The following is a 55,097-nucleotide window of genomic DNA, read 5'->3' as shown; positions in this document are numbered from 1 at the left end:
GTGACGACTCGTCGGACGACCCGGCAAGCCACTGATGCGCATCGGCGCGGGCGAAGTCTTCGCGTGCGCCAAGCGACGCAAAGTCGAACAGGTTGCGATCGGCGAGCTGGGAGGGTGCCACGTTGCCCAGCGCGCGGAAAATATTCTCGGCGCGGCCGGGCTGGGTCTGCTCCCAGTCCTCCATCATGCGCTTAACCGCCTTGCGTTGCAGGTTTTCCTGCGAGCCACAGAGGTTGCACGGAATGATCGGAAACGCGCACGCCTCAGCGTAGGCGGCGATATCGCTTTCCTTGCTGTAGGCCAACGGGCGGATCACCACGTGGCGGCCGTCATCCGAACGCAGCTTGGGCGGCATGGCCTTGAGCTGCGCCTGGTAGAACAGGTTCAGGAAGAACGTGCCGAGGATATCGTCGCGGTGGTGGCCCAGCGCGATCTTGGTGACACCATTCGCCGCAGCCCAGTGATACAACGCGCCGCGCCGCAGGCGCGAGCACAGGCTACACATGGTCTTCCCCTCGGGAATGACACGGGTGACGGTGCTGTAGGTGTCCTGCTCGATGATGTGGAACGGCACGCCACGCGCGGTCAGATACTCAGGCAACACGTGTGCGGGAAAACCCGGCTGCTTCTGGTCCAGATTCACCGCGACGATCTCAAAGCGCACCGGCGCCTTGGCCTGCAGCGACAGCAGGATGTCGAGCAAGGTATAGGAATCCTTGCCACCAGACAGGCACACCATGATCTTGTCGCCGTCTTCGATCATATTGAAGTCGGCAACCGCCTGGCCCACCTGATGACGCAAACGCTTGCCCAGCTTGGCGGCCTCGTAGTGCTGCTTGCGGATGGCTTCGGGCTGAGCGGACATGGGGATGACGAGGCGGGATGGCCTCCCATTGTAGCGGGCTCATCGCCGGGCTGCCCTTGCTGAACAGCGCATCCGCACCCCGGCGGCGGTACACTGTTGGGGTTTCCCTCCCAAGCCCTTCGCCATCATGCAGGTCCAGGACCAAGCCGAGATCGCCCATCTGCTGGCCGAGTTACGCGTTGAACACCGCGACCTCGACGTGGCCATCGAGCACCTTGCCTCGACGCTCAGCCGCGACGAGCTGCAGGTCACCCGGCTGAAGAAGCGCAAGCTGTTGTTGAAGGATCACATTGCGCGGCTGGAAAGCAAGCTGATCCCCGACCTGGACGCTTGAACGTCCTCTTTCCCGGAGCACCGATGTCCGCGCTGACGCCTGTCCTGCTGGAAGACGCCTTTATCGCGCTTGAACCCCTGACGCCTGAACACGCTCCGGCCCTCGAGGCCGCCGCAGCGGACGGCGAGCTATGGAAGCTATGGTTCACCAGCGCACCGGCGCCGGGCGAGGCCGCGGCGTATATCGCCAAGGCGCTCGACGGGCAGAAAGCGGGCCTGATGCTGCCGTTCGCGGTGCGCGAAAAGAGCAGCGGCGACATCGTCGGCACCACGCGGTTCTACGATTTCGTTGCCGATCCGCGTCGCGTCGCCATTGGTTACACCTGGTACGCCAAGCGCTGGCAAAAAAGCCATCTCAACACTGCCTGCAAGCGGCTGTTGTTCCAGCATGCCTTTGAAGCACTCGGTTGCGTTGCGGTGGAACTGCACACCGACCACCGCAACCTCGACTCGCAGCGTGCCATCGAACGCCTGGGCGCCGTTCGTGAAGGCATGCTGCGCAATCACAAGCGCCGTCCCGACGGCACGCTGCGCCATACCGTGTGCTTCAGCGTGATCGACAGTGAATGGCCGGACGTGGCGCGCTGGCTGACTATGCGACTGGAGCGGCTGGCAGGCTGAACACCCGCCGCCCGCGTTCCGCCTTTTCCCAGCCAGAAAGTCCGCTGCGCTTAAGCGCAAACTTGTGCCCTTCGTCATCAAGGAGTGCCATGGAATGGCTCGCACACGCTCGCGCATCCGCTGGCTGCGACTCATCGGCTGGGCGATGGCAGTCTGGACGATCGGCGCCTCCACCATCGCCGTCATGGGCCTGCTGACCCGGCCGAAGCACGCCGACCTGGCGCTGGTGCTGGGCAACACCGTAACCCGCACCAATCGCCCGATGCCACGACTGGAAGCCCGGCTGCAGGCCGCGCAAGCCCTGTATGCCCGCGGCGGTTGCTCCGCCATCATGGTCAGCGGCGGCATTGAATCGCGCGACGGCCGCAACGAAGCCGCTGGCATGAAGCAGTGGTTGGTGGAGCACGGCGTGCCAGCACAAGCGATCGTCGAAGACCCCTACGGAAACAACACGCGTGAGTCGGCGCTGCATGCGCAAGCGTGGCTCGCAGCACATCACGGGCGCAGCGTGGTGGCCGTCTCTCAGTTCTTCCATTTGCCGCGTACCCGGCTCGCGCTGCGCCAGGCGGGCGTGCTCGATGCAGGCGGCGACTACCCGCGTCGCTGGTTTGGCCGGGATATCTATTCGGTGTATCGCGAAGTACCGGGCTTTCTCGCCTATTGGCTGCAACTGGATCAGAGCCGCCCGCTTGCCCCTATCAGAGCAGTCGGCCGATAAGGCTATCCAGCCGCACGCGCCGCAACCGACGAAGCAGCTTGCGCACTTCAGGCGGATAACTACGCGCGCCGGGTAGATCGTGATAGTGCGCTACGCGCGTGGCGTGACTGCGCAGCGACTGCCATTCCGCTTCGTGCTGCGCGACGAGCTGGCGCGACTGGTCGCGCAGCAGCAGGCCGTTCTCCAGGTCCAACGCCCATGCGCGGGGATTGAGGTTGTTGCCGGTAAGCACGGCGATCTCCTCGTCCACGAATAGGCCCTTGAGGTGATAGGTGTTATCGCCGTCGCGCCATAGCCACAGGTTGAGCTGCCCGCTGTCGATGGCGCGCTGATGCGTGCGCGCGAAGCGACGCAGATTGGCTTCGTACAGATACGGCAGCAGGCCAATGCGACTGAATGGCTGGTCGGGCGGAATGTAGAAATCGTTGGCGGTCTTGTCGCCCACCATGATGTCTAGCTGACAACCACGGCGCAGCAGTTGGCCAACCACGGTGCGCACCGGGCGAGGCAGATTGAAGTACGGCGTCAGCAGGATCACGCGGCGTTGCGCGCCACGCAGCAGGTCCAGCAGGGTTTCGTTGAGCACATTGTCCACGCGCCCGAAGCCGGCGAGCGGAATCACGATGACGTCACCGTGCCGGGGCACTTCGCTCTCGCCGACATACTGCCCCTCTTGCAGTGACTGGCGCAGGCGGCGGATCGGTTCTTGCAACTCGCGCGAGCGCGGCTGCGGCCGGCGATCCAATCGCGGCACGGCATCACCGTCGCCGAACTGCTGGTGCACGTAGGCGACCATGCTGTCCGCCAATGGCTGGTGGCGGATCAGGTGGTAGCGATCCAGCCGGTAACGGCCATGCTTTGCGAGGTAGACGTCGTTGAGGCTGGCGCCGCTGTAGAGCACCGCGTCGTCGATGATGAAGCCTTTCAGGTGCAACACGCCGAACAGTTCGCGCGTTTGCACCGGCACGCCGCGGATTACCACACCCTCGCCGAAACGCTCGGCGTACTGCCGGTACATGGCGGCGTTGCCTTCGCTGTTGCCCTTGCCGATCAGGCCGCGACGAGCGCGGTGCCAGTCGACATAGAGCTCGATGGAAAGCCCGGGTCGCGCCGCGCGCGCAGCGTGCAGCGCTTCGAGCACTTCCCGGCCGGCTTCGTCGTCCTGCAGATACAGCGCCACCAGCACGATGCGCTGTTGCGCCCCCGCAATGAGCGAAAGCAGCGTTTCACGGAAAGCCGCAGGCCCCGCAAGCGTGGTGATCGCCTCCGCCGGCACGGCGAAATTCACGTGCGCGGACAGGTCGGGCCCACGCCGCCGGCGCAGGGACAGCAATCGGCGGGCAAGACTGCGTGGCGAGGATAACGGTCGATTCATGGGGCGCCATGGTATCAACCCTCCCCCTCATTGGAGGAACGCGCTTGCACATGGCCCTCGCGCGACGGCCGAGGGGCCGCTCGCAAGGGCACTCCTACAAAGGTCCTCGCGTTACTTCTGCGCTTGTTCGTTGTCCGCCGCACGACTCGGTTGCACGTCGATGCTGGCGGTCATGCCTGCCGCCAGGATCACGCCCTTGGGCACACTATCCTCTTCAATCTCGATGCGTACCGGCACGCGCTGCGCCAGTCGCACCCAGTTGAAGGTGGGGTTCACATCCGCCAGCAGATCACGGCCGGTCGGGTTGTCGCGGTCGGTAATGCCGCGCGCAACGCCTACGATACGGCCTTTGAGGCGCGTGCCACCGCTCATCAGGCGGATATCGACCGTATCACCGATGCGCAGGTGCGGCAGCTTGGTTTCCTCGAAGTAACCATAGATGTAGTAGCTGTGACGGTCGATCAGGGCGAGACGCGGGCTGCCGGTGGCGGCGTAATCGCCCACGCGCACGTCGAGGTTGGTCACGTAGCCATCCACGGGGGCACGCACTTCGGTGCGCTCCAGGTCCAGCTTGGCGCGGTCGACGGCCACCTGCGCCTGCACCACGGCGGCCTCGGCCTGCTCGCGCGATGCATTGGCTTGATGCCCGCTGGCCTGTGCCTGCTCCCAGATAGCGTGCGCGGTGACGGCAGCCGACTTGGCATCAGTGCGCTCTTCCTTGGGCACCACGTCCGCCAATTCCTGGCGACGCTGCGCCTGCTCCTGGCGCATGTCGTACTCGGCCTTGCGCGCGGCGGCGCTGGCCAGCACGGCATCGATGTTGGCGCCGGCGGCGCGCGCCGCGGCCTTGGCGGAGTTGAGGTTCGCCTCGGCCTGCTCCAGCGCGATCTGATAACGCTGCGGATCGATCTCGAAGAGTACGTCGCCCTTCTTCACTTCGGCGTTGTCGATCACTGGCACGCGCGTGACGAGACCGGAGACGTCAGGCGCGATACGCACCACTTCGGCCCGTACGCGGCCGTCGCGCGTCCACGGCGAGTACATGTAGTGCCGCCACAGGAGGTGGCATAGCACGAGTGCCACGATCACGACGACCGCGGTGATGGCAAATCGGAGCAGGGCTTGGGGCTGAAATGTCATAGAGATGGCTCAGGGATACAACAACAGGCCAGCCGCGCCAAACAGCACGAAGAACACGGCCACACGGAACAGGGACGGATGCCAGACATAGCGATAAAGGCCGTAGCGCCCGACGATAGTGTCGACCACCCACAGCACCAGCAGACAACCCAGGTAAACCAGCAGCATGCCGGGTACCAGCGCGTCGCCAAGGGCGATTTCAAGAGGCATGGTCGGTCTCCGGTGCCTTGACGATGTAAGGGGCAAGCGCCGACTCGTCGTCGCGCAGTGCCGTGCGCAACTGCAGCAGATGCGCCAGCGCCGGCTGGCAGCTTGCGCGGGCCTGCGGCAGTGTCTGCCTGGTCAATGTAATGGCGTGGTCAACGTCGAGATCTGCGGCCTGCCAACGTGCCTTATCGGGCTCGTCGTAAAGCTGGGCCAGCGATTGCACGGCTCGTTGCATGACTTCCATGATCGGTGGCGGCAGCTCGGCGTGCAGCATGTCCTGGCGCAGCTCGATCACTGCGCGGCCGGAGTCATGCACGGCCAACGCCCACGACAGCTGGGAGCGCGACTCGTCGCTACCGGGCTTGGTGTACTGCACGATCTGATGGAGCAGGTCACGATTCTCGCTTTCAAATCGATACACCAGGCCTTCGAGTGGCGCGGTGGCCGCGATCGTTACCTGGCGGCGCAGTTGTTGCAGCTGGCGCCTGCGAAGCCATTCCGTACCGATCACGGCGGGAATGATCATGAATGCCACGCCGCACATGATCAGACCAAACAATGAAGCAATGGCGTCATTGAAAAGGCGATCCGGCGCGTAAACCATGGGGTTCTTCAACGCCAGGATGGTGGCGAAACCCAACATGTAGCCCGAGCCGATGCCCGGCAATGTTGCATTGCGTGTGGTCAGGTACGGGCCGATCATCAGCAAGGGTCCGCTGGTGAGGATCAGCATCAGGAAACCATCGCTGCCGGGCAACAGCCATAGCACCACAATGAAGGCCGCCAGCATGCCCAGTGCGACGCCAATCCACATATTGACGGTTGCCGCGATCGGTCGTGGCGATGTCGCGAGCAGCCCACTGAACACGGTGGCCAGCAGCATCGCCGTGGTTCCAGACGGCCAGTTCGTCACAAGCCAGAACGTGCTGAGCGCAGCCAGGGTGAGGAACGTGCGGACCACCGCGATAGCGGGTGCGACGAGCTCGTTGGCGCGCCGAAAGCTGATTCGCTCCACCGTGCCGCCCAGCGTACCCTGCGTCTCGCGCAGCGCGGCTTCCAGCGCCGTGAAGTCGCGTAGCTCTCTGACGAAGCGATAGAGCAGCGCGGCGCCGCTGTCGAACTCCAGCAACAGGTCCGGATCCTGCCGCAGCTCTTCGCGCAATTGAGCAGCCAGTGCCGGCAGCTTGGGTTCGCAGGCTTCCAGACGCGTGGCCATCAACCTTGGCATGTGTTGCTCGTCCGGAGGCGGCGACAGCGCTTCGCCCACAGGCGCATAGAGCTTGATCAGCGCACCGGCTGTTCGAGGATGGTTGGTTCGCTGCAAGCGGTTGATCAGATGGTGCAGTGACTGAAAGCTGGTAGCCGCCGCCATGTAGCGCACGTTGAGCAACTGCATGCGACTGCTGCGCGCACGGGCTTCCGGGTCTTCGAAGATCACCGTGGAACGCAGGTCTTCGATCTCCACGGCGGCGCGCACGAAGTGAAGATGCGCCTGCTCCATGTCCTCGCGTGGAATGGCGCCGCCCAGGCTGCCGCGTGCGAAATCGATGAAGTGCCCGTAATGCTCCCGCGCCCTGCGCCGCAGGACCTGGCGCAGACGCTCTGGCAACACCATGTCGCTGACCAGACCCGCCACGATGATGCCGAGCATCACCTCGCTTACGCGCATCACGGCCGAATTGAACACCGCGTAGGGGTTGTCGATGGCCGGCAGTATCACGATCACCGCGGTGTAGCCCGCGAGCACGAAACCGTAAGACATGAAGTTGCGATACAGCACCGCGCCGCCGGCGCACAGGCCTACCCACAGCGAGAGACTAAACAGGAACAATTCACGCTGCTGCGGAAACACCGTCATCAACAGCAGTGCAAACAAGCTGCCAGTAAAGGTGCCGATCGTGCGGTAAAAGCTCTTGGCCAACACCATGCCGCTTTGCGGATGCATCACGATCGATACCGTGATCATGGTGGTGGATGGCTGCTCCAGCTGAAACACCATCGTCAGCCATGCGGCCAGGTAGAACGCCAGCATGCACTTGAAGACGAAGATCCACCCTTGGCGCTCGCCGACGAGAAAATCCCGCAGCCACGGCCAGCGTTGTCGGATCGAAAGATCGGAAGGTACGGCCGACATCGCTCAGTCCTGCTCCAGCTGTATCAGGAATCGCTTCAGCAGACGCTCCAATTGCACCATTTCACGAGGTTGCATGCCACCAACCTGCCGCACCAGCAAAGCGCAGACATCGGGCAGGAAACTTTCGATCAAGGCCACGCCGTCCTTAGTCAGCGTGAGGGCCACCTTGCGGCGATCTTCGTCACTGGCATGGCGCGCGATGAGTCCTTTATCGCACAGCTCATTGGTCAGCCGGGTGATGTTGGCCGACTTCTCGCCCGCCGCATCAGCCAACTCCGTGGGATGCAAGGTGTAACCCTCGGTCCCGTACAGCATCATCAGCAGGTTGTATTCGGGATGATTGATGCCGTAGGGGCGCAGCATGGCGTTCGCGTCGTCGTGTACGCGCTTGAAGATGTGCTTGATCAGCCGGATGAGCACGGCAGCATCCCGCGGGAACGCAGGATAACGTTGGCGTGTGACCGCCAGTCGCTGTTCGGTGGGGAGAAAGCTGCTCATGGCGTGACGCCCAAATAGTACATATATGTAATATATATATGTGAATTTTATGCCTCTCCCCGGTGGGCATGCAAGAGCGTCGACCTGCGCACGTGAAAAAGGCGCCACGAAGGCGCCTTTCAGGTGGTGCTGGCGAATAATCCGCCGGTCGCCCCAGCAAAACCGAGGCGACGATGTCGGCGTCGCGACGCGACCGGTCAGTTGCCCTTGACCGGATACGTCTCGAACCCGCCCGGTGCCGTCGTGCCCGACGGGGCTGGGCTCGGGTTGGCTGGGTTAGCAGGGCGTGCTGACGGCGCCAGCTGAGCGTTGCCGCATTGGTAGGCGCCCCATGGCTGCGAGCCGTCTTTCGGATCGGCCAGCGGCTTGACGGTGTCGGCGTGCATCTTCGCGGCTTCGTTGCGCGCCATCACTTCCAGCTCGTCGCGCACCTTGATGTCGTTGCGATTCACCGGGCCCACGTGATCCATCACGGTCACGGTGACTTTGCCCAGGTCATGGCAGGACGACACGTCGCCGCTCCAAGCCGTGCGGACGTTCTTCCCGGCATCGTCCAGCGTGATGCCATAGGTGCACGCGCCGAGCAGCGCGATGGGAACGAGCAACAGCAGGGTCTTGCGCATGGATAGCTCCGCAGGGACATGAAACATGAAAAGGCCGGGCGGTTCCCCGCCCGGCCTCCATCCTAACTCGGGGACGTGAACCGGTCCCCACAGAATCTCACGATCACTTCGACGGCTTGGCCGACACGGGGTTGCCGTCACCATCGATCACCTGCACATCACCCAGCTTCAACGCGCGCACCGGGGCTTCGATCTTCTTGAGATCACCCACGATCACCCATGTCAGGGCGTTGGGCTTGATGATCTCCTTGATCGCGTCCTCAGCTTGCGGCTGGGTTACGGCTTCGGTTCGGGCTTTGAGCGTCTGCACGTAGTCATCCGGATGGTCGTACTGGACGATCTCGCTCATCGCGCCGAGCACTTCGGAGGCCGTCTCGAAGCTGCCGGGCAGGCCGCGGACATTGGAGTCCTTGATCTTGTCCACTTCCTGCTGCGTCAGCGGACGGCCGGCGATGACCTCGTTGGCTTCCTTGGACACTTCATGCGCGGACTCAGCCGTCTTGTCGGTCTGCACCGGCGCATACATCAGGAAAGGACGCTGACCAATCGCATCGCGCATGAAGCTGAAGGCGCCATAGGCCCAGCGCTTGTCTTCGCGCAGGTTCATGTTGAGACGCGAGGTGAAGCTGCCGCCAAACGCGCCGTTGGCGACATCGATGGCCAGTTCGTTCGGCGCCTTGCTCGATGGCGCGAGCAGGCCGGCGAGGATCAGCGACTGCGGCGCATCCGGCTTGTCGATGAGGAACACGCGCGGCTTGGCCTGGATGGCCACGGTGGCAATGTTCTTCTTCGGCACGGCGCTAGCGGGCGCCTTCCAGTCGCCGAAGGCAGCATCGAGCTGCGGGATGATCTGCTGCAGCGTGGTGTCGCCGGCGACCAGGATCTTGACGTTGTCCGGACGCAGCCAGTCGCGCTGGAACGTGGACAGATCCGACGCCTGCATCGCCTTGATGGCTTCCTCCGTACCTGAGCCGGTGAACGGAATGCCGTAAGCGTGGTGGGCGCCATACAGCAGCGGCGGCAGCGTACGCAGCGCCAGCGCGGTCGGCTGGGTCTTCTCCTGCGCGATGCCGGCCAGCCATTGGCCACGGATGCGCTCGATGTCATCCGACTTGAAGGCCGGATTGCGCACGATGTCGGCAAACAACGCCAGCGACGGCTGCAACTGATCGTTCAAGGCATTGAGCGAAGCGGAGCATGCATCAAGGCCACAACCGATGCGGGTGATCGCCCCCAGACGCTGCTTGCGCTTGGCCACTTCCACCGAGTCGAGATCCTTGGTGCTCTCGTTCATCAGCGTGGTGGTGAAGCTGGCAGTGCCGAGCTTGCGGCCCTGGTCGGCCGCGTAGCCGGCATCGAACATCAGCTGCACGTGCGTGACCGGAACGGTGTGACGCTGCGCGAGAATCACTTCGATGCCGTTCTTGAGTTTGCCGCGCTCAAGCTCGGGGAACTTCAGGTCCGGGAACTGGGCCACCTGTGGCACGCCCTTGCTGCGATCCACCTGGCTCTTGGCGACGGCGTATTCGTGCTTGGCTGGCAACTTGGCCGCCGGGCGGCCTTCCTCCGGCGCCAGCGCGGCGACCTTGGCGTCTTCCGTATCCGGGTTGAAGTCGTCACCGGCTGGCAGCACGGTGAGCAGATAGTCGCCCTTGCTGAGCCACTTGTCGGCGGCAGCCTTGACGCTGGCCGGCGTAGCGGCGTTGGCGCGTTCCAGGTCCTTCTTGTAGGCGCCCGGATCGCCGCGATAGACCTGGCCCTCGGCCAGGATCACCGCCTTGCCACCGCCACCGCCCACCTTTTCAAGACCACGCACGAAGCCGGCGCGGTTGCCGATCTTGGCGCGCTCGAGCTCGTCGGCGGTCGGGCCTTCGGCGAGGAATTTCTTCACTTCTTCTGCGATGACCGCTTCGACCTTGGCCTGGTCCACGCCGTCCTTGATGTCGGCCTGAATCTGGAACTGGCCGGCCAACGCGAACGGCGAAATGCCGGCAGAAACGTCATCGACCAGTTTGTCCTGATAGACCAGACGCTGATACAGGCGCGAGGTCTTGCCACCACCAAGCACCGTGGAGGCGAGATCAAGCTGGATGGAGTCGTCGGTGCCCAACTGCGGCACCACCCACGTGCGGTAAATGCGCGGCTGTGCCACATGGTCGTGCTGGATGCCACGCGTGGATTTCTCCAGCGGCGTGATCCAGGCCTGCTGGCGCGGCACCGGCGGGCCAGCCGGGATATCGCCGAAGTACTTCTCGGCCTTCGCCTTGGCCTCCGCGACGGTAATGTCGCCGGCCAGCACCAGCGTGGTGTTGGCGGCGCCGTAGTAATCGTGGAACCACTGTTTCACGTCGCCCAGCGAGGCGGCGTTGAGGTCTTCCATCGAACCGATGGTGTCGTGCTGGTACGGATGGTTGCCCGGATACGTACTGGACAGGATGTTCTGGTCCACGCGCCCATACGGGCGGTTCTCACCCTGGCGCTTTTCGTTCTGCACCACGCCGCGCTGGGTATCGAGCTCCTTCTGGCCGATGGCGCCCAGCAGGTGGCCCATGCGGTCCGACTCCATCCACAGCGCCATGTCCAGCGCGGTGGTCGGCACGGTTTCGAAGTAGTTGGTGCGATCGAACCAGGTGGTGCCGTTCATGTCGGTGGCGCCCGCCAGCTCGAACGGCTGGAAGTACGTGCCCTTGTGGTTCTCGGAGCCCGAGAACATCAAGTGCTCGAACAAGTGCGCAAAGCCGGTCTTGCCCTTGGGCTCGTCGGCAGAGCCCACGTGGTACCAGATGCTTACCGCGACGACGGGAGCCTTGTGGTCCTCGTGCACCACCACGGTCAAACCATTGGGCAAGGTAAAGCGCGTGAAGGCGATATCCGGAACGGCCTGGGGGGATTCTGCAGGGGCAGCCTGCGGCATCGCGACCACAGGCAAGCCGGCCGACATGCTGAGGACACCTGCAACGAGCAGGGCGAGGGGCTTTCTTGCCATCACGACACTCCTGTTTTAACGGATGAACGCACCGAGGCTAGCCACGCCCCGGAACCTTGGCAAATGACCAATGGCATGGTGGACAACCGCGGAAGCGCTTCGTTCGCTGCAAGGGCGAAAATGCCGTCCACGGGGTGTCCGCGCCCTGTCCGGCCGCGCCCGGTCGCTGTCCGCGGACAGCGAAACGTCCTACACGATCAAGAAAAATATTCAATAAAGACAGTCGCTTGATGAGTTTCAGGGGCCTGGCACGGACCTTGCCATACCTACTTTGCAGGACCTACCCCACTTTCATCGGAGACATGATCATGAAATTCGAAGCCTTGATGCTGCGCAGCCTCTTCGTTGCCTGCCTGCTGGTTTGCGGACTCGTGCTGGGTGCCATGGTGACCGCCTCGCCCCAGGCCATTCGCCTCGCCGCCGCCGGCAGCGCCGGTCAACTGATCGCCCCCACCGCTTGCGCACTGCCGCCTGATGGCGTGGTGTGCCCGCGCATCACCAACGGCTGAGCAAGGACGCTCGCCGTTCCGCGGCCATTTCGCGGGCGAGGGAAGAACCCCGATAATGGCCAGATGCTGCATGTCATCCTCTTTCGACCAGAAATACCCCCCAACACCGGCAACGTGATCAGGTTGTGCGCCAACACAGGCGCCTCGTTGCACCTGATCCGGCCTCTGGGGTTCGAGCTAGACGATGCCCGCCTGCGCCGCGCAGGCCTGGACTATCACGAATACGCGCAGCTGGCCGTGCATGACGACCTCGCCAGCTGCCTCGAGAGCATCGGCCAGCCACGTGTATTCGCCTTCTCCACGCGCGGTCGCGTCGCCCATGTCGACGCCCGCTTCGTCGAGGGCGATGCCTTGTTGTTCGGCTGCGAGACTGCGGGCCTGCCCGGCGAGGTACTCGACGCCATTCCGGAAGCGCAGCGTTTGCGGCTGCCGATGCGGCCGGACAGTCGCAGCCTCAATTTGTCCAATACGGTGGCGGTTGCGGTGTATGAGGCGTGGCGGCAGATGGGGTTTGTTGGCGCGGCGGAGTGACGCCACGGCCTTAAGGATAAAAGAGGTGGTGAGCAATTCAGGCTCATCGCTTCATATCCACCGTTAGTTTGGCCTGCATCCATATGCATCCAGGCGCAGGTTGAGCGTGAAGCGCGCTGACTGCGTCGCTCTACACCCTAAAGCAGGCGCAACGCGACCTGCCGCAATGCGATGTGCAGCGCAGCTGCACGAGCCGTCCGCTTTCGCTTTTGATTTACCGGGCCCCCTGTGCGGCGGTGAGGGGTGGACGAGAAGGCCCGCAGGGGGATCGGCAAGGAGGCCGATCCCTTTTCGCCGGGGCAGGAAGCCCCGGCGAAAAGCCCGGCCGCCCCTCACGAACTGGCCGGCTTCATCGGCCAGCGCCAAGTGGGGGTGCCCTTTCTTTGGGTTACTTTTCTTTGGGCAAGCAAAGAAAAGTGACTCGGCCTCCGGTAGGAGGTCGAAAGCCCGCCGCAGGCGAGCCAGGTCGCGACCACGCGACAACCAAGCGCAAAGTCACTGGATGACCAGCCATTCGGCTGTTGAAAAGCGCCTCCGGCCCTTGCCCCCTTTTTTGGGGTTCGCCGGGATGACGAAACAAACGGTGAGGCTAGATTGACCCCTCACCCCAACCCTCTCCCCGAAGGGGAGAGGGAGCCAAAGAGCTCGCGCGACAGCCACACGCACATCCACGTGTTCCCCGCCCAATCAAAAAACACCCATCTCCATCCCAACATCGACCCCACAACCCGAGCGGCTACAATCCCCCGATGACCGCCCCATCTCTCCAGTCATTGCTCCCCCGCCCGCTGCGCGCTCTCGCCGGCCGCGCGCTGGAAACCGCGCTCAACCACACGTTGTCGCTCGATCCGGAAACCAAGACCCGGCTGTCCGCGCTCGATGGCCGCAGCGTGCAACTGCACTTGCGCGGCCCGGAGCTTGCGCTATCGGTGACGGTAGAAGGCGACCGCCTGAAAGTCGGCCCGGCACAGGACGACAACCATCTGCGCGTCGCCGCCACACCGGGCAGCCTGCTTGCCATGCTGGTGAAGCGCGACGACGAAGGCGTGGCCCCAGGCAAGGTCGAAATCGCTGGTGACGCCGACCTCGCGCGTCGATTGGAAAAGCTCGCCAGCAAGTTCGCACCCGATTTTGAAGAGGCGTTCGCTCGCACTTTCGGCGAAGTACTCGGTGTGCCACTGGCCAAGGCCGTGCGCGACGGTCTGGCGCATGCCAAGGAAACAGCCAGCCATCTCACCACCGATACAGCCGACTGGCTGCGCGACGAAATACGCGTGGCTGCCGCACCGGGTGAGGTGGAAGGCTTTCTCGATGGCGTCGACGACCTGCGCGAGCGCGCCGATCGCCTCGAGGCACGCCTGGCCCGACTGGAGCAGCGCCTGAAGAAGGGGCCCGCCGCGTGAGGATTCCGTTGAAGGTCGTACCGCGCGTGATGCGCGTGGCTTCCGTGCTGTTGGCTTATCGCCTCGACGAACTGGTCGATGCCGCGCATCTATTCCGTCCGTTGAAGCTGGTGCGCCCGTTCGTGGCACGTCCAAGTATCGACGTCACAAACCTTTCCCGTGGCGCCCGGCTGCGTCTGGCACTCACCGAACTGGGTCCGATTTTCGTCAAGGCAGGCCAGGTTCTGTCCACGCGCCGCGATCTGGTACCGGTGGACATTGCCGACGAACTCGCGCAACTGCAGGATCAAGTGCCGCCGTTTCCGGGTGCCCAGGCGCGCGCCATCATCGAACAGGAACTGAAGGCGCCGGTCACCTCGCTATACACGAGCTTCGACGAAACGCCGCTGGCCTCCGCATCCATCGCGCAGGTGCACGCCGCTACGCTGCAGGACGGCAGTGCGGTGGTGGTAAAGGTATTGCGCCCCGGTATCGACAGGCAGATCGAGCGCGACGTGAAGCTGTTGCGCTCGCTGGGCGAACTGGCGCAGCGCTGGCACCCCAACGCCGACAAGATCCGTCCACTCGACGTGGTCGCCGAAGTCGAGAAAATGTTGGAGAACGAGCTGGACCTGCAGCGCGAAGGCGCCAGCGCCAGCCTGCTCCGCCGCAACTTCGAGAGCGGCGAAGACCTCTACGTACCCGCCGTGCACTGGGATCTCACCAGCGCGCGCGTGCTCACGCTGGAACGCGTCTATGGCGTGAGTTGCGATGATATCGCCTCGATCGATGCTGCAGGCATCGATCGCAAGGCGCTCGCCGTGAAGGGCGTGCGGCTGTTCTACGAACAGGTGTTCCGCGACAATTTCTTCCACGCGGACGCGCACCCCGGCAACATCTGGGTAGACACATCGCGACCAAACGACGCGCGCTTCATCGCGCTGGATTTCGGCATCATGGGTTCGTTGCCGGAACAGGATCAGTACTGGCTGGCGCAGAACTTTATTGCCTTGTTTGAGCGTGACTACGCACGCATCGCGCAGTTGCACGTTGACGCCGGCTGGATGCCTTCGACCGTGCGCATTGACGAGCTGACCGCTGCCGTCCGCACGGTGTGCGAGCCGTACTTCACTCGTCCGCTGTCGCAGATCTCACTCGCCGAGCTGGTGGTCAAGCTGTTCCAGACCGCGCGCCGTTACGAACTCACGCTGCAGCCGCAGCTGATCCTGTTGCAGAAGACACTGCTCAATATCGAAGGCGTCGGCCGCATGCTCGACCCGGAGATCGACATCTGGGCGGTGGCGCACCCGGTGCTTCGACGCATCCTGCGCGAGCGCTACAGCCCCCGCCGTACGCTGCGTGAGCTACGCAAGCACCTGCCAGAGTGGGTCCATGCCGCACCGCAGTTTCCCGAGCTAGTACGCAACGCCTTGCAGCAGATCGCCACGGGCGAACGCCGCACGATCAGCGATCCCCGCGAGTTGGAGCAGCAACGCGAAGAGGCGCAGCGTACGCGTCGCGCGTTGGCGTTCGGGCTGCTGGGCAGCAGCCTGCTCGTCGGCAGCGCCGTGCTTTGGACGCTGGCACCGGCGCATGGTGCATGGCATGCAGCGGCGGTTGGCGTCGCTGGATTGATTGCTTTCGTCGCTGGTTGGCCTCGACGTTGATTTGTCCTCACCGTCATCCCGGCGAAGGCCGGGATCCAGAGCCGCAGGGCACGCTCAAGCGGTAACGCTACTGGATGACCAGCTTCGCTGTTGTAAAGCACCTCCGGCCTGCGCCGGAATGACGACATTGATGGATGGCGCTGTATCTTCGCGCCGTTCTGGATTAGTGATAGTGCTAGAGATCCTTTACCAAGACGACGCCATCATCGCGGTGAACAAGCCCGCAGGCCTCGCCGTGCACCGCTCCAAGATGGTCGGCAACGCAGAGGAATTCCTCATCGACCTGCTGCGCGAGCAGGTCGGGGGGATCACGTATCTCGCACACCGGCTCGATCGCGCCACCAGCGGCGTGTTGCTGGTGGCACGCTCTTCCGAAATTGCCGCCGCGCTCGGCGAGCAATTCATGGGTCGCGACGTGCACAAGCAGTACCTGGCCGTGGTGCGCGGCTGGCCGGAGCCGGAAGAGGCGCTGATCGACTATGCCCTGCCCGGCTCCCGCGACACCGGGCCACGCCGTGAGGCCAGCACTACCTATCGCCGCCTCGCCACCGTGGAAGTGCCGATCGCTCTCGGCCGCTACCCGCAGCAACGCTACGCGATGGTGCTGGCGGAGCCGCACACCGGCCGCTTCCGCCAGATCCGCAAGCACATGGCACACGTCCATCACCCGATCATCGGCGACTGCCAGCACGGGCGCGGTGACCATAACCGCCTGTACAAGCAGTACTTCAGCTGCCACCGCATGCTTCTGCACGCCTGGCGGCTGAGCTTTGCGCACCCGGTCACCCGCGCGCCGATGCGCGTGGAGGCGCCGCTGGACGCCGCTTACCAGGCATTGCTCGAACGCTTTGGCTGGTCGCTTCCGGTGCTGTGATGCGCTGCGTCGTGGCGGCCTGTCACGCGTGCCCGCTAAACTTCGCAACATGCTCACGATCAGTCGATCCATCGTCCTGCCCGAGACCGAGCTGACTGAGCGTTTCCTTCGCGCAGACGGCCCCGGCGGACAACACGTCAACCGCACCGAAAGCGCCGTGGAGCTACGTTTCGACGTGGCGCACTCGCCCTCGTTGCCGGAACCGTTGCGCGCGCGCCTGCTGGCCCGCCGCGACCGTCGCTTGACCGACGACGGCGTGCTGGTGATCCAGGCACGCCGCTTCCGCGACCAGGGCCGCAACCGCGAAGACGCCCGCGACCGCCTGGTCGAGATCATCCGCGGCGCACTCATCGTGCCCAAGGCGCGCATCGCCACCAAACCCACCCGCGGCTCGAAGGAGCGGCGTCTCGCCGGCAAGCAGCAGCGCGGCAAAATCAAACAAACGCGGTCGCGTGACTGGAGTCGTGAATGAGCATGCCCTTGCTCCCCCCTGCCCCACCTGAGGCACCCAAGCTCAACAGCAGATTCTGGCCGTGGCTCGCCCGTTGCCTGCTGCGCCTGTCTGGCTGGCGACTGCTGGGCGAATTGCCGAACGTGCCTAAGCTGATCATCATCGGCGCCCCGCATTCGTCCTATTGGGACGGCTACTACGGCCTTCTGATGAAGATCGGCCTGGGCGTGGACATCAACATCATGATCAAGCGCGAAGTTCTCGATGGCCCGCTGGGCATCATCCTCCGCCCCATCGGCATGATCGCGATCAACCGCAGCGCGGCACTGAATGTCGTTGGCCAGATGGTCAAGCGGTTCGAAGAAAAAGACCGCATGTGGTTGGGCATCACGCCCGAAGGTACGCGCAAGAAGGTCGTGCACTGGAAGTCGGGCTTCCTGCGGATTGCGCACGAGGCCAACGTGCCGATCCAAACGCTGTTCCTCGACTATCCGACCAAGACGTTTACGTTCGGCCCGGTGGTTCACGCCACCGATGATCACGACGCCGACATGGTGAAAATCCGTGCATTGTTTACGCCCTATCACGGTAAGCATCGCAACGCGAACGACTAATCACGCATGAGCACACTCGGCATCCAGCATTTCGACGCGTTTCTGCTCGCGTGCATCGCGCTGAACCTGACGCCTGGGCTCGATACGTTCTATATCCTTACGCGCAGTGGGCGCGAAGGGCGTAGCGCGGGTGTCACGGCGGCGCTGGGCATCAATGCCGGCTGCATCGTGCATACGCTGGCAGCGGTGCTCGGCATCTCGGCGATTTTGATGACCTCCGCCCTCGCCTTCAGCCTGCTCAAGTACGTGGGTGCGGCGTACCTTGTATGGATTGGCCTGCGCATGCTGTTGACGCGCGGCGGAGCACGTCAGGCAACAGTAACGCGCGGCCAAGGGCTGGCCGCTGCGTTCCGCCAAGGCATGTTGACCAATGTGCTCAATCCCAAGGTTGCGCTGTTCTTCCTGGCTTTTCTGCCGCAGTTCGTCTCTATGCAGGCCGCGCATCCGCAACTGGGGCTGCTCGTGCTTGGGCTGAGCTTCATTGGCACGGGAACGGTGTGGTCAATGGTGCTGGCGTTGCTCGGCGGGCATATCCATCGTCTGCTGACCACGCGCCCGCGCGTCGGCCAGTGGATGGACCGCGTCTGCGGCACGGTGTTGCTGGGTTTCGGCGTGAAGCTGGCGCTACAGCGCCCGTCCTGACTTACGCGCTTGCGACCTGAAACTCAGCGTTCCGAGTGACCCGACTCGTCGTAGTCGCGATGGGTCAACAAGCCCGGCTTCACCAGATCGATGAACGCCCTCGCTTCCGCGCTGAGGAATTTGCCTTTGCGCATCACCACGCCGTAGCTGCGCGGCGGGAAGTACTGCTTCATGTTACGGACGGCCAAACGTCCACGGTCTGCCTCGGTGAGGCAGATACCGGTGACGATGGAGATGCCCAGACCCATCGCCACGTATTCCTTGATCACGTCCCAGCCACCCACTTCGATGGCAACCCGGTAAGGCACCTGTTGCTGCTGGAACACGAGATCCACCAGCCGATACGTCGATAGGCGCTGCGGCGGAAGTATGAGGCCGTACGGCGAGAGGTCCTGCAAGGTCACCGTAGCTTTGGCCGCCAACGGATGGTCGGGCGGCATGATCAGCATGGGGTCGTAGTGATGCACCGGCGCCCACGCGATGTCGTTAGGCACATCGAGCATGGAGCCCACGGCGAAGTCCGCTTCGTCCGCGCGCAATAACGCCAAGCCGTCCTTCCCGGTCACATTGGCCAGTTGTAACTGCACTTCGGGAAAGCGCTCGCGATAGCGACGAACCAGATCGGGCAACAGATACTGGATGGTCGAGCTGCCCGCTGCGATGGTCAGGCGCCCACCCTGCAGGCCCTTCACCTTGGCGTGGAAATCGCGATCGAGGTGTTCCCAGCCCTCCACCAGCGGACGCGCCAGTTCGTAGAGCGCCTCGCCCGCGTCGGTGAGGTTGATGCGACGTCGGCGACGCTCCAACAGGCTCACACCCAGCTCCCGCTCCAGCGCCTGAAGCTGAAGGCTCACGGTGGGCTGAGACAGAAAGAGAGCCTCCGCGGCGCGCGTCAGCGTGCCTAGCTTCACCGTATAGACGAAGGCCCGCATCTGCTTCTGCCGGTTGCCCTTGTAATAGAAACGCCCCGGTTCATCGGCCCGACCATTCGCTGGCGTACGGCGCTTGGTCACCGTGGAGCGTGATTTTTTTGGCTTGTTCAGGGATTTTGAGGGCATTTTTGTGCCTTTCAACTCAATCAGTTGCCAGATGTATTAAGAAAGACAATAGCAAAGATTGAAACATTTGCTTTGTCAAAGCCAATTTCCGTGACCTAGTGTCACCCCATCGTCATCACGGAGATTCCCCCATGGCCGTCCCCAAGGAACGCATCGCGCTCTCCTCGGCGCAGGTCCACGGCGCCACGCGCCGGGAGCATGCCGCCATCCTTAGCCCCGAGGCGCTGGCCTTCCTGGCCGAGCTCCATCGCCAGTTCGATGCCCGACGTCTGGATCTGCTCACCGCCCGTGAGGGACGCCAGGCCAAGTACGACGCCGGCGAACTACCGGACTTCCGTGCCGACACCGTCGCCATTCGCGAGGGCAGCTGGACGGTGGCACCGATTCCGCTGGCCCTGCGCGACCGACGCGTGGAAATCACTGGCCCGGTGGAACGCAAGATGATCATCAACGCGCTCAACTCCGGCGCGAAGGTGTTCATGGCGGACTTCGAGGATTCCTCGGCGCCCACCTTCGCCAACCAGATCGACGGCCAGATCAACCTGCGCGACGCGGTGAACGGATCGATCGAGTACACCTCGCCCGAGGGTAAGCACTACCGCGTCAACGGCAACCCGGCCGTGCTGATCGTGCGTCCACGCGGCTGGCACCTGCCGGAGCGCCACATCACCGTCGACGACGAGCCCATGGCCGGCGCGCTGGTGGATTTTGGCCTGTTTGCCTTCCACAACGCTCGCACGCTGCAATCTCGCGACCGCGGCCCCTACTTCTACCTGCCCAAATTGCAGGCGATGGAAGAGGCCGCGTTGTGGGACGACGTGATGGCCGCCGCCGAAGCCGCGCTCGACCTGCCGCCCGATTGCATGAAGGCCACGGTGTTGATCGAAACGTTGCCGGCGGTGTTCCAGATGCACGAGATCCTGCATGCGTTGCGCGGCCGTGTGGTCGGCCTCAACTGCGGTCGCTGGGACTACATCTTTTCGTACCTCAAGACTTTCCGCAGCCATCGCGATCGACTGCTGCCCGACCGCAGCCAGGTGTTGATGACGGTGCCGTTCCTGAAGTCGTATTCGGAACTGCTGATCCAGACCTGTCATCGCCGTGGCGCGTTCGCCATGGGTGGCATGGCCGCGCAGATTCCGATCAAGGGCGACGACGACGCCAACGAGGCCGCGCTCGCCAAAGTGCGCGCCGACAAGCTGCGCGAAGTGCAGGCGGGCCATGACGGCACCTGGGTGGCGCATCCCGCGCTGGTGCCGGTGGCACAGGACGTGTTCGACAAGTACATGCCATCACCCAACCAACTCAATGTCGCGCGCAGCGACGTGAAGATCTGCCGCGACCAACTGATCGCACCGTGCAGCGGCACCATCACGCGCGCCGGCTTCGACAACAACGTGGAAGTGGCGCTGCGCTACACCGCGTCGTGGCTGGACGGGCAGGGCTGCGTGCCCATCCATCATCTGATGGAAGACGCCGCCACCGCTGAGATCGCTCGCTCGCAAATCTGGCAGTGGCTGCACCGCGGCCCACTGGAATTCACCGATCACGCGCCCATCGACTTCGCCTTGTTCGATCACGCGCTCATCAAGCACACACATCGGTTGATCGAAAGCAAAGGCCCCTACGCGCATCGCGCCGAACAGGCCGCGGCGTTGCTCAAGCAACTCACGCACGCCGATGAACTCGGCGATTTCCTCACTCTGGCGGCCTACCAGCAGCTCTGAAGCCCGCTCTGTCATTACGCATCACGGACATGCTCATCAAAGACATGCAGGAGACATCACCATGAAGAACACGCTGCCCACCGCCGAACAGATCGCGCTCGACTGGACCAACAATCCTCGCTGGAGCGGCATCCAGCGCAACTACAGCGCGGAGGATGTGGCGCGTCTGCGCGGTACCGTGCCCGTGGAGCATTCGCTGGCCCGTCGCGGCGCGGAACGCCTGTGGAAGTCGCTGCACAAGGAAGATTTCGTCAATGCACTCGGCGCGCTCACCGGCAACCAGGCCATGCAGCAGGTGAAGGCCGGCCTGCAGGCCATCTATCTGAGCGGTTGGCAGGTGGCGGCCGATGCGAACGTGGCTGGCGAGATGTATCCCGACCAGTCGCTGTATCCCGCGAACTCCGTGCCGCTAGTGGTCAAGCGCATCAACAACACGCTGCTGCGCGCGGATCAGTTGCATCACGCGGAAGGGCAGAACGATATCGACTGGATGGTGCCGATCGTCGCCGACGCGGAAGCCGGCTTCGGCGGTGTGCTCAACGCGTTCGAGCTGATGAAGGCGATGATCGAAGCGGGTGCATCCGGCGTTCACTTTGAAGATCAACTCGCCTCAGTGAAAAAGTGCGGCCACATGGGCGGCAAGGTGCTGGTGCCGACGCGCGAAGCGGTGGACAAGCTCAACGCGGCGCGCCTCGCCGCTGACGTGCTCGGCGTGCCCACGCTGATCGTGGCGCGCACCGATGCCGATGCTGCTGATCTGCTCACCTCTGACATCGACGAGAACGACAGGCCGTTCGTCACCGGCGAGCGCACCGTCGAGGGCTTCTTCCGCGTGCGTCCCGGCCTGGATCAAGCGATCAGCCGTGGCCTTGCCTACGCGCCGTACGCCGATCTCGTGTGGTGCGAGACCAGCAAGCCCAACCTGGACGAAGCACGCAAATTTGCCGAAGCCATCCACGCCAAGTATCCAGGCAAGATGCTGGCCTACAACTGCTCGCCGAGTTTCAACTGGAAGAAGAACCTCGATGACGCCACCATCGCGAAGTTCCAGAAGGAACTAGGCGCCATGGGCTACAAGTTCCAGTTCATCACGCTCGCCGGCTTCCACAGTCTTAACTACGGCATGTTCGATCTGGCTTATGGTTATGCCCGTCGCCAGATGAGCGCATTCGTGGAGCTGCAGGAGAAGGAGTTCGCCGCCGCCGAACGCGGCTTCACCGCGGTGAAGCACCAGCGCGAAGTGGGCACGGGTTACTTCGATGCCGTGACACAGGCTATCCAGCAGGGGCAGTCGTCCACCACCGCGCTCAAGGGATCCACCGAAGAGGCACAGTTCCACGCCTCGCGTCAGGCCAGCGCGGCCTGACCTTCGACTACCTCGCGTAAGCCGACTGGACGTCGGCGCGTGCGTGGGGAGCGCGGCCCTGTCCAGCGCCCCCACGCATGCACGCAGGGAATGCGTCACCGCAGCTGCTATGACGTCGCCTCAGGCGGCACCAGTGCGATCACCGTCCAGCCAGCACGCGGCTCCAACTCGCGCTTCACGGACGCCACGCGCAACGCGCCTTTCTCCTCGACGCCGAATAGCAACACCGTCGGCGAACCGTATTGCTCGATGAAGTTCGGCCAATCGAACGTTGTCGTCAGGCGCGTCGATTTGATGCGCCAACCTTCCGCAAGGCGCTCGAGAAAGCGCTCATGCGTCATATCTTCCTCGAACAATGCCGGGGCTCCCAGATCACCGCCGAGCTGCACGCGTCCGCCCGTCGTTTGGCCGTCTTCATGGCCAAGTCGGTATACCTTGCCGCGCCCGAATTCCTGGCGGTAGTACACGCACGCCAGGGCATTGCGCTCGCGGTGGATCGACATGGCCAGCAGACGGCCGATGCCCGTGAGATCCAGATGACGCTCGGCATACGACGATGCAGGGAAGCCGAAGAACGTTTTCAGCCCATCCATACGCGCTTGCCTGATGTCATCCCACTGCTCGTCCGCCACGATCACGTGGAATCCGGCATCCGTCAGGGCACGCGCCACCACACGGGAGGCCTGATCGGCACCGTAGATAAGCACGCCGGCCGGATCGGGCTCAGCAACCTTCAACCAGCGCGCCAACGGACGGGCTGTCGCGCTTTGCAACACCACCGTGCCAATGATCAGTATGAAGACCAGCGGCACCAACGCCTTTGCACCGGGCATGCCCAGCGCCTCCAGCTTCAGCGCGAACAAGGCCGATACCGCCGCCGCCACGATGCCACGCGGCGCTACCCATGCAATCAACGCACGCTCGCGCCAGTTCAACGCGCTGCCTATGCTGGCGATCACAGCTGTCACTGGGCGCACGATCAGTTGCGCCACCAAAAAGATGGCGATGCCCGACCACAGCATGCCGTCCGGCAGCGGCCAGCTCAGGCGAGCCGCCAGCAGGATAAACAGCGTGGACACCAGCAGCGTGGTCAGGTTTTCCTTGAAATCGAGGATGTCATCGATGTGCACATCACGCATGTTGCCGAGCGCGATACCCATGATCGTGACGGTCAACAGGCCTGATTCGTGCGTGACGGCATTCGATAGCGAAAAGGCCAGCACCACGGCAACAAGCGTGCCGTAGTTCTGCAGGTACTCCGGGATCATCTGCCTGCGCAGCAGGGAAGCGAGCACCCACGCCGCCAACAAGCCCACCACCACGCCGCTAGCGACCACGGCAAGGAACACACCGATGGTGTGCCCTTGATGGCGGGACACGATGGCTTCGTACACCAGCACGCCGAACAGGGCGCCCAGCGGATCGATCACGATGCCTTCCCAGCGCAGCGTGTTTGCGATGCGTGCGTTGGGACGCACGGTGCGCAGCATCGGCGCAATCACCGTCGGGCCGGTTACACAGGTCAACGCACCGAACAACAACGCGACCTCCCAGCTCAGCCCCGCGAAGTAATGCGCGGCCACGCCGAGCATGAACACCGCGATCACCGCACCGTACGTCACCAAGCCACGTACGGCGCCGCCAATTTCGCGCAGTTCGCTGAAGCGCAACGTCAGGCTGCCTTCGAACAGAATCACCGACACCGCCAGCGATGCCACGGGAAACAGCAAAGGTCCCAGCAATTTGTCCGGGTTCAGCACGCCCGCGACGGGGCCCATCAGGATGCCGGCAAGCAGCAGGAACAGGATCGCCGGCAATCTCACTCGCCAGGCCAGCCACTGGGCGAGGAAACCGACACCCAGAATGCAAACCAGCAGCAGTCCAAGATCGAGTGTCATGCACGGTCCTTCGAGCGATCGCAGTGCGGCTATCGGACCACGGCCGCAAGGCTACCGTCCATGGCGAATGGAGCGAATCGGAAACACACGACAAGAAGGGGGAGGGCCAAGCCCCGGTATCGGACGGGGGAGGGGGAGGGAGTACCGATACCGGGGTGGCAGGCTGAGTTCAATGCAGAACTAGCGGGTACAGATAATACGCCTGGACCGATTCAAGTCAATACCCGTGAGTACAAAAATTACCCGCAAGGGCCATCAGGCACATATCGCCGTCTCAGAAGCGGCGATACATCAAGGCTTCCGCAAGATGAGTTCGGTCCAACAGCGCGGCTCCGCCATCCAGATCGGCGATGGTCCGGGCCACCCGCAGGGTGCGGTGATAGGCGCGAGCTGACAGACCGAGGCGCTCCAGCGCGCCCTCAAACCACTGCCGTTCTGCCTGTCCCAGAGCGCAATCCCGCTCCAGTTCGCGGGTCGTGATCTCGGCATTCGCTCGGCCGGCTCGCATCAGTCCATGCTGGCGGGCCTTTACCACGCGGGCACGGACCGTAGCCGAATCCTCGTCAGTCGATCCCCGTGATAGGCCGAGTTCGCCTATCGGAACCCTAGGCACCTCTATGCAAAGGTCGATGCGGTCGATCAGCGGCCCAGAAATGCGTCCCCGGTAACGCTGGATCTGATCGGGCGTGCACTGGCAGCGCTGGCGCGGATCGCCCGCGTAACCGCAAGGACACGGATTCATCGCGGCCACTAGTTGGAACTGGGCCGGAAAGGTCGACTGGCGCGCCGCACGCGAAATCACAATGTGGCCCGACTCCATGGGCTCGCGCAGCACATCCAGCACATGCCGGCCAAATTCCGGCAGTTCGTCGAGGAACAACACGCCGTTGTGGGCCAGCGAGATCTCTCCTGGCCGCGGCAACGAACCGCCACCCACCAGGGCAGCGGCTGAACTCGTATGGTGCGGCGCCCGGAAAGGGCGGCGACGCCACAGATTCAGATCTACGGCCTGCCCGGCCACGGAGAGCACAGCGCATGTTTCCAGTGCTTCTGACTCGCTCAGTGGTGGCAGGATGCCCGGCAAGCGTTCGGCGAGCATGGTCTTGCCCGTACCCGGCGGGCCGAGCAGCAGCAGGTGGTGGCCGCCCGTAGCGGCGATTTCCAGTGCGCGACGTGCTTGCAGCTGGCCGCGCACGTCTGCCAGGTCAGGCCCGATGGTTCCGTCGAAGATGCCGGATGCCTCGCCCGGCGGCGCCAGATCCTGCGCGCCGCGCAGCCACCCGCACACATCGGCCAGCGTGTCGGCGACCAGCACCTCCGCATCGGAGACCAGCGCGGCCTCGGCTGCGTTGGCACGCGGCACTACTACGCGCCGACCTCGCGCCCGTGCACGCAACAGAGCCGGCAACACGCCCGATACCCCACGCAAAGCACCGGACAGGGCCAGTTCGCCAAGAAATTCGCAATCGTCGAGCTTTTCACGCGGCACTTGGCCGCCCGCAGCAAGGATGCCGAGCGCGATGGCAAGGTCGAAACGACCGCCATCCTTGGGCAATTCCGCGGGTGCGAGGTTCACCGTAACCTTGCGGTTCGGATATTCGAAGGCCGTGTTCTGAATGGCTACGCGGACGCGGTCGCGGGCTTCGCGCACGGCGGCTTCGGGCAATCCGACGATATTGGTGCCCGGCAGGCCGCCGGACAGGTGGACTTCCACCATAACCTGGGGTGCCGAGACGCCTTCCTGGGCTCGACTAAGGGTAACGGCAAGGCTCATGACGCTCGCACAAGTCGGGCGCGAGAGTAGCTGCCAGTTCGAAACACGGAGCGACTCCCTCAAGCGGCCTGCAAAGAAAAATAGCCGCCCCCGATCGTTCTCGGGGTGAGGGTGACGGATCGGGGGCGGCTCCCGGGACGTGGGCCCGTGCCGCACCCCGTCAGTCAGGCGCCAGCACCAGCCTCTAGATCTGCGATTCGCTTCTCCAGGGCCTCGACCTTGGCACGGGTGCGTGCCAACAGCTGGGTCTGGACGTCAAACTCCTCGCGGGTGACTAGATCAAGGCGGCGCAATCCCTGCGCCAGAACATCGCCGAAGTTGGTGCGCAAATCCTGTTGCGCCTGAGCCAATCCTGATGGAACCAACGAAACAAGACGCTGGGCAAGTTGATCGATATCCTGCCTATCCATCATGGATAGCACCTCGAGCTCGTCGGATGAAAGTTTAGGTTCATAGCTTTGATTAACACTATCGGCATGCTCCACTTCTATCTGTAGGCATTTTCCTACAGCGCGCCTCAAGGCGACAGTTACAGCCCTGACAGGCAAAATGCCGGTCCCTGACCGCTCCATGCGGCAAGTATCCCAACGTCGAGAGGAAAACCCATGAAGCTGGTGGTTGCGATCATCAAGCCGTTCAAGCTGGACGATGTGCGCGAGGCCCTGGCTGAGGTGGGGGTGCAGGGCATCACGGTGACCGAGGTAAAGGGTTTTGGTCGCCAGAAGGGCCATACCGAACTCTACCGGGGCGCCGAGTACGTGGTCGATTTCCTGCCCAAGATCAAGCTGGAAGTGGCCGTAAGCGATGACCAGGTAGATCGTGTGGTCGAAGCCATCCAGGTGTCGGCCAAGACCGGCAAGATCGGCGACGGCAAGATTTTCGTCAGTCCGCTGGAGCAGGTGATCCGTATCCGCACCGGCGAAATGGACGGCGACGCCCTCTAAGTCTTCAGGTGGCCAGCTGGGCCCGCTCGAAGCGGCGGTGATGCACCAGCAGGCCGGTGAAGTAGCAGATGTAGTAGCCGATCATCAGCCCAAAGATGGCGAGCGTCAGCGGGCTGTTGCCCATGGCAGGCGCCGAATGGGCCATGGCCGGATCCTGCAATTGCGGCATCACCACCAGGAAACGCCAAGCCAGTCGGCCGATCAGCAGCACCGTGAGGAGCCCGCCGATCCAGGCGTTGGGAATGTACAGGTCCTGGCCGGCGGCATCGCGCTCGAAGCGCGTCAGGCGCAGGCCGACTGTACCCAGCGCCGCGCCGGCCAGCGCACCGCCCAGCAGGCCTTCCAGCAGGCGCAGGTTGTGCAGGCCACCAAACGCCAGCAGACCGCCGATGACACTGAAAATGACGATGCGGGTGATCATCCGCTTGCGGCGAATCGGCTGCCGCCCGAAGCTGCCACGCACGCGCCGCCAGACGGCGAAAGCCATCAGCGGAATCATGAGCGCATAGATCATGTTCGGGGTCATCGCGTTCGCCTCGTCATAGGATGGACGCAGCTTATCGATCCAACGCAGCTCGCACGACTGACGGGCTGCAGCCATCGCGGATGACGCCCGTCATCCGCGACCGGCGAAGCCTGCTTACTTCGCCTTGCCCTGGTTGGCCACGGCGGCCATCTTCGCTGCGATGGCGGCGGCGTCGCCCAGGTAATAGTGCCGGATCGGCTTGAGGTTCTCGTCGAACTCGTACACCAGCGGCACGCCGTTGGGGATGTTGAGTTCCACAATCTCATCGTCGGACACGTTGTCCAGATACTTCACCAACGCGCGCAGCGAGTTGCCGTGCGCGGCAACTACCACGCGCTGACCGGAGCGGATAGCCGGAGCCAGTACGTCGTGCCAGTAGGGCACCACGCGGTCCACAGTGTCCTTCAGGCACTCAGTGTCCGGGATCATCGACGGGTCAAGGTTGGCGTAACGCGGATCGGTCACCGATTCATTGCTGGCACGATCCAGCGGGGGCGGCGGGATGTCGTAGCTGCGACGCCACACCTTCACCTGGTCCTCGCCGTACTTGGCCGCCGTTTCCGCCTTGTTGAGGCCGGTGAGGCCGCCGTAGTGGCGCTCGTTGAGGCGCCAGTCGGTAACCACCGGCAGCCACATCTGGTCCATCCCATCCAGCACGCCCCACAGGGTGCGCACGGCGCGCTTGAGCACGGACGTGTGTGCGATGTCGAAGCTGTAGCCCTCAGCTTTGAGCAGGCGCCCGGCCTCGGCGGCTTCGGCGTTGCCCTGTTCGGTAAGGTCCACGTCGGCCCAGCCGCTGAAACGGTTGTCGAGGTTCCACTGGGACTGGCCGTGACGGATGAGTACGAGCTTGTACATGGCGGGAATTCGCGGCGGGAAACCTGTGATGGTGAGGCCCCGCCCCGGCCCCGTCAAATCACCCACGTCCCCTGTCGAAGGTCATGCTAAACCCCAGCCCTGGCAGGCGCATCCTAAGGGCATTACCACCCACATGGAGTTCATCATGCGTCGTCATCTGCTTGCCATCGCCCTTGCGCTGACCCTGCCCGTCCTGGCCCACGCCGCCGACGGTGACATCGACAAGGTCAACGGTACGGTGCGCGTGGATGCCGGCCAACACGCCGGCAACGTCAGCACGGTCAATGGCGCTGTCCGCGTCAGCGACAACGCGGTGGTTCAGAAGGCCAGCACCGTCAACGGCGCGGTGGAGCTGGGCGATCACGTGCAGGCCACAGCGGTCGACACCGTCAACGGCGCCGTCACCGTGGGTTCCAGCAGCCGTGTCGCGGGTACCGTCAGCACCACCAACGGCGGCGTGCGATTGGGCAAGAGCGCTGAGGTGGTAGGCAAGGTCGGTACCGTGAACGGCACCATCAACCTTGACGCTGCCCACGTAGGTGGCGGCCTGCAGACCTCCAACGGCGACATCGTCGTGGGTGCCAACTCGCACGTCGAGGGCGGCATCCTGGTCGACAAGCCCGGCGGCTGGTTCAACTGGAATAGCAACAACCGTTTGCCGCATGTGGTGATCGGCCCGCATGCAGTGGTGCAGGGCACGCTGGAATTTCGCCGTGAGGTGGTGCTGCAGGTGAGCGACAGCGCGCAGATCGGCCCGGTGAAGGGTGCCACGCCGGTGAAGTTCAGCGGCGATGCGCCGACGGAGTAAGTCCGGGAAATGGATGCGCCCCAGCGGGGCGCATCCTCGGGTTACACCCAGTCGCGCGGCTTGAGGTAATCGCCCAGCCGCGCTTCTGCTGATTCCGGCTCCGGCTGGAAGTTGTACTCGAAACGCACACGCGGCGGCAGGCTCATCAGGATCGATTCCGTGCGTCCGCCCGATTGCAAGCCGAACAGCGTGCCGCGGTCATACACGAGATTGAATTCCACATAACGCCCGCGACGATAGAGCTGGAACTCGCGCTCGCGCTCGCCGTAGGCCTCGCCCTTTCGCCGCTCGACGATGGGCAGGTACGCATCGAGGAAACCCTGCCCAACGTCACGCGTGAATGCGAGGCATCGCTCGAAGCCACCCTCGTTCAGATCATCGTAGAACAGCCCGCCAACGCCGCGCGTTTCAGCGCGATGCTTGAGATAGAAATACTCGTCGCACCATTTCTTGTAACGCGCATAGACGTCGTCGCCATAGGGCGCGCAGAGGTCGCGCGCCACGGTGTGCCAGTGCACCACGTCTTCGTCGCGCGGATAGAACGGCGTGAGGTCGAAGCCGCCACCAAACCACCACACGGGATCCGTGCCTTCCTTGCTGGCCTCGAAGTAGCGCACGTTGGCATGCGTGGTGGGCACGTGTGGGTTGCGCGGATGCAACACCAGCGACACACCGGTAGCGACGAAGCCGCCGCCGGCCAGATCGGGCCGGTGCGCCGTCGCGCTGGGCGGCAGCTGGTTGCCATAAACGCGCGAGAAGTTGACGCCAGCTTGCTCGAAGATCGCACCGTCGCGGAGCACCCGCGTACGGCCACCACCACCGGCGGCGCGCGTCCACGCGTCTTCTTCGAATCGGGCCTTGCCGTCGATCTGTTCGATCGCCGTGCAAATGCGATCCTGCAGTTCGCGCAGAAACAGTTCGGCTTGATCGGCTTGCTGGCTCATCGGGCGGTCCATCGTGGGTCGAAACACAGCAAGCTTAGCAAGTGGCGCGCAGCTGGCCGCTGCGGCGGCGCGTCGCGCGTTCGCGCTGTCAGCTGAGGCGCGCCGTCATGCGCCGATGGCCGATCAGTGCGGCCCAGCGCAACGCGATGTCGATCCACATGAGATAGCCGGATTCGGCCAGCAGCCGTATCAGATAGCGGCGATCGATAACCAGGGCCGGTTCCGCTGCCACCGGCACACTACGAAAACCAAGCCTGCGCGCGAGCCACTGGCAACGCGCCAAATGGTAACGACTGGTCACTAGAGCCACCGGTGGCAACACGTGGGTCACGGGCCCGTCTTCCCGCAGCAGGCTGCGTGCATGGCGCAGGTTTTCCAGCGAATCGACCGAGGCTTGTTCCAATTGCAGCACCACGCCCGGTGGCAACTCGTGCTGCACTAGCCATGCCCTGCCCGCAGCAGCCTCGCTGATGCTTCCTCCACTGCGTCCGCCCAGCAGCAGCACGTGATCTGTGCTGTGCGAACGCATCAGTGCCAGCGCTCGCGACAGGCGCTGCTGGTAGTCCTTCTCTGGTGCATCCCCGACCAGTCGTCGGCCAAAAACGAGGGTGGTCATCGGCTGGGCAGGGGCCAACGGGCTGCGTGCCGCCACCCGCCATACATGAACGAGATAGCCGACCCATACCAAGCCCAGGCTCAGGAGCACCGCCACGGTCGTCACCACGGCCGCATGCAGCACGTCACGGTCGCTGAGATAGCGCCAGGGGCCACGTTTGAGCGGTGCGATGAAAGGAGGCACGAACGGGCAGGGTGGGGCAGACGGAGGCCGGTAGCGCAGTGTGCGCAGCCCCTTGCCCTGACGCAATCCGGCGTTCGGCGCATACCGGTTAAAATGAACAACCTCACCCCTGTCGGTTGTCCAGACTAGGAAATACCGAAGCCCCTCGCTAGGCTCGCGCGATGTCCGTACCGATCCACCCCCTTGCCGTCCGTGCCTACACGGTCACCTCGGCGCTGGGCCAAGGCCTCGAAAGCCACCTCGCCGCTCTGTCTACGGGCCGCGGGGGCCTACGTCAAAACGACTTCAGCAGCGCCCCACTGGCGTGCTGGATAGGCCGTGTCGATGGCGTCGAAGACGCCGCGCTGCCCGCAGCGCACGCTGCGTGGGAATGCCGCAACAATCGCCTGGCCTGGCTGGGACTCCATCAGGACCGTTTCCTGGAGCACGCACTGGACGCCCGCCAGCGCTACGGCGCCGCGCGCGTGGCCCTGGTGTTGGGCACTTCTACCGCGAGCATCGGCGCCACCGAGGAAGGCTATCGCCACCTCGACGAAAACGGGCACATGCCACCGAACCTCCGCCGCCCCCTTATCCATGCGCCGCATTCGCTTGCCGGCTTCGTGGCCGAGGCATTGGGGCTGGAAGGGCCATGCCTGACGGTATCGACGGCTTGTTCGTCCAGCGCCAAGGTGTTCGCCAACGCCGAACGGCTGATTCGTCTCGGCCTTGCCGACGCTGCCGTGGTCGGTGGCGTGGATACCTTGTGCGATAGCGTGCTGTTCGGCTTCAACGCACTGGAGCTGGTATCGCCCGAGCCCTGCCGACCGTTCGATCAGGCGCGTCGCGGCATTTCCATCGGTGAGGCCGCCGGCTTTGCGTTGCTAGAACGCGTTGATGCCGCACCGGAGGCGCCGCGCCTGCTCGGCTATGGCGAATCCAGCGATGCGCACCACATGTCCACACCGCACCCCGAAGGCCTGGGCGCCGAACTCGCGTTGCGCGACGCCCTGGCGCGGGCAGGCTTGAGTGCGGAGCAGGTCGATTACATCAACCTGCACGGCACGGCCAGCCTGAAAAACGACGAAGTGGAAGCCGCCCTGGTGGCGCGCGCCTTTCCCGCTACTACACGCGCCAGTTCCACCAAGGGTTTCACCGGTCACACGCTGGGTGCGGCAGGCATTCTCGAAGCCGTCTTCGCGCTGCTGGCGATCCGCCATGGACAGGTGCCTGGCAACCTCGGCTGCACACACCCCGATGTCGCCTGCGGTCCGCAGCTGGCGCTGCAGAGCGAACAGCGGCAGGTCAACGTGGCCTTGAGCAATTCGTTTGGATTCGGCGGCAACAATGCTTGCCTTGCCTTCGGTAGTGCGCGGGCATGAATACATTGCAGGTTCATGTAGAAGGCATCGGCCTGTGGTCGTCCGACCTGGGCGATTTCGCTGCGCTGAAGGCCCAGCTCGCTGGCTTGCCGGTGGCTCCACCGGCAGGCCGCCCTCGTGCGGAGATACTCCCGGCGAATGAGCGCCGCCGCGCGCCAGAAAGCGTGCTGCTCGCCGTGGAAGTGGCGGGGCAGGCGGTGGCCATGAGCGGCCGCGATGCCCGCGACCTGCCGTGTGTCTTCAGCTCCACCTATGGCGACCAGCACATTTCCGACTACATGTGCGCCACGCTGGCCACCACGCCGGCCGAGCTGTCACCGACACGCTTCCATAACTCGGTGCATAACGCGCCAGCCGGCTACTGGACCATCGCCACGGGCTGCCATGCGGCGTCGAGCGCCGTCAGCGCCGGCCACGCTAGTCTTGGCGCGAGCTTGCTGGAGGCGGCCACCCTCTGCGTGGCCGAACAGCGCCCGGTGCTGCTGGTCTGCAGCGACATCGCAGGGCATGGCCCGCTGAAGGAAATGACCGGCACACATCAATCGTTCGGTATTGCGCTGGTGCTGGCGCCGGCGACCTCGGCGCACACGCTGGTCGGCCTCGCTCTGGATCTCGTGCCCCACGCCGGCGAGGTGCTGCGTCCTGCACCTGCAACGGGCGCGTGGTACGAAAGCAATCCGATTGCCGCATCCGCCTGGCCGCTGATGCAAAATCTCGCTACAGGCGAAGGTGACTACACCCTCGCCGCCGCCGAAACCCTGGCGTTGAGGGTTGCCCTGGAGACACCTGCTTGAATACGTCCGATGCCCGCTGGTGCGTGCTGATTCCCTGCCTCAACGAAGAGGCCGCTATCGGCAGAGTCGTCCAGTCCGTCCTGTCGCTCGGCGTGCCCGTGATCGTGGTCGATGACGGCTCGGACGATCGCACCCCCGATATCGTGAGTGAACTGCCCGTCACGCTACTGCGCCATCCGCAGCGTAGCGGCAAGGGCGAAGCTCTGCGTACTGGCTTTCGTGAAGCCGTGCGTCAGGGTTTCGATGCCGTGCTCACCATGGATGGCGACGGCCAGCACTTGGCCAGCGACATTCCGCGTATCGCCGCCGCCGCGCAGCGTTATCCCAACCACATCGTCATCGGCGCGCGCCTACTCGAGCGCGAGCAGCAGCCTAAGGCCCGCCGTCGCGCTAACGCGGTCGCGGACTGGGGCATCTCGTGGGCTTGCGCACAACCGGTGGCCGATACGCAGAGCGGCCAGCGCTGGTATCCGCGCGCCGCGCTCGATCTGGTGGATCTGCCGGCCGAAAACTTCGTATTCGAAGCCGCCATCCTCATCGCTGCCTCGCGTGAGAAAGGGCTGGGCGTGGTGTCGGTGCCGATCGCTTCGCGCTACGAGCGCGAATTCCGCATCAGCCATTTCAGCCCGATCCGCGATGTCACCCGCATCACCACCTACACCGTCGGACAACTGATTCGCTACGGCGACGTCGTGAACAGCTATCGCCGCTCCCGCGCATCACGACCGATCGTGTTCGATGCCGCGGTAACCTGAATCTGCACGCTCCGGCCACGCCGGGGCACGCGAACTCAGGCCATGCCGCCATTAACACCAATCACTTGGCTATTGATGTAACCCGCTGCATCGGAGCACAGGAATGCCACCAAGGCCGCGACTTCTTCCGGCCTTCCGGCGCGCTGGGCGGGCACGATCTCGCGGATGCGTTCCGGCGGAAAATCCTCACCAATCATGCGGCCCTCGATCACGCCCGGCGCCACCACGTTCGCCGTGATGCCGCGAGAGGCCATTTCGCGCGCAAGCGATCGGGTGGCACCGTGCAACGCGGATTTCGCCGCTGCGTAATTAGCTTGCCCCCGATTACCGAGCTGCGCCGCGACCGAACTCACCGACACGACGCGCCCAAAGCGCGCACGCGCCATGGGCAACAGCAATGGCTGAGTCACGTGGAAGAAGCCGTGTAGCGAAACGTCGATCACACGGTGCCAGGCATCCTCTGACATACCGGCCATCGGGCTGTCCTCGTGCACGCCGGCATTGTTGACCACCGCATGGATCGGGCCGTCGGCCAGCAGGGCTTCCAGCGCATGCCTTGTGCCAGCACCGTCAGTTACATCGAACGCCACCGCCTGCGCGCTGCCGCCCGCATCGCGAATGGCTGCCGCCACGTCGTCCGCGCGGGCAAGGCCGGCGTTTGCGTGCACGATCAGGTGATAGCCACCTTCCGCCAACGCACGCGATATCGCACCGCCAAGATCACCGCTGCCGCCGGTCACCAGCGCGCGGCGGGAAGAATGGGCCTGTGACATGGCGACCTCGCTATCAGAGAGAAGGATGGATGACGGCAGCTCGCCCGCTCACCAGAACGCGACCATTCTGCTCCACGCGGAACGCGTACTGAGCGCCGGATGGGTCGGCGTAAAGACTTTCCGCATGGATGTCCAGACGCCCTAAAGATGGATCAACGTACTCGACGCTGAGCGATATATCGCGCAGGCTGACCAGACGTCCGGGGCGCACATCGCTAGCTCCGTGTTCGCGCGCCAGCAAGGCGCCATGCACGGCCATCGCCTGCGCGCCGTACTCCGCCAGATGCACCGCGTGCAAGCCGGCGGAGCCACGTAACGGGTGTTCCGCCAGTGCGTGACTTTCGGTCACCGCATGGATCGACGTTTCATCCCAGCCGACCACGTCATCGAGCAGGCTCATGGCGCCTTGATGGGGAATGAGAGAAGCCCAATCAGTCTTGGCGAGCATGCGGAGCCATCAGGATCGAAAGACAAAAGTGGAAGGCGACGCCCAGGCTGACCGTGAGGCCAATAGCGCGCAGCACGGGAATCGTGCTCCACGCCAGCAAGCCGAACACCAGCAGTGCTGACAACACGCAAACCAGCGTGGCATGCAACGTGCGCCGCTGCTCGGCCGCATCATGGGTATCGCGCTCAAAGAACAGCGCGTAGTGCAAACCAAGTCCAGCGGCCAGGATCAACGCCACCAAGTGGAACAGCGATACTTCCACGCCGCATACGCGCTCCACCGCCAGCACCAGGAACGTCGCCAGCGTCATCGGCGCCAGCACGTGCCATGCACGCCGGAAGCTGCGCAAGGCGACGACAATCGCCATCACTAGCAGGATGCTCGCACCCAACAGGGCATAGAGGATGCGCGTGCGATAATCGACCACGAGCGACTCGGCAGCGCTCTTGAGATCGAGCAGCCGCACGGCACCACCGCTGTTTCGCGCGAGCGCCCGCAAGGCGTCGAGATCATGCACGCCGCTCAGCGTGCCCAGCCCCAGCCAATGTCCATCACGTTCCACCAGCATGCCGGACAGGCGCTGCCCCAGGGGCGACGTGGAGAACTGTTGGGGCGCCAGCAAAGGGAGTTCACGCGCCTTCTGCACGTCCTCGACGAACGGCTTGAATAACCCGGGCTGGAACGGCATGCCTTGTTCGGCTTCGGTGAGTGCGCTTTCCAACACGTCGCGGTCGGGAAGCGCCTGTTGGCGCACACGCTGGACGGCTTCGCTCGGCAGATAGCGTGAAGGAAGCTCCACCGCATCGACCACGTGGCGCGTGACCAGCGCATCCAGTGCGGGCTCCATACGCTCCGAAAGCGCCAGCACACCTTGTTCATCCGGCGCTTGCAGCACCAGCAAGTAACGCACGTCCGGCGCACCAAGCGCTTCGCGCAGGCGGGCGTCGCGCATCAGCAGATCACGAGGCAACGGCGTCAGCGCAGACAGATCGTTCTGCCAAAATGGCCCCTGTGCAAAGGCCAGCATCAACACGGTAGCTACCGCGACCAGCGCAGGAACCCAGCGCGGACGCGGCAGGTGATCCACTATCCGGCGCGCACGTATCAACCAGCCCATGTCGGCAACATCATGGACGCGCACGGGCAGCAGATGGGGCAGCAGATAGCGTGTACTGAAGCCCGCCACCAGCAGGCCGGTGACAGTGAAGACGGCAAGCTGCCGGAGTCCATTCACACCCGACGCGAAGAAAGCGAGATACGCGATGCACGCCGACGCAATGGCAGTGAGCAACAGCGGCCACAGGTCACGCACACTCTGCACGGCACTTTCGTCGGCGCGGCGATGACTCAGTACACGGATCGGATACTCCTGTGCCACACCAAGCAAGGTGAAGCCGAAAGCCAGCGTGATGCCATGGACCTGCGGGAACAACACGATCAGCGCGGCAATACCCGCCAATGCGGCGCTGGCAATGGGCAGCGCCGAAAACAGCAGCGAGCCGATGCTCCGGTACGCCAGCAAGAGCAAAACGATGAAACCCACCGTGGAAATGCGCCCGATCCATTCGGCCTGACCACGTGTCTGTGCGTTCGCCACCACGCTGAAGTAACCCGGACCACTGACAATCAGCGAGGCATCGGTGTGTTCGGGCAACCCGTCGAACGCGCGATGGATTCCGTCGATAGCTGACGCCTGCGCGTCTGGGTCGAAGCCCGGTGCTTTCGTCAGCACCAGCAGCAAGGCTTCGTGCTGCGGGGAGAACCACACACCTTGCACCACCTCGGGTGATTTGGGCGGTGACCAACGCTCGGCGAGCTTGAGCACTTCGAGTGTGGGATCGCGCGGCAACAGGTTCTTCAGCAGGCTCGCAGCGGGCGACGACAGATCGTCCAGCCGCTGTTCGAGCTGGTCACGCAGATAGGCAGCGTCCATACGCTCATGGTCCAGCGTAGGCGACAGCAGATAGCGGTAAGGCAGCAAGGTGTCGTCGATCGCGTCGATATCGAAGCTGCCGTTGAGCACCTGCGTGTAATTTGAATCCTTACGCAGGACAGCGCTCAGTTGCTGGCTAAGGTCAGCCAGTTGCTCGTCCGATTTGCCGGCGATAGCGAGCAGCAACAGGCGCGAGCCGGGGCCTTCACCGACCTGCTCCATCAGCAGCCGCTGATCCGGTGTGGTGGGCGCCGGCATGAAACTGCGAAGGTCGGTACTCACGCTGAGATGAGTTACGACGAACAGGCCGAGCAGGGCCAAGGCCGTCAGCCAGGCCACCAGCAATGTCACGCGCCCGCCGCGACGCACGATCAGTCGCCCCCGCAGAGGGTCGCGAGCGCTTCGCGGGTGGGCGTGGCCGGCATCCTGGACGCGTAGACGCCCAGCAGATCGATGGCCACGTCACCATCGGCTTCCTGCATGCGCATGCAGTGGGGCTCGTTGCCGCGACCGTCGATATCGATGCGGCTCACCGTCTGCGCGAGTTTCGCGTCACGCGGCGTCAGCGTCAGCGTCCAGTGCCCCCCATCGTCCACACGGTGCTGGACCACGAACGCCTGCTCCAACCGCGGCGCGTCGCCGCCGAGCAATGCGACGAAACTGTCGAGCAGCAATTGCAACTGCGGTGCGCGCTTCAGGGAAAAACTGCGCGTCGAACGACCCTCGCGTTGCTGGGTCACTTCACCGTTGGCGATGGTCGACACCTCGCGATTGGGATGTTCGACAGTACGTTCCAGACGATCGTCGCCCAACCAAGCCAGCTGACCTGACACCATCAGCGGTTTGTCGAGCATTTTCATGAAGCGTGCTTCGGCGAAAGGCGTACGCGCCGGTGCCGGCCGCCCCAACGAGGACACCAGCGCACGTGCGGTGGCGGCGTCATCAGGCGCCGACGCGTTCGCGCACAGCGACAGCATCAGGCCGCACAGCAGTGTCCATGTCTTGCTGCCAAAAGTCATAGAAGTTGAACCAGTTGTAGGGAGCGGCGTGGATGTAGTGTTCCACGCGGGCGGCGAAACGGGTGATCACCGCGTCTAGCGCTTGCGCGCGTTCCTGTCGCGGAATGTCGATGCGTTCGGCGAAGGGCTCGAACACCAGGCGATACCGGTTGCCGCCTTCATAAAGACCGAAGCACAGCACCACCGGCACGCGCAGGGAATGCGCGAGCAGCCATGGTCCTACCGGGAAGGGCGCGGGCTCGCCGAGTAGGGGCACACGCCGCAGCACCTCGTGCTCACGGCCGCGATCAGCTAGCAGCGCCACCATCGCGCCCTGCTGGCACGCCTCCGCCATGGCGAGAGTGATCGAGGTACCGCCACGGGACGCGTCGATCACATTGGCGCCTATGTCAGGCGCCAGCGCTTCAAGCAGCTCGGTCATGGCCGGCGTCTTCTGCTTGTCCAGCACGACGCGCAGCGGAGTGTCTGGATTGCGCGTACTGATCGCACGTAAGGCCTCGAAACTACCCTGGTGCGTACCTAGCAGCAGCACCCCTTGCCCCTTGGCCAGGCAAGCTTCGAGTTCGTCCAGCCCTTCCACGGTCACGTCGAAGTCCTTCTCGCCGCGGGCGAGCAGGAAGACACGATCAAGGAGGGTGGCCGCGAAGTAATGGATGTGCTTCATCACCTGCCACCAGGTGACAGGGCGGCCAAGCGCGCGCTGCAGGAAGTGGCGGGATGCGCGACGCTCCGGCCCTCGGCGGAAATAGAAGTACAACGTGATCGGGTAAAGCGTCAGGCGGCTGAGCCGGCGACCACCGCGCAGCGCAATGGTGCGGATCAGCCAAAGTGCGAACCGTCCGCCGCCCTCCGGGCGACTCTGCCAGTGCTCAGTCATGTTGTTCCCTCAATCATGTCGCTCCCTCAATGGTGCCGCGGGCGAGCAGCTCGCCATCACGATGGATCTCGAAGCGCACGCGTCCGTTGGCGTCGGTCAGAGTGATCTTTGCCTCGTGATCGGGCAGCAGAGGCGCCACGAACTTGGCTTCCAGCACGCGGGCCAGTCGTTCGCCGCGCCACGCGCGCAAGGCCAGCGCCACCTGCTCCAGCAGCATCACGCCCGGGACCAGCGGCGAACCCGGGAAGTGCCCGGGCAAGCTGGGGTGATCCGCGGTCACGCGAAATGCGTGCTGATAGGACGCGTGACTCATGACGACGACGCGTTATCGCCGCGCAGCACTTTTGGCCAGCGCGTGGCCACGCCTAGCACCAGTTCGCGCAAGCTTGGATGATGGATGTGACGTAAATGCCAGCGCCGGAAGAAATGCTCGAGCAGGAACGCGCTTGCGATCAACACATAGCCGCCCACGTGAGCGTACGACTGTGCAAGCCCTGCGGGCACCGGCCACGGCGAGGCGATACCGAGCGCACTGAGCAAGCCACCGGGCTCGGCGCAGAGCAACAACACCGCGAGCACCAGCGCCTGCGCCGACGCGAGTAGCGCCCAGAACCAGGTGAGGTGGCGCGCATAAACAGCCACGCCGGCCACGGCGAGGCGCTCGGGCCCTTCAAGTGCTTCGATAATGCGCGCGATCAACGGCATGCTGCCGGCGCGCAGACTGCACCCGAACAAACCGGCCAACAGAACGTTGATGGCGATGGGCACACATTCCAGCAACAGCCCGGCCATTCCGCGCCAGCCCAGCCATCCCATTACCGCCAGCGTGACGACCCACACGCCCCAAGGCAGCGGGCGTCGCGTGGCGAGCGCGGGTGCCATCAGCACAGTGAGCAATAGCGCACAGGCCGCCAGTGAGAAACTCTGGCGATGCGTTAGCGCGCCGGCCATCGCCAGCACCGGATAGCCGAACATCAGCGGCAACCAGCGCCGCGACGTCGATTTAGGTGTGGATGCGGAGAATGGCGACATGGATGACTCGGCCTGTCAGGCAACGTGGCGGCGACAGTGCAAGTCTGCCGCGTTCGCAACCCATCATGCCCGACCTTGGTTAAACGACGCGGTGTCGTTCGATGTGCTCGGACAACGTGCGCAGGCTCGTGAAGATCTTGCGATTCTCAGGATTGTCCGAGCGCAACTGGAAGCCGTAGCGCTTGGAAACCGCCAACGCGATTTCGAGCGCGTCGATAGAGTCCAGGCCCAAATCGCCGCCGAAAAGCGGTGCATCGGGCTCGATCTGGTCGGCTGTGACGGTTTCCAGATTAAGGCTGTCCACGATCAGCGTGGCCAGTTCATGTTGTGCGGTGCTCTGCTCGGCCATGCCGTGTCGTACCCGAATACTTGCGCCTCTCCCCAGTGGCGCCGGTCTAGCAGTGTAACATAGCGGCCCAGTTTCTCCGGTTGGATGCCCATGGTTCAGGGTTGTGAAAACGTCAGGCTGGCGCTACGCCGTGCACCACGAGTGTCCTACCGGTGGGTTGATCCCAGACAGATCTTGCAGGAAGCAGGCACGCTGGCTGTATTCGGCTTCGGCACCGGCGCACCGCGCAGCGACGATCCCCGTTGGCTCAGCGTAGACCTGGAAAGCTTCGATGCCCCCACGCCGCTCGAGGTGTGGCAGGTCGAAGGCCCTGTAAGCCACGGCCGGCAGGGTGATCTGCAGTGGTCCAGTGGCGACGGCTGGCTGTTTGCCGCCATCACGCTTGACGAAGCCGCGCACGGCGGCCCCTGTGCAACGTCAGTATCCGCCTACGCGCAACTGAGCAACTTCGTCGCCACGCGCCGCGAGCGCCACGTGCAGCGCATCTGGAATTACCTGGGCGACATCAACCAGGGCGAGGGTGACGGCGAACGCTATAAGCACTTCTGCGACGGCCGTGCCGAGGGCATGGGCAACGTTTTCGCGGACGGCTTCCCCGCCGCCACCGCCATCGGCCATCACGCCCCGGCGATGCGCCTGCAGGTCTACCTGCTGGCCTGCGACGAGCCTGGCGAGCGCGTGGAAAATCCCCGTCAGGTCAGCGCCTGGCGCTATCCCCGCCAGTATGGCCGCACGCCACCCAGCTTTGCCCGCGCCATGACGCTGCCCGCTCAGGACGCACTGGCCATCTCCGGCACCGCCGCCGTAGTGGGTCACGCCTCGGCCCACGAGGACGATCTGCTGGCACAGCTCGACGAAACGCTGCTGAATCTGGAAGCTCTATTGGCAAGCGCGGGCATGCCCAGCGGTTTCGACACGCAATCGCCGCTCAAAGCCTATGTGCGACATCCGACCGACGCCCCCGCCGTGCACGACTTCCTGCAGCGCCGCCTGCCCGGCGTGCCGGTACTGCTGCTGCACGGCGACGTCTGTCGCAGCGAGCTGCTGGTGGAGATCGACGGCTGGCGTTACGCCTAAGCAGGGCTCAGCCCGGCCAGCCATGGGGCGAACGGCAAGCGGAAAGCGGAAAGCGCTCGAGCCCACCATCGAGGACCATGCACCGTACGCGAGTCGGACGAACGGTTAGTGAGACGCCGACCTCTCTATCGCATACATAAGCATCGACAAGAGATCAGGAGGTCGGGGATTTCGCGTACGCCGGATCCAGATGCTTCAGGAAGTCATGCACCTGCGCATCGAGGTACGGATTGGCCCCACCCTGATCCCGGTCAGCCATATCCTCCTTGCGCCAAGTCATCGACTTGATCAGTTTTCCACTGACCGAATCGAACACACGGACGTTCGCGACGTAGCTCACCAGCGGCGGCCCCTTGGACGCACTGACGAGGGAGTTGCTGACCGACACCATCTCTGGGGCATAGCGCACCGTGACCCGGTAAGGCCCGCCGTCTACCTGCCCTTGCGCGGGGTTTTCCGGAAGGCGCGCAGCTTCTTCGGGCGTCACGGTGTGCACGCTTAAGTTGCGGTCATCGGCCCAATGGCCAAACATCCGCTCGATGATCTCGCAATTGACCGTCTTGCTGACGCAAGCGAGATAAAAAGAAAACCGCGGTGAACCATCATCACCGAACAGTTGCACGCTCGATGCGGCACGTGCCGGCGCGCTCACGCCTTGCATAACCAGTACACCCAAGGCCACACACACGAATGTCCGCAAACGCATGCCCTGCTCCTTGTCCATGGGATTGCAGCACCGGCACGATAGCGCCGTCGCCACGGGAAATCACTTGTGCTTGGTGGGCCGATGCCAGCCCGTGAGCGTGACCTGCTTGGCGCGCGCCAGCGTCAACTCGCCGGCCGGCGCATCCTTGCCAATCACCGAGCCCGCACCAATGGTTGCGTCTGCACCAATAGTCACTGGCGCCACTAGTGCACTGTTGGAACCAATGAAGGCGCGGTCACCGATGGTGGTGAGGTGTTTGTTCACGCCATCGTAGTTGCAAGTGATGGTGCCGGCGCCAACGTTCACGCCGCTGCCGATGATGGTGTCACCCAGGTAACTCAGGTGATTGGCCTTGCTGCCTTCGCCGAGAGTCGCATTCTTGGTTTCAACGAAGTTGCCGATGTGCACGCCCGCTGCGAGCTCGGTGCCTGGGCGCAAGCGAGCGAACGGACCGATGATGCATGGACCGTATGTCACGACGCCCTCCAGATCGCAATGCGCCTTCACGATAGTGCCGGCGGCCAGCGTGACGTTTTTCAGGCGCGTGAACGGCCCCACCAGCACGTCGTCGCCGAGCACAACCTCGCCTTCGAGAATGACGTCAATGTCGATCTCCACATCCATGCCGGCATGGACCTTGCCACGCACATCGATGCGCAGAGGATCCGAGAGACGCACGCCATCCAGCGCGAGTGCCTTGGCACTACGAGCGCGGTATTCCGCTTCGAGTTCGGCCAACTGCCAGGGATTGTTCGCGCCAGCGGCTTCGTACTCATCCTCGCATTCAACGCATGCTGCAGCGCGATTCTCTTCTGCAGCCATCGCGAAGATATCGGTGAGGTAATACTCGCCCTGCACGTTGTTGCGGTCGAGTTTGGACGTCCAGCGCTTCAGCGCGGCGGCCTCCGCCGCGACGATGCCGGTATTGATCAGGTTGATCGCGCGCTGCGTATCGTCCGCGTCCTTCTCCTCGACCACGGCACGCACAAACCCGTTACCGTCGCGCATGACGCGGCCATAACCGAACGGCTTGGCCACGCGCGTGGCGAGCAGGCTCACGGCGCCTTCGGCGTGCACCAGCTTCTCCAGCGTCTGCGGCCGAGTCAGCGGTACGTCGCCGTAAAGCACGAGCACCGTCGCATCATCGGGCACATCCAGCAGCGCCTCACGCACGGCATGCCCGGTCCCCAGACGTTGCGATTGCAGCACCCAACGTAGGTCCTTCTGTCCTTCGAACGCTGCCAGTACCTGGTCGCCGCAATGACCGTAGACCACATGAACCGCTTGCGCCTCCAAGGCACGCGCCGCATCAAGCACATGGGCCAACAACGGGCGCCCGGCCAACGGCATAAGCACCTTGGCCTTCCTCGATTTCATGCGCTTGCCCTCACCGGCGGCGAGAACGATGACGTGGAGCGGGGCGTTCTTGGGCATGAGTCGAGCCTGTCTTTAGCTAGCGGCGGAGGATAGCAGCCAGTATGCGAACCGCCTGGGACGTGAGGAGGTAGGCCTTCTGGCTATTTTGAGGTACGAGCAGGCGCCGAGGCATCCGTGACCGGCTTGCCGTCCTTCCAGGCGAAACGAAATACATAGTCCATGCTGAACGGACGCGCCTCGCTGCTCACTTCGTGCGTGTTGCCGTTGGCATCCGCCGCCCACTGATTGATCCGCAGCGGCTCGAAGATCCACTGCATGGCGGCAGCGCGCACCGCATCGTCGAACAGATGGGTATCGGCGTCCGCCTGCGCTTCCTCTGCAATGCGCACTTCGGAAACCCGGCCTTCCTCGTTGACGATGAGGCGTGCCTCCACTTCTCGCGGAGGGAGCCGTTGATCAAGCAGGGTTGGCGGATACGCCGGCGCCGGGTGCTCGCGGGGAGCCGCACCGGTCGATACCTGCCCGATGGCGAGCGGGTAGTGCTGGAGGTCGTCCTTGGACACCGAACGATACGAAGTGTCGCCTTCCGTGCCCGGCTTGACTGGCCCAGGGGAGGGTGCGCTGGCACAGCCTGCGAGGCCGATGCTCAAGACACTGGCCAAGCGCACAAGGTGAGGCATCCGCCGACAGCGATAGAGCCTTGCGTCCATGTCTGCGCCTCCTTGTCGGGTCGATGCAGCATAAACAAAAACGCCGGCGCGAGGCCGGCGTTCCGTGGGTGCTGCCCGGGCGAGTCCGCTCAGTGCTTGAGCGTCTTGCGCAGGCGCTCCAGTGCTTGCAGCTGGGTGATGGCTTCGGCCAGCTTGGCCTGCGCCTCGGCGATCTCGACCGTATCGGTACGATTGGCCAGAGCGTCCTCCGCTTCCTGCTTGGCGCGCAGGGCTGCGGCCTCATCCAGGTCGGACGCACGCGCGGCGGTGTCCGCCAGCACGGTGACGACCTGCGGCTGCACTTCCAGGATGCCGCCAGACACCCAGAACTGCTGACGCTCACCATTGGCCAGCACCACGTCGACGTGGCCGGGCTTCAGGCGCGTGATCAGCGGCGCGTGGCGGGGCGCGATGCCCAGCTCGCCCATTTCGCCGGTGGCGACCACCAGCTGCGCGTCGCCGGAGAAGATCTCGGCTTCGGCGCTGACGATGTCGACACGGAGGGTATGACTCATGACGGTATTCCGGTGCGTTTGAAGCAGTGGCGGTAGAGCAGTTGACTCTTAATCAACTGCTCCAGGCGCCGTCAGAGGATCAGGCTGCCTTCTTGGCGCCCATTTCCTCGGCCTTCTTGATGGCCTCGTCGATGCCGCCGACCATGTAGAACGCCTGCTCCGGCAGGTGATCCACGTCGCCGTCCACGATCATCTTGAAGCCGCGGATGGTTTCCTTCAGCGGCACGTACTTGCCCGGCGAGCCGGTGAACACTTCGGCCACGTGGAACGGCTGCGAGAAGAAGCGCTCGATCTTGCGGGCGCGCGACACGGCCTGCTTGTCGTCTTCCGACAACTCGTCCATGCCCAGGATCGCGATGATGTCCTTGAGCTCTTTGTAGCGCTGCAGCGTGCCCTGCACGCGGCGGGCCACGTCGTAGTGCTCGGCGCCGACGATACCCGGATCGAGCTGGCGGCTGGTGGAATCCAGCGGATCCACGGCCGGGTAGATACCCAGCGACGCGATGTTACGCGACAGCGTGACGGTGGAGTCCAAGTGCGCGAACGTGGTAGCCGGCGACGGGTCGGTCAGATCGTCCGCGGGCACGTAAACGGCCTGGATCGACGTGATCGAACCGGTCTTGGTCGAGGTGATGCGCTCCTGCAGAACGCCCATTTCCTCGGCCAGCGTCGGCTGGTAACCCACGGCGGACGGCATACGGCCCAGCAGCGCGGACACTTCGGTACCGGCCAGCGTGTAGCGGTAGATGTTGTCCACGAACAGCAGCACGTCCTTGCCCTTGCCGTGCTCGTCCTTCTCGTCGCGGAAGTACTCGGCCATGGTCAGGCCGGTCAGCGCCACGCGCAGACGGTTGCCCGGCGGCTCGTTCATCTGGCCGTACACCATGGCCACCTTGTCGAGCACGTTGGAGTCTTTCATCTCGTGGTAGAAGTCGTTGCCCTCGCGGGTACGCTCACCCACGCCAGCGAACACGGACAAACCCGCGTGCGCCTTCGCGATGTTGTTGATCAGCTCCATCATGTTCACGGTCTTGCCCACGCCGGCGCCGCCGAACAGGCCAACCTTGCCGCCCTTGGCGAACGGGCAGATCAGGTCGATGACCTTGATGCCGGTCTCCAGCAAGTCATTCGAGGTCGCCTGGTCGGCGTAGCTCGGAGCCTCGCGGTGGATGACCCAATGATCCTTGGTGTCGATCGGGCCGGCTTCGTCGATGGGGCTGCCGAGCACGTCCATGATGCGGCCAAGGGTTGCGTTGCCAACCGGCACCTTGATGCCTTCGCCAGTGTTGCGGGCCACGAGGCCACGCTTGAGGCCGTCGGTGGAACCGAGGGCGATCGTACGGACGATGCCGTCACCCAGCACCTGCTGGACTTCCAGCGTGATGTCGGTGCCGTCGATCTTCAGCGCGTCGTAAACCTGCGGCACCTGATCGCGTGCAAACTCCACGTCGATAACCGCGCCGATGATCTGTACAACTTTGCCCTGACTCATGGATGTGCTCCGGATGGATCTTTAGTGTTTTGGACTACCCGCGCCCTGTGACGGTCGCGTGGTTTTAGTGAACAGTGCGGCCATGGATGGCCGCCCATTTGATCTTCGCGCTCATGGATGAGCGCATTTATACAGCCGCGGCGCCGCTCACGATTTCCGAGATTTCCTGGGTGATCGCAGCCTGACGCGCCTTGTTGTAGATCAGCGTCAGTTCGCCGATCACCTTGTTAGCGTTATCCGAAGCCGCCTTCATAGCGACCATGCGCGCGGCATGCTCGCTGGCGAGATTCTCCAGCACACCCTGGTACACCACCGACTCGATATAGCGACCCAACACGAACTCCAGCACGCTGGCTGCGTCGGGTTCGTAGATGTAGTCCCAATCGTGCTTCTGCTCGAGCTTGAGGCCGGCCACCGGGAAATCCGGCGAATTTGGCTGACCCTCGGCGCTCACCATTTCCTGGGCCACCACCGGCAACGGCAGCAGCGCGTGGATCGACGGCTTCTGCGTCATGGTGTTGACGAAGTCGTTGTGCGCCAGGAACACGCGATCCAGCTTGCCGCCGGTGTAGGCATCGAGCAGCACCTTGATCACGCCGACCAGGTCGTCGACCTTGGGCTTCTCGCCGAGGTGCGTGGCGCTGCCAATCAGGTTCACGCCCTTGAGGCGGCGGAAGAACTGGACAGCCTTCTGGCCGACGGCAACGACATCGATCTCTGCGCCCTTTTCCTGCCATTCCTGAATGATCGGAAGCAGGCGACGGAACAGATTCGAATTTAGACCGCCGCACAGACCGCGATCGGTGCTGACGACCAGGAAACCGACGCGCGCCACCTTCTCACGTTCCTGCAGGAACGGATGGCTAAAGTCAGTGCTGGCCTGGGCCACGTGCGCGATCACCTTGCGCATCGAGCGCGCATAGGGACGCGAGGCCTTCATCAGATCCTGCGCCTTGCGGATCTTCGAGGCCGAGACCATCTCGAGCGCGCGCGTCACCTTGCGCATGTTCTGCGTGCTCTTGATCTTGGTTTTGATTTCGCGTCCGCTTGCCACGTTTGCCTCAACCTAGTGGGTTAGTGCGATCCCGGTTGTTTCACCGGAGTGCGGTACGGCCGTATGGACGGCCGTACACCCTTTACTGCTTACCAGCTACCGGTCTTCTTGTACTCGTCGAGCGAGGACTTGAAGGTGGCTTCGATGTCGTTGTTCCAGTCACCGGTGGCGACGATCTTCTTCATCAGCTCGCCGTGGTTCTGGTGCATGAAGGCGTGCAGGCCCTTCTCGAACGGCAGCACCTTGTTGACCGGCAGGTCATCGAGGTAGCCCTTCTCGGCGGCGTACACGGACAGGGCGAGTTCGGCGATGGAGAGCGGCGCGTATTGCGACTGCTTCATCAGCTCGGTCACGCGCTGGCCACGATCCAGCTGGGCACGGGTGGCCGGGTCGAGGTCCGAGGCAAACTGCGCGAACGCAGCCAGCTCACGGAACTGCGCCAAGGCCAGCTTCACGCCACCGGACAGCTTCTTCACGATCTTGGTCTGGGCGGCACCGCCCACGCGCGACACCGAGATACCGGCGTTCACGGCCGGACGGATGCCGGCGTTGAACAGATCGGTTTCCAGGAAGATCTGACCGTCGGTGATCGAGATCACGTTGGTCGGCACGAACGCGGACACGTCACCGGCCTGCGTTTCGATGATCGGCAGCGCCGTCAGCGAACCGGTCTTGCCCTTCACTTCGCCGTTGGTGAACTTCTCGACGTACTCCGCGGAGACGCGAGCAGCACGCTCAAGCAGACGCGAGTGGAGATAGAACACGTCGCCCGGGTAGGCTTCGCGACCCGGCGGGCGCTTCAGCAGCAGCGAGATCTGACGGTAGGCCACGGCCTGCTTGGACAGATCGTCATAGATGATCAGTGCGTCTTCGCCGCGGTCACGGAAGTACTCGCCCATGGCGCAGCCGGCGTACGGCGCGATGTACTGCAGCGCAGCGGACTCGGAGGCCGAAGCGACCACTACGATGGTGTTGGCCAGCGCACCGTGCTCTTCGAGCTTGCGCACCACGTTGGCGATCGACGAACGCTTCTGACCGATGGCAACGTAGATGCACTTAATGCCGGAGTCTTTCTGGTTGATGATCGCGTCGATGGCCAGTGCGGTCTTGCCGGTCTGGCGGTCGCCGATGATCAGCTCACGCTGACCACGGCCGATCGGGATCATCGAGTCGACGGACTTGTAACCGGTCTGCACCGGCTGGTCGACCGACTGGCGCCAGATCACGCCCGGAGCGACCTTTTCGATCGGCGAGCTGGTCTTGGCATTGAGCGGACCCTTGCCATCGATCGGGTTGCCCAGCGAATCGACAACGCGACCCAGCAGTTCCGGACCGGTCGGCACTTCGAGGATGCGGCCGGTGGTCTTGGCGGTGTCGCCTTCGCGCAAGTGCTGGTACTCGCCCAGCACCACGGCGCCGACCGAGTCACGCTCGAGGTTCAGCGCCAGGGCGAACGAGTTGCCCGGCAGTTCGATCATTTCGCCCTGCATCACGTCGGCCAGGCCGTGGATGCGCACGATGCCGTCGGACACGCTGATGATCGTGCCTTCGTTACGTGCTTCCGCGCCGAGCTTGAACTGCTCGATGCGAGTCTTGATCAGTTCGCTGATCTCGGACGGGTTCAAGGTGGAGCTGGACATGGGTCGATATCCTGAGATTTGAGTCTTTTTTTGAAGAGTCCAGCCATCGATGGCTGGTTTTTGCTCTTCGCGAAACGGACTTCGCTTAAATACTTATGCCGTCAGCGCGCGGGTCATGCGCGCCAGACGTCCACGGGCGGAGCCATCGATCACTTCGCTGCCGGTATCGATCACCACACCACCCAGCAGCGATGCATCGACCTGGGTTTCCAGTTCGATCTCGCGCTTGAAGCGACGCTTGAGCGATGCCTTGAGCTGTTCGGCTTGCGCGGCGTCCAGCGCGAACGCGCTAGTCACCTTAACCAGCAGCTGCGACTCGGATTCGCGCTTGTACTGTTCATACAGCTTCGCGATTTCCGGCAGCAACGCCATGCGACGGTGCTCGGCCAGTTCACCCAGAAAACGGGCGAACGGTGCGTCGGCAGCCACGCCCTGCGGCAGATGCAGCGCAACGAGCTGCTCCGGCGACACGCGGGGATCGTTGCCGAAACCGGCCACGCGCGAATCTTTGGCCACTTCTGCGGCAAAGATCAGCGCCTGCGACCAAGCGCCAAGCGAGCCGGCCTCATGGGCCAGCTCGAAGGCAGCACGCGCATAGGGGCGGGCGAGGGTGATTGCCTGCGCCATGGCTTAGATCTCGGACACAAGCTGGTCGAGCATCGCCTTGTGGGCGTTGGCATCGACTTCACGCTGCACGATCTTTTCCGCACCCTGGACGGCCAGACGACCGACCCAGCCACGCAGCTCTTCGCGCGCACGCTGTTGCATGCTCACGATTTCCTCGGCGGCATTGGCCTTCACGCGGTTGGCTTCGCCGATTGCTTCGGCGCGAGCCTTGTCCACGATCTGGTTGGCCTGCTGCTGCGCGCGCTCGACGATTTCGTTGGCCTGTTGACGGGCCTGCTTGATCTCGTTGGCGACCTTGGCGTCGGCATCCTTCAGTTCGGCGCGCGCCTTTTCGGCAGCGGCCAGACCATCGGCAACCTTTTTCTGGCGCTCTTCAATCGCGTGATTGAGTTGCGGCCAGATGAACTTGGTGGTGAACCAGACCAGGATGGCGAAAGAAACCATCTGGCCCAGGAAAGTCAGATTGATATCCATGAGCTTTCCAATTAACTCCGGTAACGCGTTAAACCGCCGATCGCCGCGGCGTTTTCAGGCCGCGGCGACTCCCTTCGGGCCGATTAGTGGCCGAAGTTGGCAATGACCTGCGCGGTCAGCGGGTTCGAGAAGGCGAACAGCAGCGCCACGGCCAGGCCGATGATGAACGCGGCGTCGATCAGGCCGGCGAGCAGGAACATGCGGCCCTGCAGCAGCGGAACCAGCTCCGGCTGACGCGCGGCGGACTCGAGGAACTTGGAACCCATGATGGCGATGCCCAAGCAAGCGCCGAGCGCGCCGAGGCCGATGATGATGCCCACGGCGATCGCGGTGAGGCCCTGAACATGGGAAATGAGTTCGGCGAGGTTCATGGAATTCTCCTGTGAATCTTTCTAAGAAGTGATAAAGGGCAAAGCGGTTTAAAGCGGAACCGGATGAAACAAAACGTCAGTGATGCTCACGCGCCGTGGCGATGTACACGATGGTCAGCATCATGAAGATGAACGCCTGCAGCAGGATGATCAGAATGTGGAAGATCGCCCATGCGGTGTTGAACAGCACGCCCGGCAGGAAGCTGATCCAGCCTGCGAACAGACCTGCGATCAGCATGAACACCAGCTCGCCGCCGTACATGTTGCCGAACAGTCGCATGGCAAGCGACACCGGCTTAGACAGGTATTCAATGACGTTCAGTCCGAGATTGAACGGCATTAGGATGATCTTGACGACGACGTTGTCCGCATGGAACGGGGCGGTGAGCAGCTCCCAACCAAAGCCAGCCGCGCCCTTGGCCTTCACGCCGTGCGCAAGCACGATGAAGAACACGGCCAACGCCAGTCCCACCGTGGTGTTGATATCGGCGGTCGGCACCCAGCGGAAGAACGTGTGGTGGGCCACTTCGGCACCGGCGGCAGTCTTCACCGTCCAGCTCGGAGCATCCAGCGGCAGCAGGTCCATCGCGTTGAGGAAGACCACCCACATGAAGATCGACAGCGCCAGCGGGGTCACCGTACGGCGGTCGCCGTGGAAGGTGTCCTTCACCTGAGTGTCGACGAACTCCACGATCAGCTCGACGAAGGCCTGACCCTTGGACGGCACGCCCGAAGTGGCCTTGCGGGCCTTCAGCCAGAACCACAGGCAGAACACGGCGCCCAGCAGGAAGGCCACAAGGATCGAGTCCACGTGGATCTTCATGAAGGCACCATCACCCAAGCTCACCGTGTTGTGGTGAAGGTGATGCTGGATGTATTCCGTTAGTCCGCCCTGCGGCTCGCTTGCCATGTGTTAGCCCTTGAATCTGAACGCCAGCAGATTTATTGCGTAAGCAGCCACCAGCCCCGTGATGGCAGCTAGTGGCGGTAATTTCCATTGACCGAAGATCGCGACGAGCCCTCCGCCGATCACGATCCACTTCAGGACCATGCCTGACATCACGCGCCACATCGTCATGCCACCACCACCCAGGCCCCTGAAGGTACGCCACGCCAGTAGCGCAGTACCCAGCGCCACGAGCGTGGCGCCTGCAGCGGCCGCCAAAGCTTGGCGCGGCCCCTGCAAAAGGAAGGTGAGTGCCAGGATCACCGCCACGGCAAGCTGCAGCAAGAAAATGCGCAGCGCCAGACGACGACCGGAAGCAAGACTGTTGATCACGTGACGTTCCCGTGCGGCTTCGCTCTAGGCGGCACCGAACCAGCTACGGGCCACGGTCCAATCCCAAAAAGTATATCAGCGAGGCATTTACAGCGACAAGCCGCGCTTGCCGCGGCATCTTGTCAACGGGCGATTTCGTTCACAAAACGATTGGATCGTGAGAAATCGCGGATAGAAAAAGGGCCGGACAATCGTCCGGCCCTTTGACGCAACTGGGGGGAAGAAGCGCTGCGTCTGCAAACGGCCTTACTTAGCGGCGGCAGCAGCCTTCTTGACGGCAGCGACCGGCGCGGTCACGGCGTCGTTGGCGGCCTGCTGCTGTTCCTGCACGAGCGCGCTCAGCGACTCAGCAGTTTTCTGCGTCACGGCGATGATTTCCTGGGTCACGGACACGGCGCGCTCGGCATTCTCGCGACCGGCGGTGGCAGCCTTTTCCCACAGGACACGCAGGCCATCGGCATCACGGGTTTCGAAGGCACCACTGATGAACTCAGCGGCGGCTTCGGACTGCTTCTCAAGCGCACGGATCTGCAGTTCGGCGACCTGCTCCAGGCCCTTCAGGGCGACGGCCTGGGCCTTGAAAGCGCTGTCAGCCAGCTGCTTGGCGTAGGCAAAAACCTGGGCGTTCAGTTGCTGCGTCATGACTTGGTCCCTCGACGGGAATTGGGGTAGTGGCACGCACCCTACCAAGTCATTTTGTGCATTGCAATATATTTTTTCTGAACAAGCCTTTTTGTCACAGAAAATTCAATATTACCAACACATTACATTGAAACGATCTAATTTTGCGCCGCGTCAAAAACTGTCACGACTGCAACTGGCACCCGAGGTACAGGTCTCGTGCACGACCACCTTATCCAGACCCGGCAGCGCGGGTTCCAGACGCTTGAAGATCCAGCGGCAAAGCATCTCGCTGGTCGGGTTCTCCAGGCCTTCGATGTCGTTGAGGTAGTGGTGGTCGAGCTGATCGAACAACGGCGCAAACGCCGCCTTGACGTCGGCAAAGTCCATCACCCAACCGAGCGTGGGGTCAGGCTCGCCCTCCACGTGGATCTGGATGCGAAAGGAATGGCCATGTAGCCGCGCGCACTTATGGCCTGGCGGCACGTTCGGCAGACGATGGGCTGCCTCGATGTGGAATTCTTTGAAGATATGCATGAGGCCATTCTACCGCCTCGGCCGCGTGTAACCCGGTTTGAGCCCGTTAGATGCTCGGCCCATGGTCCACCCACGGGCCGATTACCGCAAACGAAAGCATGCGGGGCGACCCAAGGATGGCGAGGGCATTAAAGACCGAGAGCACCTGTCCACGACGCTGACCCCAAGCTCATTCGGCGTGATCGAACTCCGGCATCGCGTCGAAGAGTTGCCCCTTGTGCCAGCCATCCGCGCCGGGACGTTGGTACACGATCTTGCCGCCGACGATGGTGTAGAGCACCCGTGTACGCAGAATGTCTTCGGCGGGCAGGGTCAACAGGTCACCGGAGAACACATCAAGATCGGCCAACTTGCCCGGCGAAAGGGAGCCGAGTTCGTGTTCTTGGAGCACGGCGTAGGCGTTATTCCAGGTGTAGGACTGCAGTTCCTGCAACCGGGTCTTGGCTTGCGCAGGATAGAACGTCTTCGTGCCGTGGCCGTAGGCACGGGTGACACCGCAGTAGAAGTTGGGAATGGGGTTGGTGTCTTCGACAGGCGTATCGGTACCGTCCAGCACGATGACTCCGCTGTCGATAAGTGTCTTCCAGACGTAGGCACCCTCCTGCGCGCGCTTCTCACCAAGGTGAGGCACGACCATCGGCGCATCCGAACACGTGTGGATGGATTGCATCGAAGCGATGACGCCAAGTTCGGCAAAGCGCGGAATATCGGCGGGGTCCAGATGCTGCGCGTGCTCGATGCGCCAGCGCAGCGCCGTCGCAGCGGGGTATTGCGTAAAGACGTTCTGGTAGAGATCGAGCAGTTCACGGTTGGCGCGATCACCGATGGCATGGATGGCCATCTGAAATCCGTCGCGCGCGGCGATCTTTGCCATCTGAGCGATGTCGCTCATCGCGGTGACGTTCTTACCGGTGATGCCGGGAGCGTCGTTGTAAGGTGCCAGGAACCACGCGCTGTGCGTGCCCAACGCACCATCGGAGACGTCCTCACCCAGGCCGAGCACGGTGAAATGTTGGTCGGCATAGCCGGCAATGCGATAGTCGACGAGATGCTTGTCGAGCTTGTCGACCGACTTCTCATCGATGTACACGTACAAACGCAACGGCTGGCCCTTGGCGAACTGCTGCTTCATCCAGTCGACCGTCTCGAAACTCTCGCCCTGGTCGACGAAGCTGGTGACGCCCTTGCTGACCTCGTTCTGCACGGCCAGTTGCAAGGCGTGCTCGCGGTGTGCGGCCCGTTCGGTCGCCGGCAACGAGGTCACATAACGGTCGTACGCGGCAAATACGGGGTCGGCTGCACTGTCGCGCAGCATGCCCACGGCACGGCCTTGCGCATCGCGCACGATGGTGCCGCCCGCAGGGTCGGGCGTGGTGTCGGTGATGCCGGCCAGCTTGAGTGCCTGAGCATTGGCATAGATGCCGTGCCCGCTGGCGTGGTTGAGCAGCACGGGATTATTGGGCGAGATCGCATCCAGGTTCGTCGGCAACGGCAGCCCATCGACATTCGGCTGCGGCACCTTGTTCCACTTCGCTTGCTGCCAGCCCTGGCCGATGATCCACTCGCTAGGCTTTGCCTTGGCCACAGCCGCTTTCACGATCGCGACGATCTCGTCCCAGTTGGCAGCCTTGCCCACGTCTACCTGCATCAGCGCTTCGCCGGTATCCATCAGGTGGCCATGGCCTTCGATGAAACCCGGCGTAACGAAGGCACCGTGCAGGTCCAGCACCTTGGTTTTTGCGCCGACGTAGTGCCGAATCGCATCGTCGCTGCCGAGTGCCGCGATACGCCCACCGCGAACGGCCAGCGCCTGCGCGTGAGGTTGCAGCGGATCAAGCGTGACGATAGTCGCGTCGAGCAGCACCAGATCTGCCGGCTGCAGCGGCGGCGGGAAGCCACGGATCGAAGCGTTGTCCGCCACACTGGCGGCGGAGAAAACGAGTGCGATGCCTGGAATCAACAGTCGGAACGACTTCATCGAATCCTCCATTCGCTGCGCGAACGTTATTTGGTGAGGTTACCGGTTACCGCACGCTCCGTGCCTTCTTCAACTTTGCGCGAGCATGAGCTGGGCGAGTTGCCGCACGATATCAAGGAACCGCTTCTGCACCTGATTCAATGGGCTGTCGGGCCGATGCATGGCGTACAGCACGACTTCCAGATGTGGCTTCAGCGGACGCATCTGCACGCTCTTGGGGCCGCCGCAGCGCGCGGTGAAGGGATCGACCAGCGCCAGGCCTTCGCCCTTGGCGACGAGGGAATGCGCCAATTGGTAGGTCTGCACCGCGACGTTGATCTTCGGCTCCGGCTCGATCTTGGAGAGATGGCTTTGCAGCATGCTGCCCAGAGCATCGCGCACATTGATGCCGATCATCGGTTGGTTGGCCAGCGCGCCAATCGGCAA

General features: G+C 63.5%; 60 protein-coding genes (2 of these 60 cut by a window edge). 20 read left to right on the top strand and 40 right to left on the bottom strand.

All coding sequences use genetic code 11. The annotated features are described in order from the left end of the window. Positions 1-865, bottom strand: partial view of a tRNA 2-thiocytidine(32) synthetase TtcA gene (gene ttcA, locus DyAD56_RS05515; protein WP_102301734.1) — the 5' portion only. 23 nt of this gene lie to the left of the window's left edge; the window shows 865 of its 888 coding nt (coding positions 1-865); its start codon is at positions 863-865; the stop codon falls past the left edge of the window. A gap of 127 nt (positions 866-992) precedes the next feature. Here ttcA and DyAD56_RS05510 point away from each other — a divergent pair, with 127 nt between their 5' ends. From DyAD56_RS05510 to DyAD56_RS05500, 3 genes are all read left to right on the top strand, one after another. After that, on the top strand, positions 993-1,199 hold the full coding sequence (locus DyAD56_RS05510) for a DUF465 domain-containing protein (protein ID WP_102301733.1): 207 nt from the start codon (positions 993-995) through the stop codon (positions 1,197-1,199). Positions 1,200-1,222: 23 nt separating this feature from the next. Beyond that, positions 1,223-1,819, top strand: a complete 597-nt coding sequence (locus DyAD56_RS05505) for a GNAT family N-acetyltransferase (protein ID WP_102301732.1) — start codon at positions 1,223-1,225, stop codon at positions 1,817-1,819. Between the two features lie 94 nt (positions 1,820-1,913). After that, a complete protein-coding gene (locus DyAD56_RS05500; RefSeq protein ID WP_102301731.1) occupies positions 1,914-2,537 on the top strand; it encodes a YdcF family protein in 624 nt (207 codons plus the stop codon). On the opposite strand, the gene pssA is transcribed toward DyAD56_RS05500, so the two are convergent. The 7 genes from pssA to DyAD56_RS05465 form a co-directional block, all read right to left on the bottom strand. Then, on the bottom strand, positions 2,518-3,912 hold the full coding sequence (gene pssA, locus DyAD56_RS05495) for a CDP-diacylglycerol--serine O-phosphatidyltransferase (protein WP_102301730.1): 1,395 nt from the start codon (positions 3,910-3,912) through the stop codon (positions 2,518-2,520). The two genes, DyAD56_RS05500 and pssA, sit on opposite strands and share 20 nt — an antisense overlap. Positions 3,913-4,023: 111 nt before the next feature. Beyond that, positions 4,024-5,052: an HlyD family secretion protein gene (locus DyAD56_RS05490; RefSeq protein ID WP_102301729.1), complete on the bottom strand. Its 1,029-nt coding sequence runs from the start codon at positions 5,050-5,052 to the stop codon at positions 4,024-4,026. Positions 5,053-5,061: 9 nt separating this feature from the next. Next, positions 5,062-5,262 (bottom strand): DUF1656 domain-containing protein, encoded by a 201-nt coding sequence (locus tag DyAD56_RS05485; RefSeq protein ID WP_102301728.1) that lies wholly within the window; start codon positions 5,260-5,262, stop codon positions 5,062-5,064. After that, on the bottom strand, positions 5,252-7,393 hold the full coding sequence (locus DyAD56_RS05480; RefSeq protein WP_102301727.1) for an FUSC family protein: 2,142 nt from the start codon (positions 7,391-7,393) through the stop codon (positions 5,252-5,254). The genes DyAD56_RS05485 and DyAD56_RS05480 overlap by 11 nt, the downstream gene beginning before the upstream one ends. Positions 7,394-7,396: 3 nt before the next feature. Continuing rightward, a complete protein-coding gene (locus DyAD56_RS05475) occupies positions 7,397-7,891 on the bottom strand; it encodes a MarR family transcriptional regulator (RefSeq protein ID WP_102301726.1) in 495 nt (164 codons plus the stop codon). A 197-nt stretch (positions 7,892-8,088) separates the two neighbouring features. Then, positions 8,089-8,514 (bottom strand): DUF4156 domain-containing protein, encoded by a 426-nt coding sequence (locus DyAD56_RS05470; RefSeq protein ID WP_102301725.1) that lies wholly within the window; start codon positions 8,512-8,514, stop codon positions 8,089-8,091. 103 nt (positions 8,515-8,617) lie between these two features. Beyond that, complete coding sequence (locus tag DyAD56_RS05465) at positions 8,618-11,500, bottom strand: pitrilysin family protein (RefSeq protein ID WP_102301724.1); 2,883 nt, start codon at positions 11,498-11,500, stop codon at positions 8,618-8,620. A gap of 308 nt (positions 11,501-11,808) precedes the next feature. Here DyAD56_RS05465 and DyAD56_RS05460 point away from each other — a divergent pair, with 308 nt between their 5' ends. From DyAD56_RS05460 to DyAD56_RS05425, 9 genes are all read left to right on the top strand, one after another. Beyond that, on the top strand, positions 11,809-12,009 hold the full coding sequence (locus DyAD56_RS05460; protein WP_102301801.1) for a hypothetical protein: 201 nt from the start codon (positions 11,809-11,811) through the stop codon (positions 12,007-12,009). A gap of 63 nt (positions 12,010-12,072) precedes the next feature. Beyond that, positions 12,073-12,540 (top strand): tRNA (uridine(34)/cytosine(34)/5-carboxymethylaminomethyluridine(34)-2'-O)-methyltransferase TrmL, encoded by a 468-nt coding sequence (trmL, locus tag DyAD56_RS05455; protein ID WP_102301723.1) that lies wholly within the window; start codon positions 12,073-12,075, stop codon positions 12,538-12,540. Positions 12,541-12,783: 243 nt separating this feature from the next. Continuing rightward, entirely contained in the window at positions 12,784-12,960 is a 177-nt protein-coding gene (locus DyAD56_RS23835; protein WP_158241261.1) for a hypothetical protein, read from the top strand. A gap of 329 nt (positions 12,961-13,289) precedes the next feature. Further along, positions 13,290-13,943, top strand: coding sequence for an SCP2 sterol-binding domain-containing protein (locus DyAD56_RS05450; RefSeq protein ID WP_102301722.1), 654 nt, complete (start codon positions 13,290-13,292; stop codon positions 13,941-13,943). Positions 13,944-13,951: 8 nt separating this feature from the next. Beyond that, positions 13,952-15,589 carry a ubiquinone biosynthesis regulatory protein kinase UbiB gene (gene ubiB, locus DyAD56_RS05445; protein ID WP_233202299.1) on the top strand — a complete coding sequence of 546 codons (1,638 nt, stop codon included), beginning with the start codon at positions 13,952-13,954 and terminating at the stop codon, positions 15,587-15,589. 172 nt (positions 15,590-15,761) lie between these two features. Then, positions 15,762-16,463, top strand: a complete 702-nt coding sequence (locus tag DyAD56_RS05440; RefSeq protein WP_102301721.1) for a pseudouridine synthase — start codon at positions 15,762-15,764, stop codon at positions 16,461-16,463. Positions 16,464-16,512: 49 nt separating this feature from the next. Then, the gene (gene arfB / locus DyAD56_RS05435) at positions 16,513-16,935 is read left to right on the top strand and encodes an alternative ribosome rescue aminoacyl-tRNA hydrolase ArfB (RefSeq protein ID WP_102301720.1); all 423 of its coding nucleotides are present in this window, start codon (positions 16,513-16,515) and stop codon (positions 16,933-16,935) included. Next, the gene (locus tag DyAD56_RS05430) at positions 16,932-17,528 is read left to right on the top strand and encodes a 1-acyl-sn-glycerol-3-phosphate acyltransferase (protein ID WP_102301719.1); all 597 of its coding nucleotides are present in this window, start codon (positions 16,932-16,934) and stop codon (positions 17,526-17,528) included. Before arfB ends, DyAD56_RS05430 begins: the two co-directional genes overlap by 4 nt. A 6-nt stretch (positions 17,529-17,534) precedes the next feature. Beyond that, positions 17,535-18,170 carry a LysE family translocator gene (locus DyAD56_RS05425; RefSeq protein ID WP_102301718.1) on the top strand — a complete coding sequence of 212 codons (636 nt, stop codon included), beginning with the start codon at positions 17,535-17,537 and terminating at the stop codon, positions 18,168-18,170. A gap of 23 nt (positions 18,171-18,193) precedes the next feature. On the opposite strand, the gene DyAD56_RS05420 is transcribed toward DyAD56_RS05425, so the two are convergent. Then, entirely contained in the window at positions 18,194-19,228 is a 1,035-nt protein-coding gene (locus DyAD56_RS05420) for a LysR family transcriptional regulator (protein WP_102301717.1), read from the bottom strand. Between the two features lie 131 nt (positions 19,229-19,359). Between DyAD56_RS05420 and aceB the strand changes: the two genes are divergently transcribed. Both aceB and aceA read left to right on the top strand, forming a co-directional pair. Beyond that, on the top strand, positions 19,360-20,955 hold the full coding sequence (gene aceB / locus DyAD56_RS05415; protein WP_102301716.1) for a malate synthase A: 1,596 nt from the start codon (positions 19,360-19,362) through the stop codon (positions 20,953-20,955). Positions 20,956-21,016: 61 nt separating this feature from the next. Next, a complete protein-coding gene (gene aceA, locus DyAD56_RS05410; protein WP_102301715.1) occupies positions 21,017-22,321 on the top strand; it encodes an isocitrate lyase in 1,305 nt (434 codons plus the stop codon). A 107-nt stretch (positions 22,322-22,428) separates the two neighbouring features. On the opposite strand, the gene DyAD56_RS05405 is transcribed toward aceA, so the two are convergent. The 3 genes from DyAD56_RS05405 to DyAD56_RS05395 all read right to left on the bottom strand — a co-directional run bounded on the left by DyAD56_RS05405 (position 22,429) and on the right by DyAD56_RS05395 (position 26,406). Beyond that, positions 22,429-24,219 carry a sodium:proton antiporter gene (locus tag DyAD56_RS05405; protein ID WP_102301714.1) on the bottom strand — a complete coding sequence of 597 codons (1,791 nt, stop codon included), beginning with the start codon at positions 24,217-24,219 and terminating at the stop codon, positions 22,429-22,431. A 274-nt stretch (positions 24,220-24,493) separates the two neighbouring features. Then, on the bottom strand, positions 24,494-25,993 hold the full coding sequence (locus DyAD56_RS05400) for a YifB family Mg chelatase-like AAA ATPase (protein WP_102301713.1): 1,500 nt from the start codon (positions 25,991-25,993) through the stop codon (positions 24,494-24,496). Between the two features lie 164 nt (positions 25,994-26,157). Continuing rightward, positions 26,158-26,406, bottom strand: coding sequence for an accessory factor UbiK family protein (locus DyAD56_RS05395; protein WP_102301799.1), 249 nt, complete (start codon positions 26,404-26,406; stop codon positions 26,158-26,160). Positions 26,407-26,598: 192 nt separating this feature from the next. On the opposite strand from DyAD56_RS05395, the gene glnK reads away from it, so the two are divergent. Further along, positions 26,599-26,937 (top strand): P-II family nitrogen regulator, encoded by a 339-nt coding sequence (gene glnK, locus DyAD56_RS05390; protein ID WP_102301712.1) that lies wholly within the window; start codon positions 26,599-26,601, stop codon positions 26,935-26,937. 4 nt (positions 26,938-26,941) lie between these two features. On the opposite strand, the gene DyAD56_RS05385 is transcribed toward glnK, so the two are convergent. Next, positions 26,942-27,463, bottom strand: a complete 522-nt coding sequence (locus tag DyAD56_RS05385) for a DUF1453 domain-containing protein (RefSeq protein ID WP_102301798.1) — start codon at positions 27,461-27,463, stop codon at positions 26,942-26,944. Between the two features lie 114 nt (positions 27,464-27,577). Then, complete coding sequence (gpmA, locus tag DyAD56_RS05380; RefSeq protein WP_102301711.1) at positions 27,578-28,321, bottom strand: 2,3-diphosphoglycerate-dependent phosphoglycerate mutase; 744 nt, start codon at positions 28,319-28,321, stop codon at positions 27,578-27,580. Positions 28,322-28,466: 145 nt separating this feature from the next. Between gpmA and DyAD56_RS05375 the strand changes: the two genes are divergently transcribed. Further along, complete coding sequence (locus tag DyAD56_RS05375; protein ID WP_102301797.1) at positions 28,467-29,129, top strand: hypothetical protein; 663 nt, start codon at positions 28,467-28,469, stop codon at positions 29,127-29,129. Between the two features lie 41 nt (positions 29,130-29,170). On the opposite strand, the gene hemF is transcribed toward DyAD56_RS05375, so the two are convergent. Beyond that, the gene (gene hemF / locus DyAD56_RS05370; RefSeq protein WP_102301710.1) at positions 29,171-30,073 is read right to left on the bottom strand and encodes an oxygen-dependent coproporphyrinogen oxidase; all 903 of its coding nucleotides are present in this window, start codon (positions 30,071-30,073) and stop codon (positions 29,171-29,173) included. A gap of 88 nt (positions 30,074-30,161) precedes the next feature. After that, positions 30,162-30,872, bottom strand: a complete 711-nt coding sequence (locus tag DyAD56_RS05365) for a YdcF family protein (RefSeq protein ID WP_102301796.1) — start codon at positions 30,870-30,872, stop codon at positions 30,162-30,164. Between the two features lie 161 nt (positions 30,873-31,033). On the opposite strand from DyAD56_RS05365, the gene DyAD56_RS05360 reads away from it, so the two are divergent. From DyAD56_RS05360 to DyAD56_RS05350, 3 genes are read left to right on the top strand one after another with little or no spacing between them, the layout of a single operon-like run. Continuing rightward, positions 31,034-32,233, top strand: coding sequence for a beta-ketoacyl-[acyl-carrier-protein] synthase family protein (locus DyAD56_RS05360; RefSeq protein WP_199178888.1), 1,200 nt, complete (start codon positions 31,034-31,036; stop codon positions 32,231-32,233). Then, positions 32,230-33,027 (top strand): beta-ketoacyl synthase chain length factor, encoded by a 798-nt coding sequence (locus tag DyAD56_RS05355; protein ID WP_102301709.1) that lies wholly within the window; start codon positions 32,230-32,232, stop codon positions 33,025-33,027. The genes DyAD56_RS05360 and DyAD56_RS05355 overlap by 4 nt, the downstream gene beginning before the upstream one ends. Continuing rightward, positions 33,024-33,782 (top strand): glycosyltransferase family 2 protein, encoded by a 759-nt coding sequence (locus DyAD56_RS05350; RefSeq protein ID WP_102301708.1) that lies wholly within the window; start codon positions 33,024-33,026, stop codon positions 33,780-33,782. Before DyAD56_RS05355 ends, DyAD56_RS05350 begins: the two co-directional genes overlap by 4 nt. Before the next feature lie 35 nt (positions 33,783-33,817). Here the strand turns inward: DyAD56_RS05350 and fabG are convergent, their stop codons facing one another. From fabG to DyAD56_RS05310, 8 genes are all read right to left on the bottom strand, one after another. Further along, positions 33,818-34,555, bottom strand: coding sequence for a 3-oxoacyl-ACP reductase FabG (gene fabG, locus DyAD56_RS05345; protein WP_102301707.1), 738 nt, complete (start codon positions 34,553-34,555; stop codon positions 33,818-33,820). Between the two features lie 13 nt (positions 34,556-34,568). Beyond that, a complete protein-coding gene (locus tag DyAD56_RS05340; RefSeq protein ID WP_102301706.1) occupies positions 34,569-35,003 on the bottom strand; it encodes a phosphotransferase in 435 nt (144 codons plus the stop codon). Next, positions 34,987-37,305: an MMPL family transporter gene (locus DyAD56_RS05335; RefSeq protein ID WP_102301705.1), complete on the bottom strand. Its 2,319-nt coding sequence runs from the start codon at positions 37,303-37,305 to the stop codon at positions 34,987-34,989. Before DyAD56_RS05335 ends, DyAD56_RS05340 begins: the two co-directional genes overlap by 17 nt. A 2-nt stretch (positions 37,306-37,307) precedes the next feature. Continuing rightward, positions 37,308-37,955, bottom strand: coding sequence for an outer membrane lipoprotein carrier protein LolA (locus tag DyAD56_RS05330; RefSeq protein ID WP_233202296.1), 648 nt, complete (start codon positions 37,953-37,955; stop codon positions 37,308-37,310). Then, positions 37,879-38,832 carry an acyltransferase gene (locus DyAD56_RS05325; RefSeq protein ID WP_102301703.1) on the bottom strand — a complete coding sequence of 318 codons (954 nt, stop codon included), beginning with the start codon at positions 38,830-38,832 and terminating at the stop codon, positions 37,879-37,881. The genes DyAD56_RS05330 and DyAD56_RS05325 overlap by 77 nt, the downstream gene beginning before the upstream one ends. Positions 38,833-38,845: 13 nt before the next feature. Next, entirely contained in the window at positions 38,846-39,145 is a 300-nt protein-coding gene (locus tag DyAD56_RS05320; RefSeq protein WP_102301702.1) for a hydroxymyristoyl-ACP dehydratase, read from the bottom strand. Further along, entirely contained in the window at positions 39,142-39,864 is a 723-nt protein-coding gene (locus DyAD56_RS05315) for a xanthomonadin biosynthesis protein (protein WP_233202295.1), read from the bottom strand. The genes DyAD56_RS05320 and DyAD56_RS05315 overlap by 4 nt, the downstream gene beginning before the upstream one ends. A gap of 79 nt (positions 39,865-39,943) precedes the next feature. Next, positions 39,944-40,213, bottom strand: a complete 270-nt coding sequence (locus DyAD56_RS05310; protein ID WP_102301701.1) for a phosphopantetheine-binding protein — start codon at positions 40,211-40,213, stop codon at positions 39,944-39,946. Between the two features lie 90 nt (positions 40,214-40,303). On the opposite strand from DyAD56_RS05310, the gene DyAD56_RS05305 reads away from it, so the two are divergent. After that, the gene (locus tag DyAD56_RS05305; RefSeq protein WP_102301700.1) at positions 40,304-41,290 is read left to right on the top strand and encodes a pteridine-dependent deoxygenase; all 987 of its coding nucleotides are present in this window, start codon (positions 40,304-40,306) and stop codon (positions 41,288-41,290) included. 154 nt (positions 41,291-41,444) lie between these two features. Here the strand turns inward: DyAD56_RS05305 and DyAD56_RS05300 are convergent, their stop codons facing one another. The 16 genes from DyAD56_RS05300 to DyAD56_RS05225 all read right to left on the bottom strand — a co-directional run. Beyond that, positions 41,445-41,942 (bottom strand): hypothetical protein, encoded by a 498-nt coding sequence (locus tag DyAD56_RS05300; RefSeq protein WP_233202294.1) that lies wholly within the window; start codon positions 41,940-41,942, stop codon positions 41,445-41,447. Positions 41,943-42,056: 114 nt separating this feature from the next. Beyond that, positions 42,057-43,430 (bottom strand): bifunctional UDP-N-acetylglucosamine diphosphorylase/glucosamine-1-phosphate N-acetyltransferase GlmU, encoded by a 1,374-nt coding sequence (gene glmU, locus DyAD56_RS05295; RefSeq protein WP_102301698.1) that lies wholly within the window; start codon positions 43,428-43,430, stop codon positions 42,057-42,059. An 83-nt stretch (positions 43,431-43,513) separates the two neighbouring features. Further along, positions 43,514-44,083, bottom strand: coding sequence for a hypothetical protein (locus DyAD56_RS05290; RefSeq protein ID WP_233202293.1), 570 nt, complete (start codon positions 44,081-44,083; stop codon positions 43,514-43,516). Between the two features lie 89 nt (positions 44,084-44,172). Continuing rightward, positions 44,173-44,598 carry a F0F1 ATP synthase subunit epsilon gene (locus DyAD56_RS05285; protein ID WP_102301697.1) on the bottom strand — a complete coding sequence of 142 codons (426 nt, stop codon included), beginning with the start codon at positions 44,596-44,598 and terminating at the stop codon, positions 44,173-44,175. Positions 44,599-44,677: 79 nt separating this feature from the next. Then, a complete protein-coding gene (gene atpD / locus DyAD56_RS05280) occupies positions 44,678-46,090 on the bottom strand; it encodes a F0F1 ATP synthase subunit beta (RefSeq protein ID WP_102301696.1) in 1,413 nt (470 codons plus the stop codon). Between the two features lie 127 nt (positions 46,091-46,217). After that, positions 46,218-47,144: a F0F1 ATP synthase subunit gamma gene (gene atpG / locus DyAD56_RS05275; protein WP_102301695.1), complete on the bottom strand. Its 927-nt coding sequence runs from the start codon at positions 47,142-47,144 to the stop codon at positions 46,218-46,220. 89 nt (positions 47,145-47,233) lie between these two features. After that, a complete protein-coding gene (atpA, locus tag DyAD56_RS05270) occupies positions 47,234-48,784 on the bottom strand; it encodes a F0F1 ATP synthase subunit alpha (RefSeq protein WP_102301694.1) in 1,551 nt (516 codons plus the stop codon). Between the two features lie 93 nt (positions 48,785-48,877). Then, complete coding sequence (locus tag DyAD56_RS05265; protein WP_102301693.1) at positions 48,878-49,411, bottom strand: F0F1 ATP synthase subunit delta; 534 nt, start codon at positions 49,409-49,411, stop codon at positions 48,878-48,880. Between the two features lie 3 nt (positions 49,412-49,414). Next, positions 49,415-49,885: a F0F1 ATP synthase subunit B gene (locus DyAD56_RS05260; protein WP_102301692.1), complete on the bottom strand. Its 471-nt coding sequence runs from the start codon at positions 49,883-49,885 to the stop codon at positions 49,415-49,417. 83 nt (positions 49,886-49,968) lie between these two features. Beyond that, positions 49,969-50,256, bottom strand: a complete 288-nt coding sequence (atpE, locus tag DyAD56_RS05255) for a F0F1 ATP synthase subunit C (RefSeq protein ID WP_102301691.1) — start codon at positions 50,254-50,256, stop codon at positions 49,969-49,971. 76 nt (positions 50,257-50,332) lie between these two features. Next, on the bottom strand, positions 50,333-51,166 hold the full coding sequence (gene atpB / locus DyAD56_RS05250) for a F0F1 ATP synthase subunit A (RefSeq protein ID WP_102301690.1): 834 nt from the start codon (positions 51,164-51,166) through the stop codon (positions 50,333-50,335). Positions 51,167-51,169: 3 nt separating this feature from the next. Continuing rightward, complete coding sequence (locus DyAD56_RS05245; RefSeq protein ID WP_102301689.1) at positions 51,170-51,535, bottom strand: ATP synthase subunit I; 366 nt, start codon at positions 51,533-51,535, stop codon at positions 51,170-51,172. Positions 51,536-51,781: 246 nt separating this feature from the next. Then, positions 51,782-52,177 (bottom strand): phasin family protein, encoded by a 396-nt coding sequence (locus DyAD56_RS05240; protein ID WP_102301688.1) that lies wholly within the window; start codon positions 52,175-52,177, stop codon positions 51,782-51,784. Between the two features lie 153 nt (positions 52,178-52,330). Next, positions 52,331-52,693 (bottom strand): 6-carboxytetrahydropterin synthase QueD, encoded by a 363-nt coding sequence (gene queD / locus DyAD56_RS05235; RefSeq protein WP_102301687.1) that lies wholly within the window; start codon positions 52,691-52,693, stop codon positions 52,331-52,333. A 169-nt stretch (positions 52,694-52,862) separates the two neighbouring features. After that, positions 52,863-54,671 (bottom strand): amidohydrolase, encoded by a 1,809-nt coding sequence (locus tag DyAD56_RS05230; RefSeq protein ID WP_102301686.1) that lies wholly within the window; start codon positions 54,669-54,671, stop codon positions 52,863-52,865. A 69-nt stretch (positions 54,672-54,740) separates the two neighbouring features. Then, positions 54,741-55,097, bottom strand: partial view of a LysR family transcriptional regulator gene (locus DyAD56_RS05225; RefSeq protein ID WP_102301685.1) — the 3' portion only. It continues 546 nt past the right edge of the window; the window shows 357 of its 903 coding nt (coding positions 547-903); its start codon lies beyond the right edge, outside the window — the gene reads right to left on this strand; its stop codon occupies positions 54,741-54,743.

This window comes from Dyella sp. AD56 (assembly GCF_002878475.1).
In the GTDB taxonomy this organism is placed as follows: domain Bacteria; phylum Pseudomonadota; class Gammaproteobacteria; order Xanthomonadales; family Rhodanobacteraceae; genus Dyella.
This window is presented reverse-complemented; position numbering and strand designations above follow the sequence as displayed.

Bases quoted from the DNA above. Each gene is read 5' to 3' on its own strand.
- DyAD56_RS05510 (WP_102301733.1), top strand. From the start codon at position 993: ATGCAGGTCCAGGACCAAGCCGAGATCGCCCATCTGCTGGCCGAGTTA.
- DyAD56_RS05505 (WP_102301732.1), top strand. From the start codon at position 1,223: ATGTCCGCGCTGACGCCTGTCCTGCTGGAAGACGCCTTTATCGCGCTT.
- DyAD56_RS05500 (WP_102301731.1), top strand. From the start codon at position 1,914: ATGGCTCGCACACGCTCGCGCATCCGCTGGCTGCGACTCATCGGCTGG.
- pssA (WP_102301730.1), bottom strand. From the start codon at position 3,912: ATGAATCGACCGTTATCCTCGCCACGCAGTCTTGCCCGCCGATTGCTG.
- DyAD56_RS05490 (WP_102301729.1), bottom strand. From the start codon at position 5,052: ATGACATTTCAGCCCCAAGCCCTGCTCCGATTTGCCATCACCGCGGTC.
- DyAD56_RS05485 (WP_102301728.1), bottom strand. From the start codon at position 5,262: ATGCCTCTTGAAATCGCCCTTGGCGACGCGCTGGTACCCGGCATGCTG.
- DyAD56_RS05480 (WP_102301727.1), bottom strand. From the start codon at position 7,393: ATGTCGGCCGTACCTTCCGATCTTTCGATCCGACAACGCTGGCCGTGG.
- DyAD56_RS05475 (WP_102301726.1), bottom strand. From the start codon at position 7,891: ATGAGCAGCTTTCTCCCCACCGAACAGCGACTGGCGGTCACACGCCAA.
- DyAD56_RS05470 (WP_102301725.1), bottom strand. From the start codon at position 8,514: ATGCGCAAGACCCTGCTGTTGCTCGTTCCCATCGCGCTGCTCGGCGCG.
- DyAD56_RS05465 (WP_102301724.1), bottom strand. From the start codon at position 11,500: ATGGCAAGAAAGCCCCTCGCCCTGCTCGTTGCAGGTGTCCTCAGCATG.
- DyAD56_RS05460 (WP_102301801.1), top strand. From the start codon at position 11,809: ATGAAATTCGAAGCCTTGATGCTGCGCAGCCTCTTCGTTGCCTGCCTG.
- trmL (WP_102301723.1), top strand. From the start codon at position 12,073: ATGCTGCATGTCATCCTCTTTCGACCAGAAATACCCCCCAACACCGGC.
- DyAD56_RS05450 (WP_102301722.1), top strand. From the start codon at position 13,290: ATGACCGCCCCATCTCTCCAGTCATTGCTCCCCCGCCCGCTGCGCGCT.
- arfB (WP_102301720.1), top strand. From the start codon at position 16,513: ATGCTCACGATCAGTCGATCCATCGTCCTGCCCGAGACCGAGCTGACT.
- DyAD56_RS05430 (WP_102301719.1), top strand. From the start codon at position 16,932: ATGAGCATGCCCTTGCTCCCCCCTGCCCCACCTGAGGCACCCAAGCTC.
- DyAD56_RS05425 (WP_102301718.1), top strand. From the start codon at position 17,535: ATGAGCACACTCGGCATCCAGCATTTCGACGCGTTTCTGCTCGCGTGC.
- DyAD56_RS05420 (WP_102301717.1), bottom strand. From the start codon at position 19,228: ATGCCCTCAAAATCCCTGAACAAGCCAAAAAAATCACGCTCCACGGTG.
- aceB (WP_102301716.1), top strand. From the start codon at position 19,360: ATGGCCGTCCCCAAGGAACGCATCGCGCTCTCCTCGGCGCAGGTCCAC.
- aceA (WP_102301715.1), top strand. From the start codon at position 21,017: ATGAAGAACACGCTGCCCACCGCCGAACAGATCGCGCTCGACTGGACC.
- DyAD56_RS05405 (WP_102301714.1), bottom strand. From the start codon at position 24,219: ATGACACTCGATCTTGGACTGCTGCTGGTTTGCATTCTGGGTGTCGGT.
- DyAD56_RS05400 (WP_102301713.1), bottom strand. From the start codon at position 25,993: ATGAGCCTTGCCGTTACCCTTAGTCGAGCCCAGGAAGGCGTCTCGGCA.
- DyAD56_RS05395 (WP_102301799.1), bottom strand. From the start codon at position 26,406: ATGATGGATAGGCAGGATATCGATCAACTTGCCCAGCGTCTTGTTTCG.
- glnK (WP_102301712.1), top strand. From the start codon at position 26,599: ATGAAGCTGGTGGTTGCGATCATCAAGCCGTTCAAGCTGGACGATGTG.
- DyAD56_RS05385 (WP_102301798.1), bottom strand. From the start codon at position 27,463: ATGACCCCGAACATGATCTATGCGCTCATGATTCCGCTGATGGCTTTC.
- gpmA (WP_102301711.1), bottom strand. From the start codon at position 28,321: ATGTACAAGCTCGTACTCATCCGTCACGGCCAGTCCCAGTGGAACCTC.
- DyAD56_RS05375 (WP_102301797.1), top strand. From the start codon at position 28,467: ATGCGTCGTCATCTGCTTGCCATCGCCCTTGCGCTGACCCTGCCCGTC.
- hemF (WP_102301710.1), bottom strand. From the start codon at position 30,073: ATGAGCCAGCAAGCCGATCAAGCCGAACTGTTTCTGCGCGAACTGCAG.
- DyAD56_RS05360 (WP_199178888.1), top strand. From the start codon at position 31,034: ATGTCCGTACCGATCCACCCCCTTGCCGTCCGTGCCTACACGGTCACC.
- DyAD56_RS05355 (WP_102301709.1), top strand. From the start codon at position 32,230: ATGAATACATTGCAGGTTCATGTAGAAGGCATCGGCCTGTGGTCGTCC.
- fabG (WP_102301707.1), bottom strand. From the start codon at position 34,555: ATGTCACAGGCCCATTCTTCCCGCCGCGCGCTGGTGACCGGCGGCAGC.
- DyAD56_RS05340 (WP_102301706.1), bottom strand. From the start codon at position 35,003: ATGCTCGCCAAGACTGATTGGGCTTCTCTCATTCCCCATCAAGGCGCC.
- DyAD56_RS05330 (WP_233202296.1), bottom strand. From the start codon at position 37,955: ATGACTTTTGGCAGCAAGACATGGACACTGCTGTGCGGCCTGATGCTG.
- DyAD56_RS05325 (WP_102301703.1), bottom strand. From the start codon at position 38,832: ATGACTGAGCACTGGCAGAGTCGCCCGGAGGGCGGCGGACGGTTCGCA.
- DyAD56_RS05320 (WP_102301702.1), bottom strand. From the start codon at position 39,145: ATGAGTCACGCGTCCTATCAGCACGCATTTCGCGTGACCGCGGATCAC.
- DyAD56_RS05315 (WP_233202295.1), bottom strand. From the start codon at position 39,864: ATGTCGCCATTCTCCGCATCCACACCTAAATCGACGTCGCGGCGCTGG.
- DyAD56_RS05310 (WP_102301701.1), bottom strand. From the start codon at position 40,213: ATGGCCGAGCAGAGCACCGCACAACATGAACTGGCCACGCTGATCGTG.
- DyAD56_RS05305 (WP_102301700.1), top strand. From the start codon at position 40,304: ATGGTTCAGGGTTGTGAAAACGTCAGGCTGGCGCTACGCCGTGCACCA.
- glmU (WP_102301698.1), bottom strand. From the start codon at position 43,430: ATGCCCAAGAACGCCCCGCTCCACGTCATCGTTCTCGCCGCCGGTGAG.
- DyAD56_RS05290 (WP_233202293.1), bottom strand. From the start codon at position 44,083: ATGGACGCAAGGCTCTATCGCTGTCGGCGGATGCCTCACCTTGTGCGC.
- DyAD56_RS05285 (WP_102301697.1), bottom strand. From the start codon at position 44,598: ATGAGTCATACCCTCCGTGTCGACATCGTCAGCGCCGAAGCCGAGATC.
- atpD (WP_102301696.1), bottom strand. From the start codon at position 46,090: ATGAGTCAGGGCAAAGTTGTACAGATCATCGGCGCGGTTATCGACGTG.
- atpA (WP_102301694.1), bottom strand. From the start codon at position 48,784: ATGTCCAGCTCCACCTTGAACCCGTCCGAGATCAGCGAACTGATCAAG.
- DyAD56_RS05265 (WP_102301693.1), bottom strand. From the start codon at position 49,411: ATGGCGCAGGCAATCACCCTCGCCCGCCCCTATGCGCGTGCTGCCTTC.
- DyAD56_RS05260 (WP_102301692.1), bottom strand. From the start codon at position 49,885: ATGGATATCAATCTGACTTTCCTGGGCCAGATGGTTTCTTTCGCCATC.
- atpE (WP_102301691.1), bottom strand. From the start codon at position 50,256: ATGAACCTCGCCGAACTCATTTCCCATGTTCAGGGCCTCACCGCGATC.
- atpB (WP_102301690.1), bottom strand. From the start codon at position 51,166: ATGGCAAGCGAGCCGCAGGGCGGACTAACGGAATACATCCAGCATCAC.
- DyAD56_RS05240 (WP_102301688.1), bottom strand. From the start codon at position 52,177: ATGACGCAGCAACTGAACGCCCAGGTTTTTGCCTACGCCAAGCAGCTG.
- queD (WP_102301687.1), bottom strand. From the start codon at position 52,693: ATGCATATCTTCAAAGAATTCCACATCGAGGCAGCCCATCGTCTGCCG.
- DyAD56_RS05230 (WP_102301686.1), bottom strand. From the start codon at position 54,671: ATGAAGTCGTTCCGACTGTTGATTCCAGGCATCGCACTCGTTTTCTCC.